Origin of the sequence: Albibacterium sp. (genome assembly GCF_035514885.1) — a bacterium.
In the GTDB taxonomy this organism is placed as follows: domain Bacteria; phylum Bacteroidota; class Bacteroidia; order Sphingobacteriales; family Sphingobacteriaceae; genus Albibacterium.
On sequence record NZ_DATJCH010000012.1, the window covers coordinates 288357 to 346027 of the forward strand.

At 36.0% G+C, this 57671-nt stretch carries 53 protein-coding genes, 1 other RNA gene and 1 pseudogene (2 of these 55 cut by a window edge); 19 read left to right on the forward strand and 36 right to left on the reverse strand.

The features are described 5' to 3' along the window. Positions 1 to 179 carry the start of an MFS transporter gene (locus VL047_RS05120; protein ID WP_325359022.1) on the reverse strand. 1045 nt of this gene lie to the left of the window's left edge, so only the first 179 of its 1224 coding nucleotides appear in the window; its start codon is at positions 177 to 179; its stop codon lies off the left edge, out of view. An 86-nt stretch (positions 180 to 265) separates the two neighbouring features. On the opposite strand from VL047_RS05120, the gene VL047_RS05125 reads away from it, so the two are divergent. The 5 genes from VL047_RS05125 to mutS all read left to right on the forward strand — a co-directional run bounded on the left by VL047_RS05125 (position 266) and on the right by mutS (position 10041). After that, a complete protein-coding gene (locus VL047_RS05125; RefSeq protein WP_325359023.1) occupies positions 266 to 1633 on the forward strand; it encodes a dipeptidase in 1368 nt (455 codons plus the stop codon). Positions 1634 to 1746: 113 nt separating this feature from the next. Then, a complete protein-coding gene (locus VL047_RS05130) occupies positions 1747 to 3717 on the forward strand; it encodes a nucleoside-diphosphate sugar epimerase/dehydratase (RefSeq protein ID WP_325359024.1) in 1971 nt (656 codons plus the stop codon). An 85-nt stretch (positions 3718 to 3802) separates the two neighbouring features. After that, positions 3803 to 5947: a cation:proton antiporter gene (locus tag VL047_RS05135; protein WP_325359025.1), complete on the forward strand. Its 2145-nt coding sequence runs from the start codon at positions 3803 to 3805 to the stop codon at positions 5945 to 5947. A 66-nt stretch (positions 5948 to 6013) separates the two neighbouring features. Further along, positions 6014 to 7378, forward strand: a complete 1365-nt coding sequence (locus VL047_RS05140; RefSeq protein ID WP_325359026.1) for a sigma-54 dependent transcriptional regulator — start codon at positions 6014 to 6016, stop codon at positions 7376 to 7378. 53 nt (positions 7379 to 7431) lie between these two features. Then, a complete protein-coding gene (gene mutS / locus VL047_RS05145; RefSeq protein WP_325359027.1) occupies positions 7432 to 10041 on the forward strand; it encodes a DNA mismatch repair protein MutS in 2610 nt (869 codons plus the stop codon). Here the strand turns inward: mutS and VL047_RS05150 are convergent. After that, positions 10031 to 10738: a class I SAM-dependent methyltransferase gene (locus VL047_RS05150; RefSeq protein ID WP_325359028.1), complete on the reverse strand. Its 708-nt coding sequence runs from the start codon at positions 10736 to 10738 to the stop codon at positions 10031 to 10033. The genes mutS and VL047_RS05150 overlap by 11 nt on opposite strands. Further along, on the reverse strand, positions 10738 to 11916 hold the full coding sequence (gene pncB, locus VL047_RS05155; RefSeq protein WP_325359029.1) for a nicotinate phosphoribosyltransferase: 1179 nt from the start codon (positions 11914 to 11916) through the stop codon (positions 10738 to 10740). Before pncB ends, VL047_RS05150 begins: the two co-directional genes overlap by 1 nt. 112 nt (positions 11917 to 12028) lie before the next feature. Here pncB and VL047_RS05160 point away from each other — a divergent pair, with 112 nt between their 5' ends. Next, positions 12029 to 13222, forward strand: a complete 1194-nt coding sequence (locus tag VL047_RS05160; RefSeq protein WP_325359030.1) for an aminoacetone oxidase family FAD-binding enzyme — start codon at positions 12029 to 12031, stop codon at positions 13220 to 13222. A gap of 32 nt (positions 13223 to 13254) precedes the next feature. Here the strand turns inward: VL047_RS05160 and VL047_RS05165 are convergent, their stop codons facing one another. From VL047_RS05165 to VL047_RS05185, 5 genes are read right to left on the reverse strand one after another with little or no spacing between them, the layout of a single operon-like run. After that, on the reverse strand, positions 13255 to 13428 hold the full coding sequence (locus VL047_RS05165; RefSeq protein ID WP_325359031.1) for a hypothetical protein: 174 nt from the start codon (positions 13426 to 13428) through the stop codon (positions 13255 to 13257). 52 nt (positions 13429 to 13480) lie between these two features. Then, on the reverse strand, positions 13481 to 13909 hold the full coding sequence (locus VL047_RS05170) for a cytochrome c (RefSeq protein ID WP_325359032.1): 429 nt from the start codon (positions 13907 to 13909) through the stop codon (positions 13481 to 13483). Further along, positions 13899 to 14543: an SCO family protein gene (locus VL047_RS05175; protein WP_325359033.1), complete on the reverse strand. Its 645-nt coding sequence runs from the start codon at positions 14541 to 14543 to the stop codon at positions 13899 to 13901. Before VL047_RS05175 ends, VL047_RS05170 begins: the two co-directional genes overlap by 11 nt. A 1-nt stretch (position 14544) precedes the next feature. Next, entirely contained in the window at positions 14545 to 14985 is a 441-nt protein-coding gene (locus VL047_RS05180) for a hypothetical protein (protein WP_325359034.1), read from the reverse strand. Between the two features lie 47 nt (positions 14986 to 15032). After that, a complete protein-coding gene (locus tag VL047_RS05185) occupies positions 15033 to 15530 on the reverse strand; it encodes a DUF4442 domain-containing protein (protein WP_325359035.1) in 498 nt (165 codons plus the stop codon). Positions 15531 to 15604: 74 nt separating this feature from the next. On the opposite strand from VL047_RS05185, the gene hemF reads away from it, so the two are divergent. The 4 genes from hemF (at position 15605) to VL047_RS05205 (ending at position 21471) form a co-directional block, all read left to right on the forward strand. Continuing rightward, the gene (gene hemF / locus VL047_RS05190; protein ID WP_325359036.1) at positions 15605 to 16504 is read left to right on the forward strand and encodes an oxygen-dependent coproporphyrinogen oxidase; all 900 of its coding nucleotides are present in this window, start codon (positions 15605 to 15607) and stop codon (positions 16502 to 16504) included. A gap of 108 nt (positions 16505 to 16612) precedes the next feature. Then, positions 16613 to 19165 (forward strand): DNA gyrase subunit A, encoded by a 2553-nt coding sequence (gyrA, locus tag VL047_RS05195; RefSeq protein WP_325359037.1) that lies wholly within the window; start codon positions 16613 to 16615, stop codon positions 19163 to 19165. Positions 19166 to 19170: 5 nt separating this feature from the next. Beyond that, positions 19171 to 20292, forward strand: coding sequence for a hypothetical protein (locus VL047_RS05200; protein WP_325359038.1), 1122 nt, complete (start codon positions 19171 to 19173; stop codon positions 20290 to 20292). A gap of 6 nt (positions 20293 to 20298) precedes the next feature. Next, on the forward strand, positions 20299 to 21471 hold the full coding sequence (locus VL047_RS05205) for a tetratricopeptide repeat protein (protein ID WP_325359039.1): 1173 nt from the start codon (positions 20299 to 20301) through the stop codon (positions 21469 to 21471). Between the two features lie 100 nt (positions 21472 to 21571). Here VL047_RS05205 and VL047_RS05210 read toward each other — a convergent pair whose 3' ends face one another. The 8 genes from VL047_RS05210 to ffs all read right to left on the reverse strand — a co-directional run bounded on the left by VL047_RS05210 (position 21572) and on the right by ffs (position 29392). Further along, positions 21572 to 21976: a hypothetical protein gene (locus tag VL047_RS05210; protein WP_325359040.1), complete on the reverse strand. Its 405-nt coding sequence runs from the start codon at positions 21974 to 21976 to the stop codon at positions 21572 to 21574. Positions 21977 to 21991: 15 nt separating this feature from the next. Further along, the gene (topA, locus tag VL047_RS05215) at positions 21992 to 24403 is read right to left on the reverse strand and encodes a type I DNA topoisomerase (protein ID WP_325359041.1); all 2412 of its coding nucleotides are present in this window, start codon (positions 24401 to 24403) and stop codon (positions 21992 to 21994) included. A 185-nt stretch (positions 24404 to 24588) separates the two neighbouring features. Beyond that, positions 24589 to 25677 (reverse strand): tRNA 2-thiouridine(34) synthase MnmA, encoded by a 1089-nt coding sequence (gene mnmA, locus VL047_RS05220; RefSeq protein WP_325359042.1) that lies wholly within the window; start codon positions 25675 to 25677, stop codon positions 24589 to 24591. Positions 25678 to 25760: 83 nt separating this feature from the next. Beyond that, positions 25761 to 26270 (reverse strand): 5-(carboxyamino)imidazole ribonucleotide mutase, encoded by a 510-nt coding sequence (purE, locus tag VL047_RS05225; RefSeq protein WP_325359043.1) that lies wholly within the window; start codon positions 26268 to 26270, stop codon positions 25761 to 25763. Between the two features lie 9 nt (positions 26271 to 26279). After that, positions 26280 to 27422, reverse strand: coding sequence for a 5-(carboxyamino)imidazole ribonucleotide synthase (locus VL047_RS05230; RefSeq protein WP_325359044.1), 1143 nt, complete (start codon positions 27420 to 27422; stop codon positions 26280 to 26282). Between the two features lie 95 nt (positions 27423 to 27517). Then, entirely contained in the window at positions 27518 to 28507 is a 990-nt protein-coding gene (locus tag VL047_RS05235; protein WP_325359045.1) for a YpdA family putative bacillithiol disulfide reductase, read from the reverse strand. A gap of 23 nt (positions 28508 to 28530) precedes the next feature. Then, positions 28531 to 29190, reverse strand: coding sequence for a fructose-6-phosphate aldolase (gene fsa, locus VL047_RS05240; RefSeq protein WP_325359046.1), 660 nt, complete (start codon positions 29188 to 29190; stop codon positions 28531 to 28533). Between the two features lie 102 nt (positions 29191 to 29292). Then, positions 29293 to 29392: signal recognition particle sRNA small type (gene ffs / locus VL047_RS05245), an RNA gene on the reverse strand. A gap of 301 nt (positions 29393 to 29693) precedes the next feature. Between ffs and gltB the strand changes: the two genes are divergently transcribed. The 3 genes from gltB to VL047_RS05260 all read left to right on the forward strand — a co-directional run bounded on the left by gltB (position 29694) and on the right by VL047_RS05260 (position 36578). Beyond that, a complete protein-coding gene (gene gltB, locus VL047_RS05250) occupies positions 29694 to 34217 on the forward strand; it encodes a glutamate synthase large subunit (protein ID WP_325359047.1) in 4524 nt (1507 codons plus the stop codon). An 11-nt stretch (positions 34218 to 34228) separates the two neighbouring features. Beyond that, positions 34229 to 35692 carry a glutamate synthase subunit beta gene (locus VL047_RS05255; RefSeq protein ID WP_325359048.1) on the forward strand — a complete coding sequence of 488 codons (1464 nt, stop codon included), beginning with the start codon at positions 34229 to 34231 and terminating at the stop codon, positions 35690 to 35692. 133 nt (positions 35693 to 35825) lie between these two features. Then, positions 35826 to 36578 carry a DUF2249 domain-containing protein gene (locus VL047_RS05260; RefSeq protein WP_325359049.1) on the forward strand — a complete coding sequence of 251 codons (753 nt, stop codon included), beginning with the start codon at positions 35826 to 35828 and terminating at the stop codon, positions 36576 to 36578. Positions 36579 to 36652: 74 nt separating this feature from the next. Here VL047_RS05260 and VL047_RS05265 read toward each other — a convergent pair whose 3' ends face one another. The 3 genes from VL047_RS05265 to VL047_RS05275 form a co-directional block, all read right to left on the reverse strand. Continuing rightward, positions 36653 to 37066 carry a hypothetical protein gene (locus VL047_RS05265; RefSeq protein WP_325359050.1) on the reverse strand — a complete coding sequence of 138 codons (414 nt, stop codon included), beginning with the start codon at positions 37064 to 37066 and terminating at the stop codon, positions 36653 to 36655. Between the two features lie 163 nt (positions 37067 to 37229). Continuing rightward, positions 37230 to 37835, reverse strand: a complete 606-nt coding sequence (locus tag VL047_RS05270) for a class I SAM-dependent methyltransferase (protein WP_325359051.1) — start codon at positions 37833 to 37835, stop codon at positions 37230 to 37232. 12 nt (positions 37836 to 37847) lie between these two features. Further along, positions 37848 to 38756: an NAD(P)/FAD-dependent oxidoreductase gene (locus VL047_RS05275; RefSeq protein ID WP_325359052.1), complete on the reverse strand. Its 909-nt coding sequence runs from the start codon at positions 38754 to 38756 to the stop codon at positions 37848 to 37850. Positions 38757 to 38894: 138 nt separating this feature from the next. On the opposite strand from VL047_RS05275, the gene VL047_RS05280 reads away from it, so the two are divergent. Then, positions 38895 to 39272, forward strand: a complete 378-nt coding sequence (locus tag VL047_RS05280; protein ID WP_325359053.1) for a Fur family transcriptional regulator — start codon at positions 38895 to 38897, stop codon at positions 39270 to 39272. Positions 39273 to 39337: 65 nt separating this feature from the next. On the opposite strand, the gene VL047_RS05285 is transcribed toward VL047_RS05280, so the two are convergent. Together VL047_RS05285 and VL047_RS05290 are read right to left on the reverse strand one after the other, a co-directional pair. Then, positions 39338 to 40162, reverse strand: coding sequence for an SDR family NAD(P)-dependent oxidoreductase (locus tag VL047_RS05285; RefSeq protein WP_325359054.1), 825 nt, complete (start codon positions 40160 to 40162; stop codon positions 39338 to 39340). A 99-nt stretch (positions 40163 to 40261) separates the two neighbouring features. Beyond that, a complete protein-coding gene (locus tag VL047_RS05290) occupies positions 40262 to 40846 on the reverse strand; it encodes a Crp/Fnr family transcriptional regulator (RefSeq protein ID WP_325359055.1) in 585 nt (194 codons plus the stop codon). A gap of 200 nt (positions 40847 to 41046) precedes the next feature. On the opposite strand from VL047_RS05290, the pseudogene VL047_RS05295 reads away from it, so the two are divergent. Next, positions 41047 to 41808 (forward strand): annotated as a pseudogene (locus VL047_RS05295) (SDR family oxidoreductase). A 274-nt stretch (positions 41809 to 42082) separates the two neighbouring features. On the opposite strand, the gene VL047_RS05300 reads toward VL047_RS05295, so the two are convergent. The 5 genes from VL047_RS05300 to VL047_RS05320 form a co-directional block, all read right to left on the reverse strand. Beyond that, the gene (locus VL047_RS05300) at positions 42083 to 42802 is read right to left on the reverse strand and encodes a GNAT family N-acetyltransferase (RefSeq protein ID WP_325359056.1); all 720 of its coding nucleotides are present in this window, start codon (positions 42800 to 42802) and stop codon (positions 42083 to 42085) included. Between the two features lie 387 nt (positions 42803 to 43189). Beyond that, positions 43190 to 43924, reverse strand: a complete 735-nt coding sequence (locus VL047_RS05305) for a DUF3784 domain-containing protein (RefSeq protein WP_325359057.1) — start codon at positions 43922 to 43924, stop codon at positions 43190 to 43192. Between the two features lie 72 nt (positions 43925 to 43996). Continuing rightward, complete coding sequence (locus VL047_RS05310; protein WP_325359058.1) at positions 43997 to 44515, reverse strand: hemerythrin domain-containing protein; 519 nt, start codon at positions 44513 to 44515, stop codon at positions 43997 to 43999. A 33-nt stretch (positions 44516 to 44548) separates the two neighbouring features. Next, positions 44549 to 45085, reverse strand: coding sequence for a YfiT family bacillithiol transferase (locus tag VL047_RS05315; protein ID WP_325359059.1), 537 nt, complete (start codon positions 45083 to 45085; stop codon positions 44549 to 44551). A gap of 101 nt (positions 45086 to 45186) precedes the next feature. Next, a complete protein-coding gene (locus VL047_RS05320; protein WP_325359060.1) occupies positions 45187 to 46047 on the reverse strand; it encodes an SDR family oxidoreductase in 861 nt (286 codons plus the stop codon). Positions 46048 to 46201: 154 nt separating this feature from the next. Between VL047_RS05320 and VL047_RS05325 the strand changes: the two genes are divergently transcribed. Beyond that, a complete protein-coding gene (locus VL047_RS05325; RefSeq protein ID WP_325359061.1) occupies positions 46202 to 46558 on the forward strand; it encodes a helix-turn-helix domain-containing protein in 357 nt (118 codons plus the stop codon). On the opposite strand, the gene VL047_RS05330 is transcribed toward VL047_RS05325, so the two are convergent. From VL047_RS05330 to VL047_RS05370, 9 genes are all read right to left on the reverse strand, one after another. Next, entirely contained in the window at positions 46555 to 46851 is a 297-nt protein-coding gene (locus tag VL047_RS05330) for a cupin domain-containing protein (RefSeq protein ID WP_325359062.1), read from the reverse strand. The two genes, VL047_RS05325 and VL047_RS05330, sit on opposite strands and share 4 nt — an antisense overlap. Positions 46852 to 46930: 79 nt before the next feature. Beyond that, the gene (locus VL047_RS05335; protein WP_325359063.1) at positions 46931 to 47521 is read right to left on the reverse strand and encodes a DUF6448 family protein; all 591 of its coding nucleotides are present in this window, start codon (positions 47519 to 47521) and stop codon (positions 46931 to 46933) included. A gap of 123 nt (positions 47522 to 47644) precedes the next feature. Then, on the reverse strand, positions 47645 to 48505 hold the full coding sequence (locus VL047_RS05340; RefSeq protein WP_325359064.1) for a helix-turn-helix domain-containing protein: 861 nt from the start codon (positions 48503 to 48505) through the stop codon (positions 47645 to 47647). 188 nt (positions 48506 to 48693) lie between these two features. Beyond that, positions 48694 to 49266, reverse strand: a complete 573-nt coding sequence (locus VL047_RS05345; protein WP_325359065.1) for a GrpB family protein — start codon at positions 49264 to 49266, stop codon at positions 48694 to 48696. Positions 49267 to 49480: 214 nt separating this feature from the next. Then, positions 49481 to 50647 (reverse strand): FAD-dependent oxidoreductase, encoded by a 1167-nt coding sequence (locus VL047_RS05350; RefSeq protein ID WP_325359066.1) that lies wholly within the window; start codon positions 50645 to 50647, stop codon positions 49481 to 49483. Positions 50648 to 50676: 29 nt separating this feature from the next. Next, complete coding sequence (locus tag VL047_RS05355; protein ID WP_325359067.1) at positions 50677 to 51432, reverse strand: AraC family transcriptional regulator; 756 nt, start codon at positions 51430 to 51432, stop codon at positions 50677 to 50679. 47 nt (positions 51433 to 51479) lie between these two features. Continuing rightward, on the reverse strand, positions 51480 to 51869 hold the full coding sequence (locus VL047_RS05360; protein WP_325359068.1) for a RidA family protein: 390 nt from the start codon (positions 51867 to 51869) through the stop codon (positions 51480 to 51482). Between the two features lie 124 nt (positions 51870 to 51993). Further along, the gene (locus tag VL047_RS05365) at positions 51994 to 52557 is read right to left on the reverse strand and encodes a Crp/Fnr family transcriptional regulator (protein ID WP_325359069.1); all 564 of its coding nucleotides are present in this window, start codon (positions 52555 to 52557) and stop codon (positions 51994 to 51996) included. Positions 52558 to 52578: 21 nt separating this feature from the next. Next, on the reverse strand, positions 52579 to 53115 hold the full coding sequence (locus VL047_RS05370) for an RNA methyltransferase (RefSeq protein WP_325359070.1): 537 nt from the start codon (positions 53113 to 53115) through the stop codon (positions 52579 to 52581). Positions 53116 to 53234: 119 nt separating this feature from the next. Here VL047_RS05370 and guaB point away from each other — a divergent pair, with 119 nt between their 5' ends. Next, positions 53235 to 54704, forward strand: coding sequence for an IMP dehydrogenase (guaB, locus tag VL047_RS05375; RefSeq protein ID WP_325359545.1), 1470 nt, complete (start codon positions 53235 to 53237; stop codon positions 54702 to 54704). A gap of 237 nt (positions 54705 to 54941) precedes the next feature. On the opposite strand, the gene VL047_RS05380 is transcribed toward guaB, so the two are convergent. Continuing rightward, entirely contained in the window at positions 54942 to 55826 is an 885-nt protein-coding gene (locus tag VL047_RS05380) for a polysaccharide deacetylase family protein (RefSeq protein WP_325359071.1), read from the reverse strand. A 169-nt stretch (positions 55827 to 55995) separates the two neighbouring features. Between VL047_RS05380 and trxB the strand changes: the two genes are divergently transcribed. Beyond that, positions 55996 to 56979, forward strand: coding sequence for a thioredoxin-disulfide reductase (gene trxB / locus VL047_RS05385; RefSeq protein WP_325359072.1), 984 nt, complete (start codon positions 55996 to 55998; stop codon positions 56977 to 56979). Beyond that, positions 56972 to 57671: the 5' portion of a histone deacetylase gene (locus VL047_RS05390; protein WP_325359073.1), read on the forward strand. It continues 200 nt past the right edge of the window; only the first 700 of its 900 coding nucleotides appear in the window; its start codon is at positions 56972 to 56974; the stop codon falls past the right edge of the window. Before trxB ends, VL047_RS05390 begins: the two co-directional genes overlap by 8 nt.

Genomic DNA, 57671 nt, shown 5'->3' on the forward strand with positions numbered 1-57671 from the left:
AAGCTTAAAACAATACCCGTTTCTTTTAACGAAAAATGTAGATGTTCAGTCATATACAGGCCAAGGAATGGAATTACCATGGCACCCATTCTGTTTATGAGCATAACAAGAGATAGCATCCAAGCTGGCTGGGATAAGCCTCGGTAAGCATTGACGTATTCTTGAAAATATTTCTTCATTTTATATAGTTACAAATCTAAGTGTTTTTAGGTTTTTAATCATTCTCAATTCAAATTATTAACTTTGGTGCAAAAGTTATTTCGTTATGCAAAACATCAAGAATTATATTGAGCAAAATAAACAACGTTTTTTAGATGAGTTGTTTGAGCTACTTCGATTCCCTTCAATAAGTGCCGATCCAAAGTATAAAGAGGATGTAGCAAAGACAGCAGCCTTTGTTGCCGAAAAATTAAAAGGTGCTGGTGCTGATAATGTTGAGATTTGTCCGACTGCAGGTCACCCCATTGTATATGGAGAGAAAATAGTTGATCCGAGCAGACCCACTGTATTGGTATATGGACATTATGATGTACAACCTCCAGATCCATTGGAGCTTTGGAAAACACCACCATTTGAACCTACTGTACGAGATGGCAAAATCTATGCGAGAGGTGCTTGTGATGACAAGGGTCAGTTTTATATGCATGTAAAAGCATTTGAGTTAATGCTTCAGACTGATGGATTGCCATGTAATATTAAATTTATGATTGAGGGTGAAGAGGAAGTAGGGTCTGATAACCTGGGAGTTTTTGTTAGTGAAAATAAAGAACGTTTGAAGGCAGACGTTGTATTGATATCAGACACTTCTATGATAAGTTTAGAGAGTCCATCTCTGGAAACAGGTTTGCGTGGCTTGTCTTATGTTGAAGTAGAAGTTGAAGGGCCAAACCGAGATCTGCATTCAGGTGTATACGGAGGAGCTGTAGCTAATCCTGCTATTATACTAGCAAAAATGATTGCGTCTTTGCATGACGAGAATAACCACATCACAATCCCCGGATTTTATGATGATGTAGTAATGTTGACCGACGAGGAGCGTCAAGCACTTAATAAAGCTCCTTTCGATATTGAAGAATATAAAGAGGATTTAGGTATAGAGGATGTTTGGGGAGAGAAAGGTTATACTACATTGGAACGAACAGGCATAAGGCCAACTTTAGAAGTGAATGGTATTTGGGGTGGATATACTGGTGAAGGTGCGAAAACTGTTTTACCTTCGAAGGCAAGTGCTAAAATATCGATGCGTCTGGTTCCAAACCAGAACTCAAATAAAATTACTGAAATCTTTAAGAATCATTTTGTTAAGATAGCTCCAAAAACTGTTAAGGTAAGTGTAAGGCCTCATCATGGTGGGGAGCCGGTTGTTACCCCTACTGATAGTACAGCATACCGTGCTGCTTCCAAAGCAATTGAAGAATCTTTCGGAAAGGCTCCAATTCCAACTAGGGGTGGAGGAAGTATTCCTATAGTGGCTTTATTTGAAGAAGAATTGGGTATTAAGACAGTATTAATGGGCTTTGGATTAGATAGTGATAATTTGCATTCTCCAAATGAGAAATATGATATCGCAAACTATATTAAGGGTATTGAAACTATCCCACTGTTTCATAAATATTTTAATGAACTGAGTTAGTTGATTTAAAACTAATTGTTGAGTTTATTGTTGCATTTTAACATGAACAATCGTTTCATGGTATACTTATTGCTTAAATATAACAAGAAATACAAAGGGCTTAATCTTAAAATGTGAAAAAATTTTTACTTCAAGGTCGGACTCTCCCAAGATGGGTGATATTTATTGTTGATTTAATAATTATTAGCTGGTCTTTTTCTTTTTCATACTTTATTGTTGAAAGATTTGAATTCAATGATATGGTAAGAGGACATTATCTCATTTATATTTCTCTATTCTGCTTAATTGCTTCTCCTGTAATTTATTTCTTAAGGCTCCATACTGGTCTCTTGAGATATTCTAATACGCAAGACATGTTGCGTATTTTTGGTGCTGTTTTAACGTTTAGTATTCTTTTTTCAATTGTTTCATTCTTATTTGTTCAGCCACTTCTTCACATTCAGCTGTTAAATTTGTTCAGTATATTAATCATTAATTTTTTCATTACTTCCTCACTATTAATTATGTTGAGGATTTTTGCAAAGGCGGCTTTTTATGTAATGATCAGACGCTATGGAAAGAAAGAGAGAATAAATGTATTGATTTATGGCTCAGATAAGAATGCGGTTTTAGTTAAGCAGGCATTGGAGAATAGTTCTGATGCCAATTATGTAGTTGAAGGTTTTATCGATGTTGATAGAACAAGGTTAAATAGCTACATGGAGCAAAAGAAGGTCTATCATTTTAAGGAACTTAATATTTTAAATGCTAAGAAAAATATTGACCAGATCATTATTATAAATGAATTATTAGGAGAGCGGGATAAAAAGGTTGTGATAGAGAGGGCTCTTCGCTTGGGTATTAAGGTAATAACAGTCCCTCCTGCTGGAACTTGGCTTTCTGGTAAATTGGATAAAAAGCAAATGCAGAAGTTAAGTATTGAAGATTTGTTGCAAAGAAAGCCTATCCGAATTGATCAGACCCGAGTAAGCAATGATTTGACAGGGAAAAGAGTTTTGGTTACCGGTGCGGCAGGCTCTATAGGTTCAGAAATTGTTCGTCAGGTGATAAAGTATGATCCGGCTGTCCTCATTTTATGTGATCAGGCTGAATCTCCTCTTCATGAAATGCAATTAGATATGGAGGATAAGTATCCAAATGCTTCTATAGAAATTAAGATTGCTGATGTTCGGAGTTATAGTCGGATGCATAAATTATTCGATAATTTACGTCCACAAGTAGTTTACCATGCTGCGGCATATAAGCACGTTCCATTAATGGAGCACAATCCGTTTGAGGCTATTAAATCTAATGTGCAAGGGACTAAGAATGTTGCAGATTTAGCTGTAAAGTTTGGAACTGATAAATTTGTCATGGTTTCTACAGATAAAGCAGTTAATCCTACTAACATTATGGGTGCTTCTAAGCGGTTGGCAGAAATCTATATACAAGCCTTAAATGATGGTCAGTATTCGCTGAAACAAGGCGGGTTGAATGGATCAGGAATGTATGTATCAAAGAATACAAAGACCCGTTTTATTACGACAAGGTTTGGTAATGTGTTGGGATCAAGCGGTTCTGTATTACCTCGTTTTAAAAGTCAAATTGAGAGGGGAGGCCCCTTAACAGTTACTCATCCAGAGATTACACGGTACTTTATGACTATTCGTGAAGCAGTACAATTAGTTTTGGAGGCAGGAACGATGGGAGAAGGAGGTGAAATATTTGTTTTTGATATGGGTAAACCTATTAAAATAGTTGATCTAGCTAAGAAAATGATTCAACTTGCAGGTTTACAGGAAGGTGTAGATATTGATATCGTATTCTCCGGTTTAAGACCTGGAGAAAAATTATATGAAGAGTTGTTGAATGCATCAGAACATACGCTACCAACTCATCATGAGAAAATAAGCATTGCGCGGGTTGTAAGTTATCCTTTTGATGAAACAAAGAGAAACATTGATGAATTATTGTCAATTAATGAAAAACAAATCGTTAAGGATATCGTCCTCAAAATGAAACAAATTGTTCCTGAATTTGTAAGTAAAAACTCTCCATATGAGCTATTAGACGCTGAGTTGGAAGAAAAGCCTGTAACCGCCTAACCAAGACTTAATGTATTTTTCTATATTTGAAGTCATGTATTGCAGTGATATTTAATTGTGACTAATAAATACAAAAAAGCTCTATATGGATAAAGGATTTATCGAACATATTAAACATGAATTTGAGACGCCTTTTACCAGTCCGGTTCTCATCTTTGCTCTTATATTATTTATAATACTTCTCTCACCGATTCTTTTGCGTAAAATCAGAATTCCGGGAATAATAGGTTTAATTCTATCAGGGGTCATTATTGGGCCTTACGCACTGAACATTCTTGAAAATAATTCTGCAGTTAATTTGTTTTCAACAATAGGTATATTGTATATCATGTTTGTAGCAGGCCTTGAACTTGATATGAACGATTTTGGTAAAACTAAACATAAAAGTTTGATCTTTGGTTTTTTTACCTTTTCGATTCCTGTACTAATTGGCTATCCATTATTCTATTATGTATTTAATTATGATATGGCTGCCAGCATTATGATTAGTGTCATGATGGCTACTCATACATTGGTAGCATTTCCTGTAGTTACTAGTTATGGAATAGCTAAGAATGAGGCTGTTGCTGTAGCGATAGGTGGGACAATATTAACAGATACGATAGTTTTGGTGGTTCTTGCCATTATAGTTGCCTTCTCTCAAGGAGCTTTGAACAGTCAATTTTGGATTCAAATGGGAATTTCATTTGCGATTTTCTTTTTTATAATGTTTTTTATAATTCCGAAAGTTGCTAAATGGTTTTTTAGAAAAATTGAAGGAGAAAAAACTGCACATTATATTTTTGTGTTGTTTATAGTATTCGTCGCAGCCTTTATTGCAGATTTAGCAGGTTTAGAACCTATTATAGGAGCATTTATGGCGGGTTTAGCACTTAATCGCTTAATTCCGTCTTCCTCTGCATTAATGAATAGGATAGATTTTATTGGTAGTGCTATTTTTATACCATTCTTTCTTATTAGTGTTGGTATGATGGTAGATGTAACAGTTCTTTTAAATGGACCAACTGCTATTCTTATTGCGCTTGGTTTAGTAGGAATCTCTGTTTCTGGAAAATGGACTGCAGCCTTTTTTACACAAAAGATTTTTAAATATTCTACAGCACAAAGACAGTTGATCTATGGTCTTAGCGGTTCGCATGCCGCAGCAACATTGGCTGTGATCTTAGTAGGTTATCAGAATAATATTGTTGGTGAAAATGTTTTAAACGGTGCAATATTATTAATATTGGTTTCATGTATTATTGCAACTTTTAATGCTGAAGCTGCATCGAAAAAAGTAGTTCTGGAAGGCGATTTAGATGTTGACATTCCTGAACAAGACGAGACAAATGAGGAACATATAATTCTTCCAATTGCCAACTTAAATAATATGGAAATGCTGTTAGATATGGCTACTTTGATCAGAAATAAAAAGTCACCACATCCCTTAACAGTTCTTTCAGTTGTACCAAACAATGAGATGGCTGAAATTAATCTTAAAAAAGCGCGTAAAAATTTAGACTCAATAGCAAAATATGCTTCAGGCAGTGAGACTGAGGTAAATGTAATGACGACGATTGATTATAATATTGCTGGTGGAATTAGCAGAGCATCACGTGAAATTCTGGCGACTTGTATATTAATTGGATGGCCGAGTAAATCGAGCATTATTGATAAGCTCGTGGGAGAAAAGACGGAAAGTATATTAAACTTGACTGATATTAGTCTTTTTATGTGCCGTTTGGAGAATCCTTTAGTCAGTCAAAAACGTATTGTATTATTTGTGCCGCCTATGGCGGAAGCTGAGAAGGGATTTCTTTATTGGCTTAATAAGATTTTTATATTAACCCAGGAACTCAGTTTGCCATTACTATGTGTCTGTAATAACCGTTCTCAATCTGCTATAAACCAATACTTATTAAAAAGTAAATCGAGTATTAAGTTTCAATTTGAATTGTATCAAGAATGGGATTCTTTTGAAGGTTTAAATAAATATGTAAAACCAGATGATTTCGTCGTATTTGTGTCTGCAAGAGTAGGTGACGTTTCTTATAATCACAATTTTGACAGTGTGCCGCGAAAAGTAGGTAAAGTATATAAGAATAATAATCTTATTCTGGTTTTTCCAAGTCGACGCAAAAAGAAGACAATAGTAGATCTCACCGATATTCATCAAATATCTTATTCCCCTGGACGGGAAACTGTCGAATATTTCGGTAGAAAATTTGGTGGTATATCGAAAAGGGAGTAAAGATATATCAGGTATAACATAACCTCGTTTTATATCGTTTAATAGAGAGTACAAAATAAACTATATATGATCAATGTGCTGTTAGTAGAGGATGATACTACCTTTTCTGCTATTATTGAAAGTTTTTTAAAAAAGAATGGATATCAGGTCGAACCTTACTTTTCTATTAGCAATAGTATTGCTGCTATTAAAAAGAATAAGTACGACTTAGTTTTACTGGACTATCGCTTAGGTGACGGTAATGGGTTGGAAGTATTAGATTTTATCCAGTCTCAAGGCCTTTTTGTTCCTGTTATAATAATGACCGGTTTTAGTGATGTTCGTACGGCTGTTAGAGCTATGCGTAAAGGGGTTTATGATTATATTACAAAGCCGGTAAATCCAGATGAATTATTGATGATCATAAAGGAGGCTTTGGCCAATCCTGCTGAAAAGCCTACTTCAACTGTCAGGTCGAAGCGTTTACAAGAAAATCGCTCAAATGAGAAAGAATACGTTAAAGGTAAAAGCAAGATAGCTAATAAACTTCATGAATATATTGAACTGGTTGCTCCTACGGATATGACTGTTTTGATTCGTGGAGAGAGTGGGACGGGAAAAGAATATGTTGCCAAATCTATTCATGAAAATAGTAAAAGAGCAGATAAGCCTTTTATTTCAATTGACTGTGGGACTTTATCGAAAGAGTTGGCTGGTAGCGAACTCTTTGGTCATATTAAGGGATCGTTTACAGGAGCAGTGGTTGATAAGAAAGGCCAGTTTGAAGAGGCTTCTGGTGGAACTTTATTTCTGGATGAAATTGGAAATTTAAGTTACGAGGTACAAGTTAAGTTACTTAGAGCATTGCAAGAACGAATCATTCAGCCTATTGGTGCTAATAAACAGATTAAAGTAGATGTGCGCGTAATTGCTGCAACCAACGATGATTTGTTAGGAAGTTCGGCAGGCGGCGATTTTAGGGAGGATTTATATCATCGAATTAATGAGTTTGAAATTCATGTTCCTCCTTTGCGTGATCGGGGGAATGATTTAAATTTATTTGTTGATTTCTTCATGAAAAAAGCAAATGAAGAGTTAGAAAGAGAAGTAAAATACTTGGATGAGGAAATAATTTCTGTTTTTGAGAGCTACGAATGGCCGGGTAATTTAAGAGAATTAAAAAATGTTGTTAAGCGTATGGTTCTTTTAACACAAGGAGACACGGTTAAGATTTCTGCATTACCGGAAGATATGGTACAATCTATAAAGAACAATGTAGATACATACGATATTTCAGGCAATGATCTTAAGTCGCAGAGTGAAGCACACGAAAGGCAATTAATTATTGAAGTTTTACAGAAAGTAAAATATAATAAAAGTAAAGCAGCCCAATTATTAAACATAGACCGTAAGACTTTATATAATAAGTTAGATAAATATCAAATCTCTTAGATTTTTCAATCTAGGTATCTTCTTTTATCTTTACTCCATTTAATACTATAATATTGGCAAAAATAGAGAAAAAGGAAACGCCTTTAATGCAACAATATAATCGCATTAAAGTTAAATATCCAGGAACATTACTGTTATTTAGAGTTGGTGATTTTTACGAAACATTTGGTGAAGATGCTGTTAAGGCATCGGATGTTTTAGGTATCGTTCTTACGAAACGAGGAGCCGGTTCGACTTCAGAAGTTGCCTTAGCAGGTTTTCCTCATCATTCTCTTGAAACGTATTTGCCAAAATTGGTACGCTCAGGACTTAGGGTTGCGATTTGCGATCAGTTGGAAGATCCTAAAACTACTAAGACTATAGTAAAACGTGGAGTAACTCAATTAGTTACCCCAGGTGTTTCTTATAATGATAATATTATTCAACAAAAGTCTAATAACTATTTAGCTTCTGTTTTTTTTGAAAAAAACACTATTGGGTGTTCGTTTCTTGATATTTCTACAGGAGAGTTTTTAGTAGCTCAGGGAAAGGTTGAGTATATCGATAAACTCTTACAGAGCTACAAACCCAATGAGGTTATCTTAAGCAAAAAAAATCATAAAGAATTTACTGAGAATTTTGGTGACCGCTTTTATGTTTATTCATTGGATGAATGGCCTTATACTGGTGATTATGCACGAGAATTATTACTAAAGCATTTTGAAGTGAGTACTTTGAAAGGTTTTGGTGTTGAAAGATTAAGTTTAGCTATAGTTGCGGCAGGTGTTTCACTGCATTATTTAAATGAAACGGAACATCATAATCTTCAACATATCTCCACTCTTTCAAGAGTAGAGGAGGATCATTTTATGTGGTTAGACCGCTTTACAATTCGAAATTTAGAGTTGATTGATTCGCACAATGATAATGCAATTACTTTATTAAATGTACTTGATCATACCTCTTCTCCAATGGGTGCCCGCTTATTGAGGAAGTGGATTCTAATGCCTTTAAAAGATCAAAAACCGATTAATGCCCGATTAGATGTTGTTGATTTTTTATTAAATAACCCCGAGTTACAACAGGAGTTATTGAACGAAATTAAGCAAATAGGAGATTTAGAGCGTTTAATTAGTAAGATTGGTTTGCAGCGTGCTAATCCACGGGAAGTTGTTCAATTAAAGAGGTCATTACATGCGATTGCAGAGATTAAGCAGATTATATCACACGTTGACTCGAGGGCATTGCAAGTAATTGCTGAACAATTAAATGGCTGTAAGCACTTGACTGATCAGATTGAAGCGGAATTACAAGAAGAACCTCCTGTTATAATAGCCAAAGGAAATGTTATAGCCAGTGGTGTGAATGAAGAATTAGATCATCTTAGGAGCATTGCTTTCGGAGGAAAGGATTTCTTAGTTGAGATTCAGAAAAGAGAAGCCGTTAATACAGGTATCCCTTCCCTGAAAATTTCTTTTAATAATGTATTTGGTTACTACCTAGAAGTAACGAATTCCCATAAAGATAAGGTCCCGGCGACCTGGCAGAGGAAACAAACCTTAGTAAATGCTGAGAGATATATTACTTCTGAACTGAAAGAGTATGAAGAACAGATATTAGGTGCTGAAGAAAAGATATTTGCTCTTGAAAGTCGTATTTATGCAGAACTGCTAAGTTCATTATTGGAGTATATTAAGCCTGTTCAGTTGAATGCTCAGTTAATTGCCCAGCTGGATGTTTTATTAAACTTTGCATTAATAGCTAAAAATAATCATTATATAAGGCCTCAAATTAATACAGATACTATTATTGATATAAAGGGCGGAAGGCATCCTGTTATTGAAAAGAATTTACCCCTAGGAACGGAATACATTACAAACGACGTTTTTTTAGATAGTGATACGCAGCAAATTATTATTATTACCGGGCCTAATATGGCAGGAAAGTCGGCGTTGTTAAGACAAACTGGTTTGATTGTACTAATGGCACAGATGGGGAGCTTCGTGCCGGCTAAGTCAGCAAATTTGGGCCTTGTTGATAAGATCTTTACTAGGGTAGGAGCCTCTGATAATGTATCAAGTGGTGAATCAACTTTTATGGTTGAGATGAGCGAAACTGCTAGTATTTTAAATAATATTTCGGAGCGGAGTTTAATTTTGCTTGATGAAATTGGAAGAGGTACCAGTACATATGATGGAATCTCCATCGCTTGGGCAATTGCTGAGTATCTACATCAATATCCAACAGCCAAAGCAAAGACTCTTTTCGCTACGCATTATCATGAGTTGAATGAGTTAACGAGTAGTTTTGACCGGATTAAGAATTATAATATTTCTGTTAAGGAAGTAAATAACAAGGTTATATTTCTACGAAAATTGGTCCCTGGAGGTAGTGAGCATAGTTTTGGTATTCACGTTGCTAAAATGGCAGGGATGCCTTCAGCAATTATTCAACGTTCTAATGAGATTCTTAAACGTTTGGAGCAAGAAAGAACCGGGGGAGAGAATATTAAGGATAGCTTAAAAAAGGTTCAGAAACAAGCCTACCAATTGCAGATGTTCTCAATTGATGATCCTGTGTTGGTAAAAATAAGGGATGTATTGAATAATTTAGATGTAAATACCTTAACACCAATTGAAGCCCTCATGAAATTAGATGAGATTCAGCGAGTACTTAAAAGCTAGACTTTAACTCCATACGTACAAGATATTGATAGTGATCATCCTCATCAAGAATTTGAACAACCCATCCGTTTTCATTACCCACTTTAATTAATTCTTGCTGGTCAATATATATCCATCCAAAGGGTTTGCCTTTTTGCCCTTTGTATTCATATTGAAAATTGATCTCACCATAATAGTGATTTGGCTTTTGAATGCCATCATCGTAGTAGTATGAGATGTCTGAGGAATCAAATAATAACTGACCGCCAGGATTTAATAATGTTTTGCAATGGTTGAAGAGGCGTTTCAATCCATCGATGGATTCTGCAAGACCAATTCCATTCATTAAAAATAGAAGTGTATCATATTTGCCATTATTATATGAAAATATATCTTCTTGAATAACAGATTTGACCCCTCTAAGCTTCATGATTTCGCAGGCTTTGGCTGAAACCTCTAATGCCGTTACATCCATACCGCGCGTTTGGAGATATAGAGCATGGCTGCCAGCACCAGCACCTATATCCAATACTTTACCATCGCAAAGGGCAAGTGCAATTAATTCCTGATCAGGGAAATCATTCTCACTCCTAAAGAAAAGGTCAACAGGCATGACTTCTGTTTCAGATTGATTGGTATGGAGAATCAATTCATTTTCAGTGTTATTGGTATAATAATAATCAGTAAGGGCTTCCCCATACACATCAGGATATTGCATTAGTCTTTGATTTCTAGAATTTGTTTTGATAGTTTGATCATTTCTTCATCACCTGTATATTTCTTTTTCTCATCAGAAAGTTTAATTACAGGTGTCCATTGAGCTTCTTCAGGTAGAGCATCTGTCATTTTAATAACAATATTCATTGGTTTTAATCCTACGTCGTTTGTGAAATTAGTACCGATACCAAATGAGATACCAATCTTTTCTTTGCAGTATTTTGAGATTCTTTCGACTTTTTCATAATCCAATCCATCCGAAAAGATAATCGTCTTTGTTGTTGGATCAATGCCATAATGTTGGTAGTGATCAATGGTCATATCGGCAAAATTTAGTGGATCACCGCTGTCATGTCGGACGCCATCAAAAAGTTTAGTGAACTTCTTATCGAATTGCGAAAAAAATACTTTGCTTGTATAGGTGTCGGACAAAGCGATTCCAAGGTCACCGCGATAGACATTGGACCAGTTTTCAAGTCCAAGAGAATTCGCCATTTTAAAACCATATTTTGCAGCATGAAACATAAACCATTCATGCGCATGAGTGCCAATGGGTTTAATGCAATTCTTCATTGCTAAATGTACGTTGCTCGTCCCAATGAAACATTCAGAACCAAAATCTTTTAAGGCTTTAATGGTCAGGTCATGAACTTCGTAAGAATGCCTGCGACGCGTGCCGAAATCAGCAATTGTGATATCCAGCTTTTTATATTTATTTATTTTTTCTTTAGCAACGGTACTAACCTCTTCATCACTTATACGTTTTTGTTTAGTTATTTTATAGTAAAGTTCGCAGATCAGGCTCATGATTGGAACTTCCCACATAATTGTACGATACCAATAACCTGATATTTTAACAGACAGATCACTTCCTGTTTGGATAATTTCTACTTCCGAAGAATCGTACCGATAGCCTTGAAGAAAGTCAAGGTAGGTGGGGTCTAAATATGGACAAGTGTCTCTTAAATATTCCTTTTCCTCCTTCTTGAGCTTTAATTGCTCCATTTTGACTATTTCTTTTTTTAGTATTTCTGCAAAGCCTTCAGGGAAAATATGCTGCCCTCGATTGATGAATTTATATTTTGCTTTAGCATTCGGAAATAATTTGATCACTGCGTGCTGCATAGTGAATTTATAGAAATCATTATCCAGAATTGAATATAAATGAATATCTGCCATAGGAAATATCTATTAAACGATAGGTATGCTAATATGCGGTTTTTTTAAGCAATTCTAAAAGATAATTACTTTGATAGATTATTTATCTTCGTCTTTTTAAGTTGATATGTGTATGATATATGATGCGGTTATAATAGGTGCTGGAGCTTGTGGTTTAATGTGTGGTGTACAAGCAGCTGCTCTTGGAAAAAAGATATTGATTCTTGAAAAGAATGACAGGGCAGGTGCTAAAATATTAATTTCTGGAGGAGGACGGTGTAACTATACCAATCTTAATAGTACATCAGAAAATTTTATTTCTGAAGATAAAGCTTTCTGTGAGGAGGTGTTTAAGCAATGGACTGTTAAGGATAGTATTGATTTTTTTGATCGTAACGGAATTGTTGGCAAGGAAAAGGTGTTGGGACAGCTGTTTCCGCAAAGCAATAATGCAAAAGATGTCGTTGCTATCTTTTTAAATTTATTAAAGAAATATAAAGCTGAACTAAGATTAAATGCTCTGGTTATCAAAGTTAGTAAAAACGAAAATCAGATCTTTGAAAGTACATATGAGATTAATGGGCGAAAAATAGAAGTATTATCTAAAACTGTAGTTATGTCGAGCGGAGGGCTTCCTATAAGTAAACTTGGTGCTAGTGATTTTGCCTTGCGCACTGCAAGATTCTTTGATCTAAGAATTGTAAATACTGCACCCGCATTGGTGCCTCTAACGATTACCGGAAAAGACAAGGATTGGTTTGCTGCATTAGCAGGAAATTCGATTTATTGTAAGGTTTCAAATCAACGAATTAGTTTTCATGAGAACATTCTTTTTACACATTGGGGTTTAAGTGGTCCCGCTATTTTACAGTTATCGTCCTATTGGCGTGCAGGAGAAGATATTGTAATTGATTTGTTGCCTGGAGCCTCTATGTCAACAATTATTGCACAGGAAAGAGATTCTGGAGGTAAGCGTCTATTACAACAAATCCTTCAAGAGCATTTTACCAAGAAATTTGTTGAGTCTTTAACCAAATTCTTGCCTATAGATAAAAAAATAGCCTCTTTAAGTAAAGCGGAGGCGAAGTTGATTAACTCTACGATTCATCATTTCAAAGTTAAACCTGCTGGAGATAAAGGTTATGATAAAGCTGAGGTGATGCGAGGTGGTGTAGCGACAGAGGAGTTGAATCCTAGAAGCTTAGAGTCTATTAAGATAGAGGGACTCTTTTTTGGAGGGGAATGTGTAGATGTAACAGGGTGGTTAGGAGGATATAATTTCCAATGGGCTTGGGCATCAGGGTATGTAATCGCTAAAAATCTTTAGGGATAGGAATCATTTAGGTCTATGTAATAGTATTAGTAGTAAAATAAAAAAACTATTATAGTAAGAACAACGACCGTAATTATGATAATCCAATTTAAAAGTTTACTTGCTGGCTTATCATCTCGTTCTTCCAGAGCTTCTTTTGATGGTTTGGGATCTTCTTGATTGTTCTCGTAGTTATTCTCTGCGTTTTTATTCTCTTCCATGTTCTTAATTTTTGTTTAGAATTAGAACATAGAATATTTAAAAATGTTTGTTTTAATTTGTAGCATTCGTTAGGTCTTGTTGAACCTGTTGGAGAGTATAGTGTCCAATTTCATTGCCAAAAGAGTTGCCAATATAGTTGATTATATAAGCAATTTCTATCGGAGAGAGGTGAGTCTCTGCTGGCATTTCTTCATTATAGGTCTGTCCATTTATAACCACCTCTCCACTCATGCCATATTTAATTATACGTGCAAGTTTATTTTGGTTTTTCGCAATGTAAGCTGTATCGGTGAGTGGAGGATATAGTAAACCTAATCCTTCACCTTTTGATCCGTGGCAGTTTTGACAATGCGTTTCGTAAGCCGTCTTTCCATTAATATAATAATGGGCATGCTCTATTTCTTCATTGCTCTGACATGATAAAACAAGAATACTGAAAGTAAGTATGGCTAGAATAATGTATATCCAATTATTTCTCATATTCACTTAATAGTATATCCATATCCTTCATAAGCTTTGCGACCTCTTTTTCATCAGTTCCGTTATATGCACCACGAATATGTCGGTCTTTATCGACTAATATAAACCATCCTTGGTGTTCAAAACCACCCGCTACTTGGTCATTTTCTTCTGTAAAAACCATGTATTCAGGAGATATACCATAAATCGTTTCACGAGTTCCTGATGCGAATTGCCATTCATTACCAGTTACTCCTAGTTTTTCTGCATACGATTTTAAGACGCTAGGAGTATCGTACTTTGTGTCTATACTATGTGATAAAAACATGACCTCGGAATTGCCTTTATATTTTTTATAAACCTCCAATAAATTACGGTGCATTATTGGGCAAATACTCGGACAGGAGGTGAAGAAGAAATCAGCAACATAAATGCTATTTTCAAAGGTCTTTTCAGTTATTGCTAAGCTATCTTGGTTTAAGAATTCAAAATCAGGAATGCTGTGATAAACAGTATCTGTAACGGTTTTACCATTAACCTCTTTTGTAACAGGTTCTCTGGAACCAAGAATAGGTAATTTATTTGTATTAGAAGATCGACAAGCTGATAGTATTAAAATTGATAGAAAAGCTGTTACTAATAATAAATTTCTCATTTTATTTGTTAATTGTACTAAGAACTGATTTGCTCTCTTCTGTTACTGCTTTGAATTGTGTATCAATATCTTGAACCTTTAAACGTTCATTTTTTAAATATTTCTCAATCTCTTCTTTTGACATATTTTCAAAGTCTAAATTTAGCTCGTGCATCCAATCATTCATCGCATCGTTTGCTGCTTCAATTTCAGCTTTTAGGTTTATCAGTTTTGCTTTTTGCTCTACAGTATCAATTTCGGGATTTTTAAGTTTGATGGTTTCCCAGTTGTTTAAAATAGAGTCTATTTTGAGACTTGTATGAGCAAAGGTAGACATCATTGGCATTACTTCATCATGAATGGCAATGACTTCCTCTTGCAGTTGCTTTGTCGAATCGTCTTTTGTATTGCATGCAGTTATAAATAACAACAAACTTAATGCAGAGAATAGAATAGGTTTCATAAAAATTTTTTTAGCAAATATACAAAGGTTTAATGATCTTTTGCCAGCTATAGGCTGGATGGGTTCTTGTTTAAATGGTTGCTATTGAAATTAAGGTTACGTATGTATATTTCGTTTTTTACTTTTACATAAAGTATCCCATCAGCATCATAGAGATCGATGTCAAAGCTTGAAACATATTTCCCTTCTTGCTGCAGATGCTGCTCTGCATAATTGATATCTTCTTCTGATATTTTTATTGTAAAAAATAGATTTTTCTTCGCTGGTTTGATGTATTTTATCTCAGCACTTTTTAACCAAACAAGATTGGTATATCCTTTTCTTTTGAATACCTGATCGAATAAAATCGCATAGAATGGATCCGTGGCTGAAAAAATTGTTCCTCCAAAAATTGAAGAGTTATAGTTTTTAGTAATAAGGCTGTGATTGATTTTTACATCTACGCCACGGAAATTTTTATGAAATCGTTGAACCCATATTCGTTGAAAAAAAAGTGGGGGATATAGTCGCATCGCCCATTTAAGTAAATTTTCTGATGCTTGCATTCTTATCAAAGATACACAGAAGTGATGAAAGTCGCTATTTCTTTCTTTTCAAAAATAAATAGATATTTGTGGGTATGGATTTTAAAGAAAAAGTTGCTGAAAGTTATAGGCAAATTCAGGATCAGATTTGTAACGGGTTAGAGAAGGTTGATGGATTAGGGAAATTTGAAGAGGAAATCTGGGAAAGAGAAGGCGGCGGTGGCGGTAGGACGAGAATTATGCAAGGGGGAGATGTTATTGATCGAGGGGGTGTTAATTTTTCTGCAGTTCATGGAAAACTTCCTGACCAAATTAAGAACTCATTTGGAGTAGATGAAGATGAGTTCTTTGCAACTGGTGTCTCTATCGTGATTCATCCTATTAATCCTTGGGTTCCTATAATTCATATGAATATCCGTTATTTTGAATTAAATGAGAAAGTTCGCTGGTTTGGAGGAGGAATTGATGTAACTCCTCATTATGTAATAAAAGATGATGCTCAATTTTTTCATTCCTATCTGAAAAATATTTGTGACCAGTTTTCACCAATATTTTACAACGATTTTAAATCGTGGGCTGATCGGTATTTTTATATCAATCATCGTAAAGAAACTCGAGGAATTGGTGGTATTTTTTACGACCGGTTAGATCCGAAAAAAAGTGGGTTGACATATGATGAAATTCTTACTTTTTCAGAACAAGTAGGTAATTCATTCTTACCTATTTACACAGAGTTAATAAAACGCAATCAAGATAAACCTTTTACCGAAGAACACAAGGCTTGGCAGACATTTCGACGAGGACGCTATGTTGAATTTAACTTAGTTTATGACGCAGGAACCAAGTTTGGCTTAGAAACCAATGGGCGAATAGAGTCCATTCTTATGAGCTTGCCGCCACAGGCTACCTGGCTTTATAATTTCAAGGCAGATCCTGGCAGTGAAGAAGAAAAAACACTTGATTTATTAAAGCAAGGTATAGACTGGATTTCTTAAGAAAACGCCTTTCAAATGTCTCCTAATATTCGCTAAATAAGCTTAAAATTGCTAACTTCGCATGCGTTCAAATTTTTGAATGTGTAGTTTAAAATGAACTAAATTCTTATGGCTGACGAAACAGAAAATGAAAACAATTTAGTACCAGCTAACGATCGTATAATCCAGATTAATATTGAAGATGAAATGAAGTCATCGTACATTGATTACTCAATGTCGGTTATTGTTTCACGAGCATTGCCTGATGTGCGCGATGGATTAAAGCCAGTGCATAGGCGTGTTTTATATGGCATGTTAGATTTGGGCGTCACAAGCAGCAAGCCACATAAAAAATCAGCACGTATAGTCGGGGATGTTTTAGGTAAATACCATCCACATGGAGATTCCTCTGTTTACGGTACAATGGTGAGAATGGCCCAGGAATGGAGCATGCGCTATATCTTGGTTGATGGACAGGGTAACTTTGGATCTGTCGATGGAGACTCGCCAGCTGCAATGCGTTATACAGAAGCTCGGTTGAAGAAAATCGCTGAGGATATGTTAAGCGATATTGCTAAGGATACTGTTGATTTTCAGTTAAATTTTGATGATACATTGCACGAGCCTACGGTTCTGCCAACTCGCATACCCAATCTCTTAGTTAATGGAGCTTCTGGAATTGCTGTAGGTATGGCTACAAATATGGCTCCTCATAACTTATCGGAAGTTATTGACGGCACGATAGCTTATATAGAAAATCGTGATGTTACAATTCCTGAATTAATGCAGTATATTAAAGGTCCTGACTTCCCTACAGGCGGTATTATTTATGGATATTCTGGACTTCAGAGTGCTTTTGAAACAGGCCGGGGTAGTGTAATTATGCGTGCAAAAGCCGAAATAGAAGTTGCTAAAAATGATAAAGAACAAATTATAGTAACCGAGATTCCCTATCAGGTGAATAAAGCAACCATGATTGAGCGTACAGCTGAATTGGTTAATGAGAAGAAAATAGAGGGTATATCTTCAATTCGTGATGAGTCAGATCGAGACGGTATGCGGATTGTTTATGATATTAAACGTGATGCAAATGCGTCTGTAGTATTGAACAATCTGTTTAAATATACAGCCTTACAAACCTCATTTAGTGTAAACAACATTGCATTGGTCAATGGTAGACCGGTCTTGTTGAATTTAAAAGACTTAATCCATTATTTTGTAGAACATAGACATGAAGTAATTGTTCGTCGAACTAAGTTTGAACTGTCGGAAGCTGAAAAGCGTGCACATATTTTAGAAGGATTATTAATCGCATTAGACCATATTGAAGAGGTTATTAAATTAATCCGAGCTTCCAGTACTCCTGAAGAGGCACGTACTGGTTTGATGGAAAAATTTGGTCTCTCTGATATTCAATCCCGAGCCATATTGGATATGACTCTTCGTCGCTTAACGGGTTTAGAGCGTGATAAAATCAAAGAAGAATATGCTGAGTTAATGAAGACGATTGATTACCTGAAGTCTATTTTAGCAGACGAAGCACTTCGTATGCAAATTATAAAGGACGAGCTTCTTGAGGTTAAAGAGAAGTATGGAGATGAACGACGTTCTAAAATTGTTCATTCTGCGGGTGATATGAGTATGGAAGACTTTGTCGATGATGAGGAAATTGTTATTACAATATCTCATGATGGATATGTTAAAAGAACACCTTTAACAGAATACCGTATTCAAGGAAGAGGTGGAAAAGGTGCTTTGGGTTCGAATACAAAGGATAATGATTTCACAGAACATATTATCTCTGCTACAGCGCATAACTATCTACTGTTCTTTACAGAGGCCGGACGTTGTTTCTGGTTGAGAGCTTTTGAGATTCCCGAAGGGTCGAGAGTATCAAGAGGTAGAGCTTTACAGAATATTATTAATATACCGAAAGAAGAGAAGGTTAAGGCTTATATCAAAGTGAAGAATTTGAAGGATCAGGAGTATCTGGAAAACAATTTCATTATAATGTGTACTAAGAAAGGAACAATAAAGAAAACTTCTTTAGAGGCCTATTCTCGTCCTCGGGCAAATGGAATTAATGCAATTAATATTAATGAAGGTGATCAATTATTAGAAGCTAATCTGACCAGTGGTGAGAGTGAAATAGTAATTGCATTACGTTCAGGCAGAGCAATACGTTTTAATGAATCGAATGTTCGTCCAATGGGAAGAACTGCTACTGGTGTACGTGGAATTACACTTGCTCATGAGAATGACGAAGTAGTTGGTATGGTTAGTGTTAATGATTCTTCAAGTACGATCTTGGTTGTATCAGAGAATGGTTATGGAAAACGTACTGAATTGGAAGATTATCGTATAACAAATAGGGGTGGTAAGGGTGTAAAAACCATTAGCATAACCGAGAAAACAGGCGATCTGATAGCGATAAAGGATGTTACTGATCAGGATGATTTAATGATAATTAACAAATCAAGCATTGTTATCCGTATTTCTGTAAATGAGCTTCGTGTTATGGGACGTGCAACACAAGGAGTTAAACTAATCAACTTAAAGAAGGATGATCAGATTGCTTCGGTTGCAAAAGTAGTACGTGACGAAGAGGAAGATGTAGAGGATAATCCACAGGTTGACGAAAATGAAGCGAATGATGAATCGAATATATCAGATAATGATTAATTAATATGTTGTTTAAAGTAAAAACTAATTTCTTTCTTGTTTTCTTATTGCTTTTTGTTTGTCAGGGAGCGGTTTATGCGCAATCAGATGAAAAAGAAGGAAGCAATAACTTTGCAATGTATACAAAGTCAGGAGACTTTGCGCTTCTGGAAAAGGCAAGAAAATTTTCGGATAACGCTTATAAAGATCATAGAGATTCTATAGCTTACAAAAATAATCTTTTACGTGCCTTAGTTTATAGTAGTTTGGCTGTTGCTGATTCAAACAGGAAATTAAAGTATACTAAAGATCCGATTGATGAAGCTAAGTATGCGCTATCAAAACTGAATGATGATCAGTTAAATTATGAGAACGAGGCACAGATAATTTATATTTACCGAAAGTTGTCAAATGCTTATTTAATTTTAGGCAAAAGAGCCTTGAATAATAACAAGTTAGAAGATGCATTCAAAAACTTTAAGGAGGTTGATACTTTTGATAAAAGTGGTATTAATGTAAAGCATAATTTATCTGTTCTAAGTTCTCGTCTTGATAAGCCTCAGGAAGCAGTTAATTATTATGAGGAATATTTAAAAACTCTGAATAAAATACAGCCTGATAATTTTTTGATTTTGGCTGATTTATACTCAAAAGCTGGTAATCCAAACAAACAACTAAGTACGCTTTTAGATGGTCTTGATGCTTTTCCAAAAAATAAAGATATTCTATTTCAAGCAATTAATATTTATGCAGATAATGGTTCCTATGATGCTGTTATTCCTTTAATCAATTTAGCACATGAATTGGACCCGGAAAATATTAAGTTAAATTATTTAGCTGGCTATGCTTATGAAATTACCGGAAATCGTAAATTAGCAGCACAATATTATGAAACTGTTATAAAATTAGATGATAATAATTATAACGGAAATTACGAACTAGGGTTGCTTTTTTTAAGGGAGTATATGAATGACACTACAAAGGAAGAAAGCTATCAATTAGCAGAGAAATACTTGTTGAAAGCAAATGAAATTGATCCTAATTCTGTAAATGCCTTAAAATCGTTGGCAGTGTTATATGAGAAGTCGGCTGATACAATACAATATGAACGAGTAAAAAATCAATTAAATCAAAATACATTCAATTAAACCGAAATGAAAATCAAATCACTTTTATTATTGGCCGCTATATTTTATTCTATCGGTGTATTTGCACAGACAGGAGAATTAAAAAGAGGTGTGGCTAGCTACGAAAAGTTTAACCAGGTTAAACAAATTGGTACACCAGCTTTGGGTATAAAGGATCTTGAAAGTGCAAAAACTTCTTTAGAGAAGGCTTCTGCAAATGACAAAACATCTAATCTATCACAGACTTGGACTTACTTAGCTCTTGTATATTCAGACTATGCTCTTTTAGATACAACCTCAACAGCTGCAGATTACAAACAAAAGGCTATTGATGCATTGACAAAAGCTAAAGCAGCAGAAGGAAGTGCAGAACAAGAACAAAATTTTGCAGCAGCTTCTAGAAATTTAGCTCAAGTTGAGTTGGAAAGTGGAGTTAAAGCTTTTGAAGTTCAAGATTACGCTTCTGCCTACCAGGCGTTTGATAAAGGACTTCAGCATATGCCTGGAGATACCTTGTTTAGCTATTATGCAGGTTTAGCAGCAATTAATGCAAAGGACTATCCAAACGCTATAGATAAATATAAATTATTATTAGGTCATGATGATTTTTCTAATTTGTCTCAGATCTATCTTGATCTGTCTCGTTTGTATATGATGTCGAAAGACACTGTATCTGCCATTAAATATGCTGAAGAAGGAGTAGTTAAATTTCCAGATAATCAACAATTGGCTACTCAAAATATTGAACTGAATCTTCAAGCTGGTAATGGTGAAAAGTTAATTTCAAGTATTGCAGATCAAATTGAAAAGAACCCGACTGATGCAAGATTGCAATACTATTATGGAATAGCATTGAGTTCTAATAAGGACGAAGAGGCGGCTAAAGCTGCTTACTTGAAAGCTGTTGAATTAGATCCTGCCTTTGCTGATGCATACATTAATTTAGGTGTAATGTTATTAGATCAAGGGATTAACGTGTTTAGAGAAGCAAGCAAATTACCTGCAAATCAACAAAAAGAATATAACGAAAGTGCTAAAAGAGGAAATGAACTAATTGAAGAAGCATTCCCTTATTTAGAAAAAGCGACAGAGGTTGCTCCAACTCACTCAATAGCATGGCAAAATTTGAAGACTTATTATCAGATAAAAGAGAATGCTGAGAAAGTAGCAGAAATAGAAGAAAAAATAAAAACACTTTAGTTTTTATACATTTCATAATAAACAAGAATGGCTGGAAATTTCCAGCCATTCTTGTTTATTATGAAATGTGAGTTTCTCTATAATACCGCATTACTAAATATTAACCAATCAAGACACCGGGTTTGTTGAGAATAGGTATTCTAACGAAATTAGAATCGACAACACTTTCGGGCAGGAATATAAATTTCTTGTCGTAAATTGTCCCATTGATATAATAGCTAAGCCAATATTCATTTGTCAAGCCAAATAAGGCTTCATCAATAGGTTCTATTTTAGCATAAGAACTTCCACTAATGTCACCAATGAAATGTCTTAATGTGGTAGTTTGAATATCCTTACCATCTGTATAGTCATATCCTCGGGCACTTATAAGAACATTATTAATAGTTTCTTTTTTCCTGTTAATGATATAAACATACCATAACTTGCTTTCAGGTGTTTCACCTTCCAGTACAATGGCTATTCCTATATCTTCAACTATATTTTTTGGTAAATCTCTTTTCATTAAAATAGCGGAACTTTACTTTTTTGCTTTTGGAGCTGCTTTTTTAGCAGCTGGTTTCTTTTTAGCAGCAGTTTTCTTCTTGGTTGCTGTTGTTGCAGTAGCTTTAGCGCCTTTAAAAGATTTTTTAGGGACAGGCTGATCATCTGCAAGCTTCTTGATTTCCTCGAAACTCAGATCTTCAGGTGTCTTATCCTTAGGTATCTTAATATTTAATTTACCATATCTAATAAAAGGACCCCATCGACCGTTTTCTATACGAACATCAGGATCTTCCTCAAATGTTTTGATTATTTTATCAATATCTTTTTGACGTTTTATTTTAATAATCTCGATAGCCTCTGTTTCCTCAACTTTATGTGGGTCAACATCTTTAGGTAAAGAATAAAATGATCCGTCATGACGAATATAAGGACCAAATCTCCCTATTGCCACTGTCATGTCTTTATCTTCAAATACACCAACGGTTTTAGGAAGCCTAAACAGTTCCAATGCTTCTTCCAATGTAATGGTTTCAATCATCTGTCCTTGTCTTAAGCTAGCGAATCGTGGTTTTTCTTCATCTTCGCTAGAGCCTATTTGAACCAATGGGCCGAAACGACCAACCCGTACAATAATCTTTTTTCCACTTGCTTCGTCTGTGCCTAATTCTCGTTCATGGCTAGCTCTCTCTGCTGTTTCAAGAGTATTCTCAACATCGGTGTGGAAAGGTCCGTAAAAGTCCTTTAACATGGCTGTCCAGTCTTTTAAACCATGTGCAATTTCATCAAATTCTTTTTCAACAGTTGCTGTGAAGTTAAAATCAACGATATCTACAAAATGTTCTACTAAGAAATCATTTACCATAATTCCAATATCAGTTGGAAACAGTTTGTTTCGTTCTGCACCTGTATTTTCTGACTTGATGAGTGATGTGATTTTGCCTTCCGCTAAAGATAGGACTTGATAATTTCTTGCTTTTCCTTCCCGGTCCTCCTTTACTACGTAGCCTCTGTTTTGTATAGTTGATATGGTTGGAGCATAAGTTGAAGGACGACCAATTCCAAGTTCTTCCATTTTCTTCACTAAGCTTGCTTCAGTATAACGGGATGGCGGACGGCTGTAGCGTTCAGTCGCATTCATTTCCTTTAAGGAAACGATTTGTCCTGTTTTTAACGGTGGAAGAAGTGCATTATCACTACTATCATCTAATTGAACTTCTGCTTCTTCATCTGTTGATTCAAAATATACCTTTAGAAAACCATCAAATTTCATTACTTCTCCGCTTGCCGTTAATTCTTCCGAACGGGAGGAGATGGATATCTTGGCAGTTGTTTTCTCAAATTCTGCTTCACTCATCTGAGATGCAATCGCGCGTTTCCATATTAATTCATACAGTTTTCGTTCTGCAGAATCTCCGCTTATACTATGGTTTGTGAAATTAGTAGGTCGTATGGCTTCGTGAGCTTCTTGAGCTCCAGATGATTTTGTTTTATATTGACGAGGTTTATGGTATTTATCTCCATAAGCATTTCTGATTTCTTTTTCTGCAGCATCTAAAGCCGTTTGGCTTAAATTTACTGAGTCAGTACGCATGTAAGATATATAACCAGCCTCGTATAAACGTTGTGCCAGGCTCATTGTCCGCCCAACAGAATATCCTAATTTCCTACTTGCTTCCTGTTGTAGCGTAGAAGTAGTAAATGGTGCAGAAGGAGTACGTTTTCCAGGTTTAGTTTCTAAAGATTTTATTTTAAATTCTGCTGCTATACAGTCTCTTAAGAAATCCTCTGCTTCTTTAACTTTTTGGAAACGTTTAGGTAGTTCTGCTTTAAAAAGTTCTTTTTTATTGTCGGTATAAAATATTGCAACTACTTTGAAAGAAGCAACCGGTTTAAAACTATTATACTCTCTTTCACGATCCACTAATAGGCGTACAGCAACTGACTGAACTCTTCCGGCAGATAGTGATGGTTTTACTTTCTTCCAAAGAACAGGTGAAAGTTCAAAGCCAACTAGTCTATCCAACACACGTCTTGCTTGCTGTGCATTTACTAAATTATAGTCGATTTTACGAGGGTTCTCGATGGCTTTTAAGATGGCGGGCTTTGTTATTTCATGAAAAACTATTCTCTTCGTCTTGTTTTCATCTAAGCCCAGTGTTTCGAATAGATGCCAGGAAATAGCTTCTCCTTCACGGTCCTCATCTGATGCTAGCCAAACAGTTTCTGAAGCTTTTGCTAGCTTTTTAAGTTCACTAACTACTGCTTTTTTATCTGCGGGAACTTCATATTTTTGTGCGAAATTATTTGCTGTATCGATTGCCTCGTCTGTTTTTACTAGATCGCGAATATGTCCGTAACTGGATTTAACTAAAAAATCTTTTCCTAAATATCCTTCTATTGTTTTCGCTTTTGCTGGAGACTCAACGATAAGTAAATTCTTTGCCATTAATAACTTGATTTTTGCAAATAAAGTCAATTAAAAAGGGATATTCAAGCCTATGTCAATATTTAATTTATTGAATATTGTAAAATCACCCTTTTTATTGAATATATGAAATGAAAAAACCAAGGCGTTAAATTTACCTTGGTTTGTTAATTTATAAGATTCTAAATGATTGAAAAATCATTTAGTTAAGCTAAGAAACCACCTCCAAGTAAGTCGTCTCCTTCATAAAAAACAGCAGATTGACCTGGTGCAATTCCCTTAACCGCATGGTGGAATTCAACTTTCATCGAAGTACCGTCTTGCTCGATTGTGCTAAGCATTCCTGCATCCTTATACCGTACTTTAGTTACAGCCTCAAATGGAGCATCAAAAGATTCATATTTGATCAGGTTGATGTTTTTCACAACGGCGAAAGATTTCTGTAATTCAATTTCATCACCTAAAACAACCGTATTGGTTTCAGGAATAATTTTAATAACGAATACAGGTCTTCCCAAAGCAATACCCAGTCCTTTTCTTTGTCCAATAGTATAATAAGGGTAACCTTCATGTTTTCCAACAATCGACCCATCACTTAATACAAAATTCCCTGCTCCAACCCGCTCGTCTAAATCTTCGACCCTGTGGCGTAAAAATGAACGATAATCATTATTTGGCACAAAGCATATTTCATAGCTTTCTGATTTATTGGCTAGTTCACGTTGTCCCATGTCATTCGCCATTTGACGGATTTCCGGTTTGCTATAAGTTCCAAGTGGGAAACGTGTACGAGCAAGATTCTCTTGCGACACTCCCCAAAGTACATATGATTGATCTTTGTTTTCGTCTTTACCCTTTGAAACTACATAGCGACCGCTATCCTGCAATCTAATGTTAGCATAATGCCCTGTTGCAATAAATTCACAATCAAGGTGATTTGCACGTTTCAAAAGAGCTTCCCATTTAATGTGGGTATTGCATAAAACGCAAGGATTAGGCGTTCTTCCGGCAATATACTCTTCAACAAAATTATCGATTACAAATCCTGAGAACTCATCTCTGATATCTAAGATATAATGTGGAAAGCCATAAGCTACAGCTAAGGCCCGCGCATCATTTATACTATCTAAACTACAGCATCCTGTCTCTTTGGAGGATCCGCCTGCTGAAGCATAATCCCAGGTTTTCATTGTTAGGCCAATAACCTCATAGCCTTGTTCATGAAGCATAACGGCAGCTACAGAACTATCAACTCCGCCACTCATTGCCACTAATACTCTTCCGCGTTTACTCATATCAATATATTGAAGCTGCAAAGGTAAGGCAAAATATATAGAATGGATTTATGTTAATTCAAATGAAAGTAAAAATGCAGATATTAGAAGTTCATTTTCTCTACATCATCAGCACTCTCTTCCACCTTTTTCTTTAATTCTTCTTTGTAGTTTATAAGATTTTGTGTTAATTCCTCATTGTTGGTTGCTAATATTTGAGCAGCCAAAATACCCGCATTTTTTGCAGCATTTAAAGCAACTGTTGCAACAGGAATTCCATTTGGCATTTGTAAAATAGAGAGAACAGAGTCCCAACCATCAATTGAGTTCGATGATTTTACAGGAACACCAATAACTGGTAAATGAGTTAATGAAGCAACCATGCCAGGCAAGTGAGCTGCGCCACCTGCACCTGCAATAATTACCTTTAATCCTTTAGAAGAAGCACTCCTGGAAAATTCAAAGAGTCTATCCGGGGTTCTATGTGCTGAGACTATTGTTAATTCAAATCTCACTCCTAAGGTCTTTAAAATTTCTGCGGCATCTTTCATAATCGGTAAATCTGATTGACTTCCCATGATAATAGCCACTTCTGCAAGTTGATGATTTGACATATATTTAGTTTAAGCAATAACTTTTAAAATATCCTGAACAGATCTAGCTGTTTCTATAGCCTTTGCACGATCATCATTAACAATCGTCACATGTCCCATTTTTCTAAATGGTTTTGTGTATTTTTTACCATAAAGGTGAATATATACACCTTCCTTTTCTAATACTTTCTCCAAACCAACATACTGAGCTAAGCCTTGGAAGTCAGGTTCTCCGAGCAAGTTAATCATTACAGCATTCGTTCTACATTGTGTATCTCCTAATGGAAGATTGAATATGGCTCTTAAATGTTGAGCAAATTGCGAAGTAATGTTGCCTTCAATACTTTGATGTCCGCTATTATGTGGGCGGGGAGCAAGTTCATTGACAAGGATCTCGCCGTCCTTAGTCAAAAACATTTCTACAGCCAGCAAGCCAACGATCTGAAGATCTTCAGCAATCTTAATGGCCAACGATTCTGCCTTTTGTTGAATGTCGTGAGGTAGGAGAGAAGGAGAGATTAAGTATTCCACCAAATTAACATCTGGATTGAACTCCATCTCGACGCAAGGAAAGGCTTTTACTTCTTCATTTTGATTTCTTGCAACAATTACACCGATTTCCATCTCAAAATCAACCCACTTCTCGATTAAACTTGGAGCTTCAAAAGCATTTAATACATCATTTTCGTTTGTAATCTTCATTACACCACGACCATCATAACCATCCTTTCTTAATTTTTGAATATAAGGAAGTTTAAGCTTCGCACTTTTTAAATTATCTCTTGAAGAAATTAATTGAAACGGAGCAGTTGGAATATCATTCTGTTTAAAGAATTCTTTTTGTAAACCTTTATCCTGAATTAACCTGATAATACGCGCTTGAGGATATACAATTACACCTTCTTCCTCAAGTTTTTCTAAGGCATCAACATTTACTTTCTCAATTTCAATAGTCAGCAGGTCAACTCGTTTTCCAAATTTATAAACCGTATCGAAATCATTTAATGCTCCTACTTCAAAGTGATCACAAAGATTCTTACAAGGAGCATTTTCATCCGGATCAAGCACCGATATACTTGCATTAAAATTGATTGCTTCTTGAATAAGCATCCGTCCCAATTGTCCACCACCTAAAATACCTAATCTTAAATCGCTGTAAAATTCTTTTGCCATAACTTTAGCCTAGGGCCAATCTATATTTATATTTCTGTAAAGTTAAATGATTTATTTAAAAACTAAACTCTATTTATAAACATAAGGTTTCGTTTTTACACCTTTTGCTTTGTGCCTTTTGCAGTAATTGCTTCAATTATTTGATCGGCATGAACTCTTGAATTCTCAATAAACCACGAGTGAGTATTTAATCCACCACAAACTACCCCTGCTAAATAAATCCCCTCAATATTGGTTTCCATGGTAGTTTCATTATAATGAGGCATTCTCATGTTCTTTTGGTCAAGTTCTATTCCTATATTATTAAGGAATTCAAAATTGGGTTGATAACCTGTTAAAGCTAAAACAAAGTCATTAGGAATTGTTTTTATACCATCCGGAGTTTCTATATCTACTTCAGATTCTCTGACCTCTAATAAATTGCTTGAGAAATAAGCTTTTATTTCGCCTGCTGCAATCCGATTTTCAATATCAGGCTTAACCCAATATTTTACACGCTCACCGATTCCCGGACCTCTTGCAATTAAGGTAACATTTGCTCCTTTTCTAAAGGTTTCAAGAGCGGCATCTACTGAAGAATTGCTCGCTCCAACTACAACTACATTCTGATTAGAAAAATAATGAGGTTCTTGGTAATAATGAAAAACTTTTGGTAGGTTTTCACCAGGGATATCCATTAACATCGGAATATCGTAGAATCCTGTCGCGACAATGATGTTTCGTGCACTATAATTGCTTTTCGAAGTTTCTACATTAAAGAAGCCATCTTCTTTTACAACATTCTTTACGGCTTCAAAAAGGTGGATATTCAATTCATAGGAAAGCGAAACTCTCCTGTAATATTCTAAAGCCTCTGCTCGCTTAGGTTTAGGATTAATACTCACAAAGGGTAAATTTCCAATCTCTAAACGCTCTGCAGTAGAAAAGAAAGTCATTCCTTGTGGATAATTATAAAGCGAATTGGTTAAGCAACCTTTCTCTATAATTAAATAGGATAGTCCCGCATTTTTGGCGGCAATCCCACAGGCAAGTCCTATGGGGCCACCTCCAATGATAATTAAATCAATAATTTTTTCAATTTGCATAATAGCAATCAAAAAGATTCAGATTATTTTCCAGCTGCTTTCGCATGGTCAGCTAAGAATTGAGCTAAACCGCTATCTGTTAAAGGGTGTTTTAATAAAGAAAGAATGGCTGATAGAGGACCAGTCATTACATCTGCTCCAATTTTTGCACATCCTAAAATATGTGTACTGTTTCTAATTGATGCAGCAAGTATTTGAGTTTCGTATCCGTAGTTGTCAAAAATTAACCGAATGTCTTCAATCAATGATAAACCATCAGTTGAAATATCGTCCAATCTTCCAATGAATGGAGAAACGTAAGTTGCTCCGGCTTTAGCTGCTAATAAAGCTTGGCCAGCAGTGAATACTAATGTACAATTTGTTTTAATTCCTTTTGAAGAAAAGTATTTCAAAGCTTTTATTCCATCTTTAATCATTGGAACTTTAACAACGATTTTATCATCTAATTTTGCTAAGGCTTCACCTTCTTTGATGATATTCTCGAAATCTGTAGAAATAACTTCCGCGCTTACATCTCCGTCTACGATTTCACAAATAGCTTTATAGTGATTAATAACGTTTTGTTCACCACTAATGCCTTCTTTGGCCATTAAACTTGGATTGGTGGTTACACCGTCTAGAACGCCTAAATCTTGAGCTTCTTTAATTTGAGCAAGATTGGCAGTATCAATAAAAAATTTCATGTGATTGATATGTGAGTTGTTAAATAATACAGACAAATTTAGCCAATATTATTCAGGTTTCTGTAAACCTAGGTCTCTTATTCTGAAAGAAAAGAAACAAAAAATGGGCAAGCCCCTTTTATCGCACCGCTACAACCTTTTACCCTTGCTGCGTTCCCGCCCTGGGGGAGTTCAAAGGGAGCTGGTCGTAAAAGACTTACCCACCACAAAAGTAAGAAAAAATGTGACATAAGTATAAAAATATGCGTCCTAATCGTTATATGATTGATTTACTTGACCTTAATTTTATTATCTCATACTTTCCAAATCTGCTACCATACCTAAGAGATCTCAAGCTAATATTTTGTTAAATCCTTAATGTTCGTTTTGCCAAAAAGATATTATATTCAACTTTATATGAGTTTTCTTTAAAGAAAGTAAATAAATATTATGGAAAAGATAATATTTATCAGAAATAATATTAATTTAGCAAAACAATTCAATAGGTTCTATTAAATAAGAAAATGAATAAAGAAGCGCAGTCAAACGGGTTATATCGTCCTGAATTTGAACATGATGCATGTGGAGTTGGTTTCGTTGCACATGTAAAAGGAGAAAAATCGCATCAGCAAGTTATGGATGCATTGATAATGTTAGAAAATATGGAGCATCGCGGAGCTTGCGGATGTGATCCAGATAGTGGAGACGGAGCAGGTATTATGTTCCAAATCCCTCATCAATTTTTCTGGGAAGAATGTATCGCGTTAGACATCTTATTAAAAGAACCGGGGCATTATGGTGTAGGTATGGCATTTTTGCCAAAAGCGGAAAAGGGCAATGATATTTGCAGGTCAATTATCGAAAAGGCAGCTCAAGACCGAGGTTTTAAATTCTTAGGATACCGTGATGTTCCTGTTAATTCCAGCGGTTTAGGTAAAACTGCATTAAGTGTAGAACCTGCAGTTGTTCAGTTTTTTGTAGAAAGACCATCAGAAATAAAAAACAACGAAGATTTTGAACGTAAGCTTTTCGTATTACGAAGATTAATTGTTCAGGAAATCAAAAAGACAGAGCAAGCAATTCAGGAGCAATTTTATGTTAGCTCCTTATCTTGTGAAACCATTGTATATAAAGGCCAATTAACAACTGCTCAAGTGCGTGATTATTATCCGGATATCAGCGATCCAAGAGTAGTTTCAGCATTCGGTTTAGTCCATTCACGCTTTTCAACTAATACTTTTCCTTCATGGAAGCTTGCACAACCTTTTCGTTTTGTAGCTCATAATGGAGAGATAAATACGTTAACAGGTAATTTAAACTGGTTTTATGCTCGCATGAGATCATTAGCATCTCCCTTTTTTACGAAAGAAGAGATGGAGATACTTTTGCCAATCATTGATAAAGGTCAGTCAGATTCAGCCTGTTTAGATAACGTTGCAGAACTTTTAATGCATTGCGGGCGGACATTGCCACACGTAATGTTAATGATGGTTCCGGAAGCTTGGGATGGAAACGATCAAATGGAGGCTAAGAAGAAAGCTTTTTATGAATTCCATGCAACTTTAATTGAACCTTGGGACGGACCGGCTGCTTTGTGTTTCACAAATGGTAAAATGATCGGTGCCATGTTAGATAGAAATGGTTTACGTCCTTTACGATATTCAATCACAAAAGATGATCGCGTAATTGTTGCATCAGAAACAGGTGCACTACCTTTAGATGAGAAATTAGTTATCAAAAAGGGACGTTTACAGCCAGGAAAAATATTCTTGGTTGATATGGAAAAGGGAGAAGTTATTAGTGATGAAGAGGTTAAAAACGAACTTGCTAACCAACAACCTTATGGAGATTGGTTAAATCAATATAAAATCCGATTAGACGACCTTGCAGAACCCCGTGTTACTTTTACCTATTTAGCAAAAGAGTCAGTTTTTCGGTACCAGCAAGCCTTTGGTTATTCAAGGGAAGATGTTGAGGATATTTTAACACCCATGGCTCTCGACGGAAAAGAACCAATCGGCTCCATGGGAACCGATGTGCCTTTGGCAGTCCTTTCTAGTCAGGCACAACATATATCAAGCTATTTTAAACAATACTTTGCACAGGTAACTAATCCACCAATCGATCCTATCCGAGAAAAATTGGTAATGAGCCTCGCTACTTTTATCGGTAATGGGGGTAATATTATTGATGAGAATAAAATGCACTGCCACTGTGTGGCTTTAGAGCATCCTGTTCTAACAAGCAAAGAATTAGAGAAATTACGAAGTATTGATACAGGTGTATTTCAAGCTAAAAGTTTACAAACTTACTTTAAAGCAGAAGATAAACCAGGAGCTTTACAAGCTGGACTAGATCGTTTGTGTAAATATGCAGAAGATGCTGTAAATGATGGATTTGAGGTTATTATCTTAAGTGATAGGGCAATTGATTCACAACATGCAGCCATTCCTTCATTATTAGCAGTATCTGCGGTTCACCACCATCTAATAAAAACCGGACATCGTGGTTCTGTAGGACTGGTAGTAGAGGCGGGAGATGTGTGGGAAGTTCATCATTTTGCTTGTTTATTAGCTTTTGGTGCTACAGCCATCAACCCTTATTTAGCGCTTGCGTCTATCCGTACTTTAAAAGAACAAGGAACTATAACTACTGAATTAACATGGCCTGAGCTTAGAAAGAACTATGTGAAATCAATCTGTGCTGGTTTGTTAAAGATATTCTCTAAAATGGGAATATCAACTTTACAATCTTATCACGGAGCGCAGTCTTTCGAGATATTAGGAATCAATAACGACGTAGTCGATAACTATTTCTGCGGCGCGGTATCAAGAATCGGAGGCTTGGGTCTAGATGAAATTGCAAAAGAAGTTATCATTAAACATAGAAGAGGTTTTGCAAGTAGTAGTAGATCTACTAGCAATTTGCTGCCAGAAGGAGGACTCTATGCATGGAGAAAGAGGGGAGAATCTCATTTATTTAACCCAGAAACGGTTCACTTGCTTCAAAGAGCCTGTCGTACAAACGATTTCGATGTTTACAGACAATATTCAGATTTAATAAGTAAACAAACAGATAAATACTTTACACTGCGTAATGTTTTAGATTTTGCATACCATCGTCCTGCTGTACCTTTAGCAGAGGTTGAGCCTGCGGAAAATATTCTAAAACGTTTTGCAACCGGCGCTATGTCTTTTGGTTCCATATCACATGAAGCCCATAGTACTTTAGCCATAGCCATGAACAGAATTGGTGGAAAAAGTAATACCGGCGAAGGTGGAGAAGATGAAATTAGATATCAGCCTTTAGAGAATGGAGATTCCATGCGCTCTGCAATCAAACAGATTGCTTCAGCACGTTTTGGCGTTACTTCTTATTATCTAAGTGAGGCAGATGAATTACAAATAAAAATGGCACAAGGTGCTAAACCTGGTGAAGGAGGACAATTACCCGGCCATAAAGTTGATGATTGGATTGCCCGCGTTCGACATGCTACACCAGGAGTAGGATTGATTTCCCCTCCACCACACCATGATATTTATTCAATTGAAGATCTAAAACAATTGATATTTGATTTGAAAAATGCGAATAGAGCATCTAGAATCAATGTTAAACTAGTATCTAAAGCAGGTGTTGGAACCATTGCTGCCGGAGTTGCAAAAGCGCATGCGGATGTTATTCTAATTGCAGGATATGATGGTGGTACAGGTGCCTCTCCAGTAAGTTCTATTAAACATGCAGGTTTGCCATGGGAGCTAGGACTGGCAGAAGCTCATCAAACATTGGTTAAAAACCAATTAAGGAGCCGAGTTGTATTGCAAGCCGACGGACAAATGAAAACTGCCAGAGATATTGCAGTAGCCACACTTTTAGGTGCAGAAGAATGGGGAGTAGCAACTGCTGCTTTAGTAGCCGGAGGCTGTGTCATGATGCGTAAATGCCATTTAAATACTTGCCCGGTAGGTGTAGCAACGCAAGACCCTGAACTTCGTAAACTCTTTACCGGTAAGCCAGAAGATATTGTTAACCTGTTCTATTTCATTGCCGAAGAACTTCGTGAAATCATGGCTTCTTTAGGTTTCAGAACCATTAATGATATGGTGGGTAAAGCTCAATTCTTAAAGAGGAAAGAAAATATCCATCACTGGAAAATAGATCGTATAGATCTTTCAGATATTTTGCACGTAGCACATCTTCCAAATCCGAAATCTCTATATCATACTGAAGGTCAGGATCATGAAATGGATACTATTCTGGATTGGGAATTGTTAAAATTAGCGGAAAACGCCTTAGAAACCAGAGAGCCTGTTTTTGGAAGCTTCAATCTAAAAAATACAGACCGTACTACAGGTACTTTATTGTCGAATGAAATATCTAAAAGATATAAGTCAGAAGGTTTACCTGATAATACCATTAATTATAAATTCAATGGTTATGCCGGACAAAGTTTTGGTGCTTTTGCAGCCAAGGGTTTATCCTTTGAATTAGAAGGCGAGGCAAATGATTATGTTGGAAAAGGGCTTTCAGGTGCACAATTAACTATCTACCCTCGAAAAGAAAGTGATTACCAGGCAAGTGAGAATATAATTATCGGAAATGTAGCCTTATATGGTGCTACATCCGGAAGACTTTTCGCTCGCGGACAAGCTGGTGAGCGTTTCGCAGTAAGAAATTCAGGTGCAACGGCAGTAGTTGAAGGACTAGGTGATCATGGTTGCGAATACATGACAGGTGGCAGAGTTTTAGTGTTAGGAGAAACAGGAAGAAACTTTGCAGCTGGTATGAGTGGAGGTGTTGCGTGGGTCTTTGATACTGTTGGCACTTTTAGGTCCAAATGTAACCTCGAAATGGTTGATCTTGAAAAACTGGAAATCGAAGACGAAACACAAATAATATCCTTGCTTAAACAACATATACATCTTACCAACAGCGATATAGCAAATCATATCTTAAACAATTGGCAAGATAGCAAACCATTCTTCGTAAAGGTGTTCCCGAAAGAATACAAACAAGCGTTAATGGCCAAATCACTTATTAACAATATTTAGTACATAGAATAATGGGAAAGATAACAGGGTTTAAGGAGTATGAAAGAAAATCTCCTCAAAAGGAATTAGTACCTGAAAGGTTAAAACATTCTAAAGAATTTGTTAAACCTTTTACAGACGAGGAATTAAATAAGGAAGCAGCCAGGTGTATGGATTGCGGTATCCCGTTTTGTCAGTCGGGTTGCCCGTTAGGAAATGTTATTCCTGATTTTAATGATGCTGTTTATAAAGGTAAATTTGAAGAAGCTTACGATATCCTTTCTTCAACAAATAACTTTCCGGAATTTACCGGTAGAATTTGTCCGGCTCCATGTGAGTCAGCCTGCGTATTAGGCATTAACCGTTCACCGGTAAGCATAGAGTCTATTGAAAAACATATCGCTGAAATTGCTTACGCCAGAGGTTTTGCAAAAGCCCGTCCCGTTTTATTCCCTACAGGCAAAACTATTGCCATTGTTGGCTCTGGTCCTGCAGGCTTAGCTGCTGCAGCTCAATTGAGTAAAGCTGGCCATCAGGTTACTGTATTTGAAAGAGATGATAAACCAGGAGGACTTCTTCGTTATGGAATTCCTGATTTTAAACTTGATAAATGGGTTATTGATCGTAAGCTGAAAATAATGGAAGAGGAAGGCGTTGTTTTCAAGTGCAATACTGAAGTCGGTATCGATGTTTCCTTAAAGGAATTAAAGCAATATGATGCTGTCGTTCTTGCTGGTGGCTCAACCATTCCACGCGATTTGCCAAACAAAGGAAGAGAAGCCAAGGGTATTCATTTTGCGATGGATTTCTTAAAACAACAGAATAAGCGAGTAGGAGAGTCTCCGATTCTTAATGAAGAAATTTTAGCTACAGGAAAGAATGTAATCGTTATTGGTGGTGGTGATACCGGCTCAGATTGTGTCGGTACCTCTAATCGTCAGAAAGCTAAATCAGTTACGCAGTTTGAATTAATGTTTCAACCACCTGCTAACCGTACAGAAGCTATGCCTTGGCCAACCTACCCAATGTTGCTTAAAACTACTTCTTCTCATGAAGAGGGTTGCGAACGTTATTGGTCTATTAATACCAAGGAATTTATTGCCGATGAAAATGGCAACCTAAAAGGACTAAAGGTAGTTGATTTGGAATGGGAAAAAGATCGTCATGGAAAACCAGTTAAATTTACAGAAGTAGAAGGTTCTGAAAGAGAACTACCTTGTGAACTGGTTCTTTTAGCAATGGGATTCCTTTCTCCACAACATTCCGGATTATTAGATCAACTCGGATTAGAATATGACCAACGTGGAAATGTTAAAGCTCAGGAAGGTGTTTATAGCACCAGCGTTGATAAAGTATTTGTAGCTGGAGATATGCGCAGAGGACAATCTTTAGTAGTTTGGGCTATTTCTGAAGGCCGAGAATGTGCCAGAAAAGTAGACGAATTCTTGATGGGTGTGTCTGAACTTGAATCGAAAAACGCTATCCCGGTACTCTAAATAATAATTACTCCAAAGTATAAATCTATCCTGACTTAAAGCGGGATAGATTTTTTATTGCAGTATAGTGACGTATGATTGAATAAAAGACAAAAATATCTTTTATATCTTTATGCCGAAAATCAAAACGATTATGGATAATAAAATACAAACAGAAGAATTGGATGTCCGTGTACTTATTCCAATTGAAAGACATAAGAAATTAATACAGCTATTTAAAGAACTACCTGTTGGTGAGAGCTTCATTTTCATCAACGATCATGATCCCATTCCACTTTATTACGAATTTCGATCTATTTATGGAGACGTCGTTGAGTGGGAATATCTCAATCGGGGAGGAAGAGAGTGGAAAGTGAAAGTCACCAGAACCGAAGCTTCTCAAGGGAGAGAGTTTACAGATATTTCAACCTTGCTTGACCTTCGGAAAGCCAATGAAAACGAATGGAAACAAATCGTATTCCACCGTTATGGCATGATGGAGCAAGGTGATGTAATGGAAATCATTGCTTCAGAAGATCCCAAAGAAATCCACGGAATTTTTATAAATAAATTTGATGGACAACATTCTTGGATATATAAAAAGCAGGAACCTGATGAATACATCATTCATATCAAAAAAGAAGTTAAAAGCGGCTTAGGAGACGATGGTTTCTCAGTAGTCAACGAGTTTGACATACGTCCTTTCCCTCCAACAGAACGTCATGAAATGTTTTATAAAGCCTTTGCCGATATAAATCCCGGCGAAGCTTTCGAATTTATTAATGACCATGACCCATTGCCTCTTTATTATCAAATGGAAGCTGAAAGTAAAGACCCATTTAAATGGGAATACCTTATAAAAGGTCCTGATGAATGGAAAGTAAGAGTTATTAAGACGAAAGAATAATCTTTATTAAATTATCATGAATTAAAGCTGTTGATTTCATCCTAGAGTAAACTCTATTCGATAAGTATACAGCTTTAATTCCTATTCACGTTTATAATCCTCTTCAACCGTGGTCTATTATACCGCTGTAAAATTATTGGATAGAAGTTCAGGATTAGATTTAAAATCAAAAGCCATAATGAATTTACAAACCCAAATTTTATTGCAACGAAGATATTCACTACCAATACGATCAGAAATACAACTAAATGACCAAATTCAGATTGCCTGGTTCCATGTTCTAATTGCAATAATGAATTGAGGCCTTTTTTAACAGGATTTGCCTTCTTATGCAGCTTTTCCCAACCAATCCAAACCAAGATTTTTCTAAAAAGAGTAACTCCCAAAGATGCATAAACTCTTCCTCCTTTTTCCCAATCTTTGATATCGTAATAGCTGGATGTTAATTTAGGTTTCATGGTCTGTGAGAATGAAAATACAGCTATCATCAGCATGAAATTTAAGATCCAGGCAAATAAAAAACTATCCATTCCTTTCCAAACCGATATAATATAAATCACAATTAAGGTGATTATTATAGAGAGAAATAAGGTTACATATTTAATCATGCTTCGAGTTTTGCAATAAATATAGAAATTGTCGATTAACTTTCTATCCCTTTTTTTTACATTTTATTATGTAGAAAGGATAGTTCTCAACTACTTCTGTTATTTCAAATAGTCCTGCTTTAGCAAATTCTTCTTCTATTGATTTTCTGTCATAGAAGAAGATTCTTACGCCACCAAACATTTCATATCTATCCTTGCTAATGTAAGTTCCTTGCCTATAAGTTTTAGCTTCTTTTGTTATTGCCGTAAAAACCATCAAGCCGTTTTCGGTAAGTTGATTATAACAATCTTGGATTAGTTTTTCTCTTTCTTCTTTATTCAATAAATAAATCAATCCGTAACAGAATATTCCATCATACAAATTATTGTCAAAAGGCATTTCGGTAACTGAACCATGATAAACTTTCAAGTCGTTTCCAAAGTGCTTTTGACCTAAATCGATCGCAGTTTGTGAGATTTCAATTCCTGTTACGATCATTCCGCTATCTTTGAAAATTTGAGCATTTCGTCCATAACCAATACCTGGAATAAGCATGGTTTTTACTTTGTTCTCTACGAAAAGGTCTTTTGTCAGAACAGCCGATTTTGCGGGCTTAAAACCCCACATTTCCTGTTTATCTTTAAATGCTTCTTCCCAAAAATCCGTCATATTAGCTTTGATTTAAAACTCGTCAGCTGTAAGTAAGCCATTTACCATTCCTCCGGCCAAACTTCCACTATAAATTGCACTGGCAAGTGATCGCATCATAGCAGAGTTGTCGCCACAGGCAAAAACACCTTCAATGTTTGTTTTCTGAAAATTATCTACTTTAATATATCCATGTTCAGTCTGTTCACAACCTAGCGAGCTGGGAATGTCTGAATGTTGTTCAAATGAAATTGAAGCATAAGCAGCATCAAAAGGCATTTTTGTACCATCACTGAAAACTACATTTTGTATGTATCCGTTATTATGTTCTATCTCAGAAATTTTTGTTTCTATAACTTTTATTTTGTGTTCTCTTAATTTATCTATTTGTTCAGAATCGAAATCAGCTTTTCCATTTGTCAATATCGTTACTTTATCTGTTAAATTTTTTATTAGTGGTGCAAGGTGAAAAGCTGCAGCCCCATTTGCTATAATTCCTGTATTCTGATTCCGATATTCATAACCGTGGCAATAAGGACAAGGAATAACCGAAATTCCCCAACATTCAGAAAATCCTTTTATATCAGGCATTACATCCTTTATACCTGTAGCAAAAATCAGTTTCTTCGTTGAAAATTTATCGTTGGCATCAGTTGTTATTTCGAAACCGTTTTCTGTTTTTGTACCACTGGTGGCAAGTCCTTTATAAAATTTTATGGTATCATATTTTTCAACTTGTTGTTTAGCAAGTGTTGAAACTTCTTTTGGTGTTTTTCCATCCTGCGTTAAGAAATTATGCGAATGTGGCGTTTGTCTATTGCAAGGAAGACCACCATCAATTATCAAAACTTTACGCAATGAACGGCCTAACGACATTGCTGCTGATAATCCTGCGTAGCTCCCACCTATGATAATAGCTTCAAAATATTTACTGTCTTTCATATTGATTATATTTTATGTTTCTCTTTTAATTATCTATAAAACTTCCTGCAAATATAAAAGTTTTTTCTTTATGGCGACTGTGTCGCATTAGTTTAATGCAATTTTGTCGCAGTAATATTATTTGACTATTTTTGCAGTATGATGAGGCGAAGAAATACCGCAACAAAAGAGGCTGTTATGGCTGTATTGACAAACAGTGGAAGGGCAATGAGCCAGGATGCTATAATGAAGCAAATGGATGTCGACGCTAACAGAGCTACTATTTACCGGATATTAAACCGTTTTTGTGAAGATGAAGTAGTTCATAAGATAGTTGCTGATGATGGAAAACAGTATTTTGCTGTCTGCGTTAAATGTGATGATGTGACTGTTCCTAGAGATCATTTTCATTTTCGCTGTACAAAATGTGAGACTATTGAGTGTCTGCCTGCAAATGTTGAGTATTCAGTTCCTGAAAAATATACAGTTCAGCAAATGAACTGTATCCTTATTGGTATTTGTAAAGATTGTTCTTAAACAACTTAGCCGAACCATTGCTCATACTGACGCAATAATTCGGCTAGTTTGTGGAGTAAACCTATTTAATGTCCGTGCGATTTAGTAGAAACATCTTTCCATTCATCCCATAGTTTTAATTTTTCCCCATAGGTGTATTGCGTCCAGGGATAAGCCAATTTACCAAGGAATAAACGTAGGGGAGGGTTCTCTGAATCTACAACTTTTATAATAGCTTCAATAGTTGCAAGCGGATCTCCAATGTTTTCTGCTTTCACCCCTTCACCATTTTTAAAGTCTGAAGTCACTTTTTCATAAGCCTTTATTGGTGTGCTTTCAATTGCTGATGAGCCAAAGAAATCTGTTTTAAATGAATTCGGCTCTATCATCGTAACCTTAATGCCGAAATCTTTTACTTCTGCATGCAATGCTTCGCTCAATCCCTCCACTGCAAATTTTGTAGCAGAATATAAACCCATTGTAGGTAAAGCATTAATACCCAAAACGCTTGATAATTGGATGATATGTCCTTTGCCCTGTTTCCTGAAGATTGGTAGAATAGCTTGCGTCATCCATAATGTTCCAAACACATTGGCTTCAAATAAATCTCTGGCTTCTTTCTCACTATTTTCTTCAATAGTACCAAATACGCAGTAACCCGCATTGTTAATTAGCACATCGATTCCTCCAAAATGTTTTGTTGCTATTTCTACAGCGTTTAAGCAATCAGCTTTGCTCGTAACATCTAATTGTAATGTTAAAACCGCATCCCCATATTTATCTTCTAATTCTTGTAAATGATCAATGTTTCTTGATGTCGCTATCACATTATCACCACGTTTCAAAAATACTTCTGCCCATATTTTTCCAAATCCGCGAGAAGCTCCTGTAATTAAAATTGTCTTAGTCATTTTTGTTTTTTAATTTATTCGTCCTTATTGACCTTACAAAGGTGGGGGAGAATGAAAAAAATAAAAATGAACTGGTTTAGGAAATTCGGTTGAACTAGATTAACTTTTTAAAGTTTTTCGATTGCGAATCTTACTTAAATATTCAGTACTAAAACCAAGATAAGAAGCCAAAGCATATTGTGGAACGCGATTGGCAATAGCTGAATACTTGTTTATAAACTCATCATAGCGTTCTTCGGCTGTTTTAGTAAAATTAGAAAGTAGCCTTTTCTGTTGGAATGCTAAAGAACGCTGCGTAATGATGCGTTCAAATTTCTCCATTTTTGGTATCTCCCTGAGAAAAGTCTGCTCATCTTTAAAATCAATTTGTATCAGAACAGAATCTTCCAGAGCCTCCACAAATAATGTAGCTGGTTCTTGATAAATCAAACTGCTGTAATCAGAAATCCACCAGTCTTCAATTGCAAAAGCCAATGTATGTTCCTTACCCTGACTGTCGACTAAATAAGCTCTAAATGCTCCCTTAACCACATAGCTTTTATGCTTACAGACAAATCCCGGTTGCACGATAAACTGCCTTTTCTTTACTTTTTTAGTTTTAAAGAAGGGAATTAGTTGACTGATTTCGTCATCGGTTAAATCAACATATCTTGAGATGTACTCTAAAATCGGATCGTATTCCATCAATAGTAAAGGTAATAATTCTTTCTATTTGATGAGGGTTCGATAAATTCTGTGTTGGTCTGATATGCAAGTTGTTCAGATTTCCCGTATTAAAATCAGCGTCCATTTATAGTTACCAAATGGTTACTATAAAATACAAAGTCAGTATAATTTAGATACTAACAATAGTATCTTTGTGTAACATTTAAAATAATTTCAAAATGAGTAATTTAAAAAGTAAAAATGTAGTCATAACGGGCGGTAGTACAGGTATAGGATTTGCAACCGCAAAAGCTTTTATTAACGCAGGAGCAAGCGTTTTGATAACGGGAAGAAATGCTGACAATCTGCAAAAAGCAGCAGCAGAAATCAACAGTCCAAATTTGAAAACAGTAGTTTCGGACACTTCAAATTTAGCAGGAATTGCAGTTTTAGAAAAGGCAGTTGCCGATAACGGAAAAAAAGTTGACATTTTATTCTTAAATGCAGGAATTGCCGTATTTGCACCAATTGAACACATAACAGAAGCTGACTTTGATGCACAGTTCAATACCAATGTAAAAGGGTATTTCTTTACGTTGCAAAAAATGATTCCGCATTTGGTTGACGGCGCTTCTGTTATCGTTACTTCATCAAACGCAGCACACTTGTCAAATATAAATGTCAGTATCTATTCAGCAACAAAATCTGCGGTAAATACCTTTGCACGTGTTGCAGCAAATGAATTGGCTGAACGGAAAATCCGTGTAAACATTGTTACTCCAGGACCAACAGACACAGGTGTTTTGGCTAAAGTAGGGATGCCGAAAGATGTAGAAAAACAGGTTACAGAATAGATTATAGCATCCACTGCCGTAAAAAGAATGGGTCAACCAGAAGAAATTGCAAACGCAGTACTGTTCTTAGCTTCTGACGATGCAAGTTTTATTACAGGAAGCGAGTTTTTAGTTGATGGTGGAATGACAAACTATGCACTGAAATAAACTCTACGACCAGTTACTTAAACAAAGCTGAAGCAAATGCTTCGGCTTTGTAATTTCACCTATTTCTTTTAATTATTATTTCGGTTTTTACATTTCGTAATTCTGTCGGTTTGCAGAGTTCTCGTAGTATAACGGCTAACGGTTCGGGTATTGCCGAAGGCGGGGATATTTAGCACTAAAGCTCAATCGAAGAACGAATGTTGAACCTTGTACAAATGTCCAATCGAAGCCGTTCAGCCCCGCTTTTGGCAATACCTTGTTAGCGGTTCGTTGCTTATTTTAGTATCGTATAATTTTCTAATGTCCCAAAGGCTGTAAAACCAAGTTTTTTATAGATTTGTTCTCCCATTTTTGAAGCATTTAGAACACAATATTTACAATCATTAATCAACGCTTCATTAATTAATTTTTCAGTTATACTTTTTCCTATTCCTTTTCCTCGTCCTTTTGGAATAGTTCCAATCATATGAAAACCTGCTACATTATTTTTGTCAAAAAAAACAATACCACAGCCATAACTTTCTTCTTTTTCTTTGTAAATAAAAAGTCTAGAATGAAAATTGTCTTTACACAAATTATAAACAATTGTCCCATCAACTTTGTAACCGAATGATTCCGAGGCGATATTTGCAAACTCAAACGCATCTGATTTGGATTTTATTTGATGAATGTTGTCGTTGTTTGTAATTTCATTCTTATAGATATTCAAATCCAAACACATATTCGTTTGTGTAAAACGTAGTTGGGTCTTATTATAATTTATTAGGTCTGTATGTTTGTCAAGTGTAATAATATTTGGTAATAAAGAGTCATTGCTCAATTTTATAATCTCTTCATAACTTTCAATTTTATCTTCTATGGCATAAATTCTTTTAGGCCAATCCGAACCAACAACAGAAACGGCTTTATAATTTGAAGATTCTATGTAAATGTTATTTTTCTGTCCTATAAAATCCCAAAATTCAAATAGGTTCTTCGTGATTATGTCATTCATCTTTTACTTTATTTCTGTCAATATATAGTCTTTCGATTGTGTTTTGGCAAAATGACCGCTAACAACACAATTAGCGAAACTCAGTTTCGCTAAACCTTCTCTATATCCGCATTGCGTAATGTGTTCTAAAAGTAATAATTTTTTGTAATCAGCAAGATAGCTGTTTTGTTTCCTGAATAACGAAACAAATAATAGTTCTCTCATTATGTAAGTATGAATAGCGAAGTACTGGTGTTGATGCGGCAACTATTGTCCAAATCCATAACCATTTCGACCTATTGCAAATAACAATGCGATTATTAATATTGTTAATAAAATTTTAAAGTAGTTTTGATTTAAAAAGCTCTTCTTGTGTCATTGTTTTAGTTTTTTTCTAGCACAGAACCGCTATTTCTTATACACGACGTTAGATAAAGATATTTTTATCTCATTCAATACTAGTTCGTTCGGTTCATCTTTTGCGGAGTAATAAATTTTCTTGCCGTCAATCTTTGTAAATAAAATTACTGGTTTATTGTCTGAATTTAAAATCAGCTTCACTATTTCTCCATCTTTTGTTTTGAAATATCCCTTGTTTACCGCTCCAAGTGCAAAGCCATTTGTTCTTAAAGTGATTTCGGGTAATTGATTGACCAGTTCAATGCTTTGGATTTCTGCTTCAGTTAGCGTCTCTCCATAGCTTCCATTAAAAGTTATGCTTTCGGAGTCAATGATCATTTTGTTTTCTTTAAAACCATAACCTAGAAGTCCGACGACACAAAGTAATACACCTATGAGTATAATAATTCCAGTTTTATTCCTTTTTTTACTAAGTCCTCTTGAGTATTTTGAACTTGTTGATATAAAATAGATATAGGCTACAATTGGATAAACTGTTAAAAATATTCCGCCAGCACTTTCACTGACAAAATATACTAAGAAAGTCCCAAGCACCGTAAGGGATATTCCTAAAAATATATGGAAGTTTCGAAAATATAGAATGTAGGCCTTAATATCCACATCTTTTCGATCTTCTTCACTCATCATGTTGTAGCCCGAAAGAAGATATTTTGCATTGCTTTCAGTGAGAATAAATCCGATTAAAACAAAGAGCAAACCAATTGCAATAAGTACGTAAATCATATTTTTAAATTTGGTCTAACGGTGCCTGACTATACGGCGATCCCATTTTACATTCCTGAATAGTGAAAGAATCTACTCATTAGCTATCCGCATAACCTCATCAAAATCATAACCTGCCCTCGCCAATGCTCTTCTGGCTGATTCTATTGCAATAGGTGCTGGATTAGGTGGATGAACAGGAACTTCTTCTGTCTCTGCAAGTTGATTTAAAATATCCTGCGTTTGTCCTTGTGTCAAAGCCTCACAAACATCGTATAATCCACCGGGTTCTTCTTCAGCCAAATCGTGTTCCTCTAAAATATATTTAATCACATTTATTAAAGGTAAAGTAGGAGGTGGAACCATCAAGGAAGTCAGGGCTCCATGGTCCAACCGATATCTTGGAATAAGGTCCTTCGTTACCTCCGGATTTGCTTTTTTTGCTGCTGGAAATAATATCTTCTCTTCCATTTTAATGTGCCGCAATAATTGACTTCTAAATTGATGATAATAACTCATTTCAATTTTATCCGGCTGCTCAAGTGCTTTATTTAACAACTTTTCAATACGATGATGATCTTCCGTGAAAAATAGATGTAAGGGTTTGTTCATAGTTTTTAATGCTTGATTCTTCTTTGAGAACACCTAGTTCCAATTATTTCGTTTTTTTGTTTCTGTTATGTGCGCAAGATGATGATTGCAATGCCAAGCATACGCACCTATATTCTCGTCAACTCTAAAAGTTTTTCCCTGTTCAGGATGAATAAAACTTCTTCCCAATTGTTCTTCTGTCAAATTGTTTAATAAGAATGTCCATCTTTCGTGTATCCCATCTATCATTTTTAATGAAGAATCGATAGGCAAATTTTTAGAGTCAGAAAGTTCAGCCCAACGATCTTCAAAATAGGGTTTTATTGTTGGTAGATCTTCTGTCAATGCAAGTTTTAAACGTATTATACTGTTCATATGACTGTCGGCACAATGATGAACCACTTGTCTAATTGTCCAACCATCAGGTCTATATGTTGTGTCAAGTTGTTCGTCTGTCAAAGGCTTAACTTCGCTCGAAAGTCTTTTAGGAAATGTGCTGATGTCAGAAATCCATTTATTTAAAATGTCCCTTGTTATTGCTGTTGGTTTTTCGAACTTTCCAATCGGATATTTTAATTGCTCCAATGTCATATAATTTGAATTTGTCAATGTTTCTTAGTGCTTAAATTTACAAAAAAAAGCCAACGTTGTTACCTAACGTTAGCTTTATACTGCATTAAAACTTGTCAGGATTACAAATTGTAAATTTCCTTTAAACTCTCTTTCAAAGATGCCGGTTTACGTGCAAGTAAATTTTCCAAGTCTTTGCTTACAATTTCGTATTGACCATTTTTAATGTCTGCAGAAAAGCCTGAAGCAATTAAGATCTGTAATTCCGGAACGCCATATTCTTTTAGTTTATCCGGAAATGTGGCAGCATCTGCATCTGTATAGTTTATTCTTTTGCCTGATAATGAACTAAGTTCGTTAGCAACGTCTTGATATGAATACAATTCACTTCCTGTAATCTGATAGATTTTGTTTTCGTGCCCATTTTGAAGCAATACGTTGGCTGTCGCTTCGCCCATTTCTCTGCGAAGCGCATAGCCCACTTTTCCATTACCGGTAGGTAAATAAATTCCGGTCTCAAAAACTTTTTCTCCAACATATATCGGGATTACTTCTGCATACAAAGAATTACGTAGAAATGTATAGTTCAAACCACTTTTTTTAATGTAATCTTCTGTTTGAAAATGGCTATCCATTAAGAATTTAACGGCTGATGTATTTACATCTTTCAGCGTAACGCCTGTGTATGCAATGTGTTTTACTCCAGCTTTTTTAGCAGCGTCTACTACGTTTTTATGTTGCTGATATCTTTGATGATCAATGGTAGAAATCAGCAATACCTTTTCAATACCTTGCATTGCCTTGTCTAATGAAGCTGTGTCTTCAAAGTTTCCTAAACGAACTTCAATGCCCTTCTCTTTCAGATGTTTTGCTTTGTTTTCATCTCTCGCAAATGCCACGATTTTGTTGACTGGGGTGTTCTTTAGCAAATGTTCTAAGGTGGCAGTTCCTAAATGTCCTGTTGCGCCTGTTACTAAAATCATATTTTTATTTTTTATAGATTAATGATAGCACAAAATTACAATACACGGTTACTAAAATGCTATCTGTTACCTATTGGTAAGTAGTTACCAATTAGTAATTAGTTGTATAAAAGGTTACGTTTATCTCTATCTTTACCTAAATAATAAAGAAGTGATGGCAGAGAAAAGTAAGTTGTCTGATAGTTGTCTTAGAAGTATTCAGGGCATAAGAGATACACAGGATTTATTGAGTGGTAAATGGAAGATACCTATTATCGGTGCACTTTACTTCAATGGTAAATTCAGGTTTATGGATTTAGGACGGCATATTGAAGGCATTGCTCCTAAAGTATTGTCTAAAGAATTAAAAGATCTGGAGATGAACCATCTTGTAAAACGGACCGTAAAAGACACCATGCCCATAACCGTTGAATATGAACTAACTCCACAAGGTAGAAGTTTGAAAAAGGTCATCGAAGCTATGGGCGAATGGGGTACAGACTATAGAAAGGCAGTGTTAGCGAATTCCTAATTGAAAAATTGAAACTTTATATTCTTTGGCATAAAATGCACACCTTTAAAATCGGTGATTCCCTCAATTTGATGTGTTATTTCAGCTGGAATAATAAAAGCATCTCCAGACTTTAATAATTTACCTTCACCGTGTATATGAAGGGTTGCTTCACCTTCATGGATGAAAAGGATTGATTCAATATTTGCTAGGTGCTTCGGTAATAAATCGCCGGCTTTAGCCTGCATTTGTTTAGCCTCTAACTCAATTCCGGAGGCTAATAGTCTAACTTTAGGTGGGGTTATCTTTTTCATTTTTATATTTTTTTTATTATCCCCATTCGATAAACTTGTCGAATGAGGATAGCGTTTAAGAATTTACTTTGTTTTGAGTTTAATGATGTCCGCCATGTTCCATCACAGCTTCAATAGCTTCCAACGTGTGGGTATAGTCTACATAAGCCATTACATAAGCCCTACCTTCAGCAACTGAGTTGTCCTTTACTTTACTCAAGGCAGCCACTTTCTCATACTTTTCAGTAATTACTCCTTGAATATGATTGCCTAAATTGTTAAGCAAGGTATTTACATCCTGTTCTGCAATTGAATTATCCGCCATCTGAACGATGGGAGCAGTAGAACCTGCTGGTTTTAATCCGGTATATGGAGCGCCTTCGGTTTCACGGTGATGGCGAACCAGAGTTTCTAAGAAATGCTTTTCAACAATGCTATAAATCTCGGCATCCTTATTCTTTAAGTTTACCGTTTTGTTAAACAGTGTTGTTATTTCCGCTTCATGCTTTGGTTCAATCCATTTCATTACAAACGTTACGTCTTCATTTTTAAGTGCCTTATAAGCATCTTGAATAACCGGCCCATCATAAGAATCACAATGCGCATAAGTAGGAAAGGTGAACATCAACATAAATGCTCCGAGTAAAAAGGCTATACCAAATTTTCTTCTAAAATCTTTTATTGCTTTCATGGTTTTATACTTTAATTGTTTCTAATTATTTATACAACAAAGATACCCTGTAAGTAATTTTTTAGAAAGGTTGGAAGTAGGAGGTAATGGTATGAAAGTCGGATTGTGAAGGAAGGTCGTAAATTAGCTTCTATATTCCAAGGGACTTATGCCAACATGTTTTTTGAAGAATTTCCCGAAGTGAGATGGATCGGAGAAGTCAAGATCGTAAGCGATTTGGGCAATACTCCGCTCTTTATTCTGTAAACGTACTTTTGATTCCAATATGAGCATTTCATTGATCCAAGCACCTGCTGTTTTATCGCTTGCTTCTTTAATAACCGTTGAAAAATATTTGGGTGTCAGGTGTAATTTGTCTGCATAAAATGAGATCTGTCTTTCCTCAAGAAAGTTTTCAGATAACAGTGTTTTAAATTGAGAAAGAATATGGATCTTTTTATCAACACTGGTTGGAACTTCTTTTTTTAGACTATGGTGAACGTCATCTATTTCATTGAGTACAATGTAAATCAAACTTTGAATAATCGCAGAAGTGTTTGGCGAAGCTTCACGGGATTTTTGATGAATTACATCAAAGTAGGATTTGAACTGCAGGAATTTATTAGAATCTAATGGCATGACTTGTTGCCCTGTTTTCTCAAAGAAATCAAATTTATCAAGATAATTGATGTCGGCCTGGCCTTCAAGAAAAATCTCCTTTCGAAAGAAGAATATTTTAGCATCGTAGGTGGTTCCTAAATCAGTGAATTTACGGATTGTTGAGGGGCCAATAGTAAAGATAGCCGGAGCATGTGCTATCTGTACAAACAGATCAGTTTCTAATTGAAGGGATCCTTCGCTAAGAAGGCAAATAGCGTAGGCAGATGTTCTGTGAGCACCTTCGGAAGCACAAGCATTACTGAGATGCGACATATAATACCACTGATCTGAATTGATAGTCTCTCCTTCAAGTTTCGTATATTCGATATAGGGTATAGAATTCATATCAACATTTTACAGACATGCAGTTTATTTTAAATTGTCACTAACGGTTAGGCTTGCGAAGATGGCGGATAACGCACTTTATCGTCGCTCCGTACAAAACTAAATTAAATACAGAAAAAGTTCAAAAAATAACGTCGCCAGCCATTTTTGCAAAGGTGTTGTTGTGCGTTCGTACTTTTCTATGAGTTTTATTGATAGTATTGTTTAGCTTCCTCTGTTACTTTTTGCACAAATTTAGTTTTCGCAATTCTATATCCAACTCGGTCATATTTGTGTGTTTCAGAAAGTTTAATTTTCAATATTTCATACTGTTGGGCTATCTCGATACGCTCCCTTAAATAATCTCTAAAAAGAATCCTATCCCATATTTGATGATTTTTCGGCCCCATATGAACATGAAATGTTTGGCCCTTTTCTCCCGTTGGACTATAACCTTTTACAAAAACCATATGTTGAGAACTTCCTTCATTTTGCAAAATGTAATCGTAATTGATAGTTTTAAATTTCTCAACTATTTCACTATTAAAATTATTTTCATCAGAGATTTCAATCAAAATATCAATAGTGTCTTTTGCTATTATGTTTGGCACGGAAGTACTACCAAAATGCTCAATACGAAGGATCACATCATTTAAAACGCTCAATATTAAGTCTCGTTCCTTCTCGTAAATTCCTTTCCATTGGCTAGTATGAGAAGATAATTTCACCGGAAAGAGTTTGGCAATTTCATCTTTGGTCAAATCGGTAATTCTTTTCTCCATATCTCTGATATTATTTGAATTATTTAGTATACAATTAGCGAAACTCAGTTTCGCTAATCCATTCCTATATTATACTGCGTAATGTTCACCTATAAAGTTAATAACTTTTGTTAATCGGTAAGATAACTATTGATATTACTTGAATAGCTATTCATTATCTGCTTTGGTAAAATAAAACGCTCTTAACATTTGACTATATCAAGCCTACATTCTTTTAATGATTGTTAAAGAATTCTAACATCGTGCTTAATGCTTTTTCGCAGTGCATTTTCTCACCATTTTCAAGCGATTCCTTAGCTGCTATTGCTGCTCTTTTACGCATATTTATTTCATAGAAGGAAATAGCTTCATGCACCGTTGCATATTTGTTGGATGTTAAGCATTTACTTAATTCAAGCGCATCAAGCATAGCCATATTCACACCTTCGCCAGCAAACGGTGGCATCACATGAGCCGCATCGCCAAGCATTGTTAAATTGGGTAAACTTTTCCAGGTTTGATCTAAATCTAAAGGAACACAATAGATCGGTCTTGGAATAAATGGTATTGCTGTATTTTCAAATAGTTCATACCAAATGCTACTCCATTCGTAGTATTCATTCTTAAACCATTCAAGTAATTGAGTCTGATCCGAAAAGTCTAAGCCACTGTTTGCCGCCCAACTTTCATCAGCCTTGAAACTTGCATAATACCCAATTTCTCCATTACTTTTTTGTCCCATCAAGATGTTCTTTTTATTTCCAAAAGCCAATATCTTTCCGCCGTTCAGTAAGCCTGAAATATTGGGTGCCACATTTTTGGCATCATAAATATTGCCTTCAAGCATTGTAATGCCTGAATAAAAAGCTTTGATATTGGTAATGTAAGGGCGAATTCTTGAGTTCGCTCCGTCAGCACCAATTACGATATCTGCATAAACAGAGTTCCCATTTTTGAAATACAGCAACCAACCTTCATTTTGCTCTTCCATTGAAACATATTGGTTGTCCCACACAACTGTTTCTGGCTGCAAAGAATCTAATAATATTTTTCTTAACACCCCTCTGTCTATTTCCGGACGAAAGTATTCGTTGCCGAAATCTTCCTCAATTTTGCTTTCATGGTCACTGAAAAATACCTCTGCACGTTCATTAACTATCTTCTTTTTATCAGCTCCTGGAAGAAAATTGTTTTTGAATTCTTCTAGAAGATTAGCTTCCGTAATAGCTGCTAGACCTGATTCATCGTGCAAATCAAGAGGCGAGCCTTGCACTCGGGCATGTTTATTAAGGTCCCTTTCATAAACTCTTATGTTTGCACCTTGGAGTTGCAAAAGTCTTGCTAGTATTAACCCACCTGGACCACCGCCAATAATCGCAATCTTCTTATCCTTTAATTTCATCCTGTCATATTTTAATTAACAGCACAAAGTTATTTTGAATTAAGGGTTGATAATTGTATAAATCGGTCGTTTTGATTTCGTTTGAGTACTTTCGGCGAAACACCAGCTAGCTTTTTAACTTCTTTGATGAAATGTGATTGGTCGGTGAAGTTTTGTTGAGGAAATAATTTGCCTTCTTTTATATGTTGAAACGAAGCACGGAAGCGAAGGATACTGCAATAGGTTTTTAATGGAATGCCAAATTGATCTTTGAAATAACGGTTGATTTGTCGGCTACTCCAAAATACTCTTTCCGAAAGTTCACTGACTGTTAATGCTCCGTTCGACGAATAAATAAAGTTAAAGAGCTTTTGCTTTCTTGTGTCAATTTCTTTGCCTAGAAGTGAATGAATTTTTAGGGAAGCTTTTTCGCAAAAATGTTCAAAGTCTTGTAAATCATCTGCATTAAAACCCCAGAAGTCATCAGGTAAATATTTCGCATTGTCTAATAAATTAGATACCGTGTTCTGTAAGATATATTCTGTTGCAAGTAGTTTGAAACTAATAACAAACATGGTCGTCTTTGCAGATAATGTTGCCTGATCAGGATGGGTTTCAAGTCCTGAGAGCGTAATGTGAAAGGGAACTGTGGCTGATTGAGAGAAAAATAGGTCTATTCGTCCGTCAGGTAAAATAACAATGTCTTTGCTCTCATCGGAATGGTTTTGTAAGGACCAAAAACTCTCTACAAAGTCTGCAAGCGACTTGTCGGGTTTAATGAATTTATATTCAAAGTCATTGTCCATTGCTATCTGCGCATGTGTATCTATAAAACTAACATTTTTTGTTGAATTTATTTTACGACAGTAGCTTCCAATTCAACTTTTAATGTTTCAAACAGACCTGTAACTTCCAGCATCGTCAAAGCTTGTTTAATATTGTGTTTAGCTACCCATTCCTGAAGAATAGGAAAATGCGGCCAGAGCTCTTCTTTAGATGTGGTATAAATATTTAACCTTGCAATACCTTCACAATCATACCCCGCTGAAGTAATGACTTCTTCTAGATTAGAAAGAGCTTGTTCGAGTTGTGATTTCATGTCTTGTTGACTTGATACCCCATTTGGATCAATAGCTGCCTGACCGGAACAGTATAAAGTACTGGTATTGTTTTTTATTTCTACTGCCTGAACATAACTGCGTTCGTCTTGCCATTTCCAAGGATTAATTGTTCGTTTTTCCATTGTAATACTCTTTTTTAAATGTTTATAAAAGTTTTATTGATTACAAAGGTAGAGCTAGCTTCCGAGTACGGCTCTTGACATTGATCACGATTATGAGGTGATGAAAATCACATCTAACTAACTATTATAGCGTAAATCTGCTTAAAGTTTCTCTGGAAACTCCTAGATAAGCGGCTAGCTGAGACTTCGGAACCCGTTGAGCTAGTGTGGGATATCTTAAAATTAACTGTGTGTAACGTTCTTTTGTATTAGAGGTAAGGGTTGAAAGAATTCTCTTTTGGGCTGCGATACATCCAAAGAAAGCCTTTTCTAAAAAAAAATGTTCTATTTTAGGTAAGGTTCTACACAGATGTTTAAAATTATCATAGGTGATATATAACACATCAGTATTTTCAATACATATTAGTGACATCGATGTTTTTTGTTGCAAATAAAATGCCTCAAAATCACTCTCCCACCAATCTTCCATTGCAAAAGAAACGATGTGTTCACGGGCTTCGGAATCGGTATATATTAATTTTAGCAGGCCTTTGCATACAAAGTAATGTCTGGACAAGTTTTCCCCTTCTTGAAAGAGGAACTGTCCTTTTTTATAAGATTTTGAGTCGAACAAAGAGCTTATAAAAGTAAATTCTTGATCTGTTAGAGGAAGAATTTTTTCAATATGATTTCTTAAAGTTTCAAACATTTCACGTGAAGTTAAATGAAATTACACTTTGAATTCTAATTTCGAAGCAAAATCCCATAAAACTATCCCAGCAGAAACTACAACATTCAGCGAATGTTTCGTGCCAAACTGAGGAATTTCCAGGCATTCATCAATCATTTCCATTGCTTCATTCGACACGCCATGCACTTCATTTCCTAAAATCAATGCATACTTTTCGTCGGGACTAGGGGAGTAGTTATTTAAAAACTGACTGTTTTCTGCCTGCTCAATTGCTATTACTTTGTAATTTTTTTCCTTTAGGGAAGAAATCGCTTCCGCAATATCTTTTTCATATTCCCATAGAATCGAATTTGTAGCGCCCAAAGCAGTCTTCTCAATTTCTCGATGGGGTGGCTGACCAGTAATTCCACACAAGATTATTTTCTCAACAGCAAAGCCGTCGGCAGTCCTAAATATAGACCCTACATTGTGTAAACTGCGAATGCTATCCAGAATGATGGTGATTGGTAGTTTCTTTTGTTCTTGAAATTCTTCGATGGTTGGACGGTTGAGGTCGTCCATTGATAATTTTCGCATGGGCAAAGATATAAAAAACGGATTCCTTTTGTAAAAATACTATCTTTGCAAACACTTTCAATTGCCGGTTTTTTTAATTAAATTTGCCCGGCAAAAAAGAACTCCAAAACAATTTTGCCATGCAGTTAGATCCTCAAAAATTCGTAGCAGAAGGCCTCACCTACGATGATGTATTATTAATACCGGCTTATTCAGAAGTTTTACCACGCGAAGTAGATACTAGTACCTATCTTACTAAAAAGATCCGACTAAATATTCCTTTGATTTCAGCAGCTATGGATACCATAACCGAGTCTGAACTTGCCATCGCATTGGCGCAGGCAGGCGGCATCGGAATGCTTCATAAAAACATGAGCATTGAGGCGCAGGCACTTGAAGTGCGTAAAGTTAAACGTTCTGAAAGTGGAATGATCCAGGATCCTGTTGTTTTGCATGAGAATGCAATTGTACAAGATGCTTTTAAGATCATGAAAGAGAACAAGATTGGTGGAATTCCGGTTGTTGATGGCAATGGAAAGCTGGTAGGTATTGTTACCAACAGAGATTTGCGCTTCCAGAAAGATATGAGCATTCCAATTGCTCAATTAATGACAAAAGACAATTTAGTAGTAGCGCCCGTTGGTACCGACTTGGTACAGGCAGAGGCTATTCTTGAAAACTATAAGATTGAAAAATTACCGGTAGTTGATAACGATGGTTATTTAGTTGGCTTAATTACTTTTAAAGATATTCAAAAGTTTAAGCACTATCCAAATGCTACAAAAGATGAGCATGGCCGTTTACGGGTTGGTGCGGCTGTAGGTGTAACTTACGATACAATAGAACGTATAACAGCTTTGGTAGATGCAGGTGTTGATGTGGTAACCATTGATACAGCACATGGCCATTCAAAAGGGGTAATTGATAAATTAAAAGAAGTAAAATCGAAATTCCCGAACCTACAGGTAATTGTTGGTAATGTGGCTACTGCAGAAGCAGCGATAGATCTTGCAGATGCTGGTGCGGATGCCGTAAAAGTTGGTATCGGACCTGGTTCTATTTGTACAACTCGAATCATTGCCGGTGTTGGAGTGCCGCAATTATATGCTGTTTACGAATGCGCAAAAGCCCTTAAAGGCCGTGGAGTTCCTATCATTGCAGATGGCGGAATTAAACAAACCGGTGATATTGCAAAAGCTATTGCATCAGGTGCAAGCACGATTATGGCAGGCTCACTGTTTGCAGGTATTGAGGAAGCTCCGGGTGAAACCATCATCTACGAAGGAAGAAGATTCAAATCATACCGAGGTATGGGTTCCATTGAAGCGATGGAGCAAGGATCAAAAGATCGTTATTTTCAGGATGCAGAAGACGACTTGAAGAAATTAGTTCCGGAAGGAATTGTTGGTAGAGTTCCTTACAAAGGTACCCTTGCTGAAGTGGTATATCAATATATTGGTGGTTTGAGAGCAAGCATGGGATACTGCGGTGCTGCCAGCATTGAAAAACTTCAGGAAGCTCGTTTCGTAAAGATCACCGGAGCTGGTTTACGTGAAAGCCATCCTCATAATATCGTGATCACAAAAGAAGCTCCAAATTATAGCCGATAACAGAAAGATTTATTGTATAATTTTAAAGCGAGGTATAAAGGTGTCGGCTCTTGTATGAGACTTCTTTATACCTCGCTTTACTTTTTAGTGCTATTGTAGAGTTATTCATGCGCTATATCAGTGCTTTTTTGGTCAAAATAGCGCAGATTCAACACTGTCAACCCTCATTAAGTATTCTGGAATGTAAAGCAAGGTATTAAGGAATCTCGAGCAAGGTATTCAAGATAGGTATATTTTCTAATTCCGAGATTCGGCAAAAGTTTTCCCCATTACGTTGACTAATGTTTTGCCTCCCCAGAAACCACTGGCAATCATCCGCCGGATGGTTAATAAAGGTTGGTTTTCGTCGCGTTTGGTAGAAAGGATAAAGGCAGTTCGTATTCCCCTTTTTTCAAGTTCGGGCAAAATTTCAGGGCTCCATAATCCAAATGGGTAGGCAAAATCAACTACTTTCTCGCCAACAATATCTTCTAATACCTTTTTGGGTTTCTCTAATTGGGTTATCCAGTCGTCTCCTTCGTATTTTTTAACATTATGATGATCCCAGGTGTGGTTGCCAATAGCGTTCCCATCATCAAATAATTCTCTTATCTGCTCTTTGCTCATATACCTTGGTCGGCCGATAGTAACGGTCATGATAAAATAAACACCTTTAAATCCGTACTGCTTTAAAACCGGGGCAGCATTCTCATATTGGGATAAATCGTTATCATCAAAAGTGAGCATCACCGGTTTTTCGGGTAGCTCGTCGCCATATACCAGGTAGTTGTAAAGCTGATCTGGTAGGATGGAAGTATAGCCGCTATCGGCCAACGCTTTTATCTGATCCTTAAATACATTGATTGGGGTGATATAATCTTTCGCACTTTTCGAGTCTTTTGCTGTCCAGTCTCTGATTTGATGATAGCAAAGGATGGGCACCTGCTTTTTTGCTAATATTTCTGCAGCACTTGCCATCTTTCTTTCTTTGATGGTATCTTCTGCTGGTTTTATTACATCGCTTAATTCATTATCTACCTTGTCGAGATCTCCTTTTATAATGCGGTCGGTTGCATTTTGAGATTGGCAGCTGCTTAAAATCAGAATCAAAATTAACCCTGATACATATTTGTTTAGTTTCATTTTCTGCAAAAATATTTTATGTAATATTAGTGATAAATAGCATTACTAGGATGTTAAAGGGTATTAATATTTAATCTATTTGTGAATATCTGGTGTCATTCATTTGAATTTAGACAGACAATTGGTATCTTAAATTTTCTTATTTTTGTTCGCAAATAACACGGTAAAAATGATAGAAGAAATAGAAGAAGTAGAAAAAGACGCACAGGAAGTGGAGCATGTTAAATGTTTGATTATTGGTTCAGGACCTGCGGGCTATACTGCGGCCATCTATGCTGCTCGGGCAGATTTGAAGCCTGTTTTATATACTGGAATTATTATTGGCGGACAATTGACCACCACCAATGATGTTGAAAATTACCCAGGTTATCCTGAAGGAATAACCGGTCCTTTAATGATGGAGGATTTCAGGAAGCAAGCAGAGCGCTTTGGAGCTCAAATACGTTTTGGCCATGTGTCTAAAGTAGACTTTACTGGTCCGGTGCATAAAGTTGAAGTGGATGGAGTAACAGTTATTACTGCTGATACAGTTATTATTGCAACGGGTGCGAGTGCTAAATGGTTAGGATTAGAAAGTGAGCAAAAATACAATGGTTTTGGTGTTTCCGCTTGTGCAGTTTGTGATGGCTTTTTCTTTAGGGGACAAGAGGTTGCAATTGTAGGAGCTGGTGATACTGCTGCCGAAGAGGCTACTTATTTGGCAAAGCTTTGTAAGAAAGTACATATGTTTGTTCGCCGTGATGAGTTTCGTGCTTCCAAAGTAATGCAACATCGCGTTTTAAATACACCTAATATTGAGATTTACTACAATACAGAAACGAAAGAGATTTTAGGTGATGGTTTGAATGTTACCGGAGTTAAGGTAATTAACAATCAAACTCTTCAGGAATCAACAATTGATGTAACCGGTTTCTTTGTTGCCATCGGTCATACACCTAATACAGAGCTCTTTGTTGACTGGGTTGATATGGAAAGTACTGGTTATCTGATTACGAAGGATAATAGTACACAGACGAATATTGAAGGGGTTTTTGCTTGTGGTGATGTACAGGATCATGTATTCAGACAAGCTGTAACGGCAGCAGGAACAGGCTGTATGGCAGCTTTAGAAGCAGAACGTTATTTGGCAGCAAAAGAACATGTGATTGCTTAAGGTAGCTTATCATCCCATATATGTACATCCTTTGCCAGAGGGGCATCGTTTCCCGATGGTTAAATACGAGCTGCTTTATAAGCAGCTTCTGTATCAGGGGGTATTTACAACGGATAATTTCTTTGAACCTGAAAAGGTAGATGAAGATCATGTTTTATTAGCCCATTCAGCTGATTATTGGAAGCGTTTGAAAGCAATGGAACTTAGTTACCAGGAAATTAGACGCATTGGTTTCCCTTTAACCGAACAGCTTATTGAACGTGAGCTTCGAATCGTTGAAGGCACGATATTAAGTAGTTTATCTGCCTTGAATGAAGGTGTTTCGTTTAATATTGCCGGTGGTACACATCATTCTGGAAGTAATTGGGGCGAAGGTTTTTGCTTGTTGAATGATCAGGCTATTGCTGCCGCTTATTTGCTGGACAAAAAACATAGCGAGAAAATATTAATTATTGATCTCGATGTTCACCAGGGAAACGGTACTGCCGAGATATTTCAGAATAATTGTCAGGTGTTTACGTTTTCAATGCATTGCCAGAATAATTTCCCATTCAAAAAAGAGGTTTCGGATTTGGATGTGGGTTTGCCCGATAAAACTGGTGATGATAAATACCTGGAGCTGCTGGATTTTCATTTAAAGAGTTTGTTTTCAAGAGAACAACCTGATTTTGTATTTTATTTATCGGGAGTTG

Bases quoted from the DNA above. Each gene is read 5' to 3' on its own strand.
- VL047_RS05125 (WP_325359023.1), top strand. From the start codon at position 266: ATGCAAAACATCAAGAATTATATTGAGCAAAATAAACAACGTTTTTTA.
- VL047_RS05135 (WP_325359025.1), top strand. From the start codon at position 3,803: ATGGATAAAGGATTTATCGAACATATTAAACATGAATTTGAGACGCCT.
- VL047_RS05140 (WP_325359026.1), top strand. From the start codon at position 6,014: ATGATCAATGTGCTGTTAGTAGAGGATGATACTACCTTTTCTGCTATT.
- VL047_RS05150 (WP_325359028.1), bottom strand. From the start codon at position 10,738: ATGCAATATCCTGATGTGTATGGGGAAGCCCTTACTGATTATTATTAT.
- pncB (WP_325359029.1), bottom strand. From the start codon at position 11,916: ATGGCAGATATTCATTTATATTCAATTCTGGATAATGATTTCTATAAA.
- VL047_RS05160 (WP_325359030.1), top strand. From the start codon at position 12,029: ATGATATATGATGCGGTTATAATAGGTGCTGGAGCTTGTGGTTTAATG.
- VL047_RS05165 (WP_325359031.1), bottom strand. From the start codon at position 13,428: ATGGAAGAGAATAAAAACGCAGAGAATAACTACGAGAACAATCAAGAA.
- VL047_RS05170 (WP_325359032.1), bottom strand. From the start codon at position 13,909: ATGAGAAATAATTGGATATACATTATTCTAGCCATACTTACTTTCAGT.
- VL047_RS05175 (WP_325359033.1), bottom strand. From the start codon at position 14,543: ATGAGAAATTTATTATTAGTAACAGCTTTTCTATCAATTTTAATACTA.
- VL047_RS05180 (WP_325359034.1), bottom strand. From the start codon at position 14,985: ATGAAACCTATTCTATTCTCTGCATTAAGTTTGTTGTTATTTATAACT.
- VL047_RS05185 (WP_325359035.1), bottom strand. From the start codon at position 15,530: ATGCAAGCATCAGAAAATTTACTTAAATGGGCGATGCGACTATATCCC.
- hemF (WP_325359036.1), top strand. From the start codon at position 15,605: ATGGATTTTAAAGAAAAAGTTGCTGAAAGTTATAGGCAAATTCAGGAT.
- gyrA (WP_325359037.1), top strand. From the start codon at position 16,613: ATGGCTGACGAAACAGAAAATGAAAACAATTTAGTACCAGCTAACGAT.
- VL047_RS05200 (WP_325359038.1), top strand. From the start codon at position 19,171: ATGTTGTTTAAAGTAAAAACTAATTTCTTTCTTGTTTTCTTATTGCTT.
- VL047_RS05205 (WP_325359039.1), top strand. From the start codon at position 20,299: ATGAAAATCAAATCACTTTTATTATTGGCCGCTATATTTTATTCTATC.
- VL047_RS05210 (WP_325359040.1), bottom strand. From the start codon at position 21,976: ATGAAAAGAGATTTACCAAAAAATATAGTTGAAGATATAGGAATAGCC.
- topA (WP_325359041.1), bottom strand. From the start codon at position 24,403: ATGGCAAAGAATTTACTTATCGTTGAGTCTCCAGCAAAAGCGAAAACA.
- mnmA (WP_325359042.1), bottom strand. From the start codon at position 25,677: ATGAGTAAACGCGGAAGAGTATTAGTGGCAATGAGTGGCGGAGTTGAT.
- purE (WP_325359043.1), bottom strand. From the start codon at position 26,270: ATGTCAAATCATCAACTTGCAGAAGTGGCTATTATCATGGGAAGTCAA.
- VL047_RS05230 (WP_325359044.1), bottom strand. From the start codon at position 27,422: ATGGCAAAAGAATTTTACAGCGATTTAAGATTAGGTATTTTAGGTGGT.
- VL047_RS05235 (WP_325359045.1), bottom strand. From the start codon at position 28,507: ATGCAAATTGAAAAAATTATTGATTTAATTATCATTGGAGGTGGCCCC.
- fsa (WP_325359046.1), bottom strand. From the start codon at position 29,190: ATGAAATTTTTTATTGATACTGCCAATCTTGCTCAAATTAAAGAAGCT.
- gltB (WP_325359047.1), top strand. From the start codon at position 29,694: ATGAATAAAGAAGCGCAGTCAAACGGGTTATATCGTCCTGAATTTGAA.
- VL047_RS05255 (WP_325359048.1), top strand. From the start codon at position 34,229: ATGGGAAAGATAACAGGGTTTAAGGAGTATGAAAGAAAATCTCCTCAA.
- VL047_RS05260 (WP_325359049.1), top strand. From the start codon at position 35,826: ATGGATAATAAAATACAAACAGAAGAATTGGATGTCCGTGTACTTATT.
- VL047_RS05265 (WP_325359050.1), bottom strand. From the start codon at position 37,066: ATGATAGCTGTATTTTCATTCTCACAGACCATGAAACCTAAATTAACA.
- VL047_RS05270 (WP_325359051.1), bottom strand. From the start codon at position 37,835: ATGACGGATTTTTGGGAAGAAGCATTTAAAGATAAACAGGAAATGTGG.
- VL047_RS05275 (WP_325359052.1), bottom strand. From the start codon at position 38,756: ATGAAAGACAGTAAATATTTTGAAGCTATTATCATAGGTGGGAGCTAC.
- VL047_RS05280 (WP_325359053.1), top strand. From the start codon at position 38,895: ATGATGAGGCGAAGAAATACCGCAACAAAAGAGGCTGTTATGGCTGTA.
- VL047_RS05285 (WP_325359054.1), bottom strand. From the start codon at position 40,162: ATGACTAAGACAATTTTAATTACAGGAGCTTCTCGCGGATTTGGAAAA.
- VL047_RS05290 (WP_325359055.1), bottom strand. From the start codon at position 40,846: ATGGAATACGATCCGATTTTAGAGTACATCTCAAGATATGTTGATTTA.
- VL047_RS05300 (WP_325359056.1), bottom strand. From the start codon at position 42,802: ATGAATGACATAATCACGAAGAACCTATTTGAATTTTGGGATTTTATA.
- VL047_RS05305 (WP_325359057.1), bottom strand. From the start codon at position 43,924: ATGATTTACGTACTTATTGCAATTGGTTTGCTCTTTGTTTTAATCGGA.
- VL047_RS05310 (WP_325359058.1), bottom strand. From the start codon at position 44,515: ATGAACAAACCCTTACATCTATTTTTCACGGAAGATCATCATCGTATT.
- VL047_RS05315 (WP_325359059.1), bottom strand. From the start codon at position 45,085: ATGACATTGGAGCAATTAAAATATCCGATTGGAAAGTTCGAAAAACCA.
- VL047_RS05320 (WP_325359060.1), bottom strand. From the start codon at position 46,047: ATGATTTTAGTAACAGGCGCAACAGGACATTTAGGAACTGCCACCTTA.
- VL047_RS05325 (WP_325359061.1), top strand. From the start codon at position 46,202: ATGGCAGAGAAAAGTAAGTTGTCTGATAGTTGTCTTAGAAGTATTCAG.
- VL047_RS05330 (WP_325359062.1), bottom strand. From the start codon at position 46,851: ATGAAAAAGATAACCCCACCTAAAGTTAGACTATTAGCCTCCGGAATT.
- VL047_RS05335 (WP_325359063.1), bottom strand. From the start codon at position 47,521: ATGAAAGCAATAAAAGATTTTAGAAGAAAATTTGGTATAGCCTTTTTA.
- VL047_RS05340 (WP_325359064.1), bottom strand. From the start codon at position 48,505: ATGAATTCTATACCCTATATCGAATATACGAAACTTGAAGGAGAGACT.
- VL047_RS05345 (WP_325359065.1), bottom strand. From the start codon at position 49,266: ATGGAGAAAAGAATTACCGATTTGACCAAAGATGAAATTGCCAAACTC.
- VL047_RS05350 (WP_325359066.1), bottom strand. From the start codon at position 50,647: ATGAAATTAAAGGATAAGAAGATTGCGATTATTGGCGGTGGTCCAGGT.
- VL047_RS05355 (WP_325359067.1), bottom strand. From the start codon at position 51,432: ATGGACAATGACTTTGAATATAAATTCATTAAACCCGACAAGTCGCTT.
- VL047_RS05360 (WP_325359068.1), bottom strand. From the start codon at position 51,869: ATGGAAAAACGAACAATTAATCCTTGGAAATGGCAAGACGAACGCAGT.
- VL047_RS05365 (WP_325359069.1), bottom strand. From the start codon at position 52,557: ATGTTTGAAACTTTAAGAAATCATATTGAAAAAATTCTTCCTCTAACA.
- VL047_RS05370 (WP_325359070.1), bottom strand. From the start codon at position 53,115: ATGCGAAAATTATCAATGGACGACCTCAACCGTCCAACCATCGAAGAA.
- guaB (WP_325359545.1), top strand. From the start codon at position 53,235: ATGCAGTTAGATCCTCAAAAATTCGTAGCAGAAGGCCTCACCTACGAT.
- VL047_RS05380 (WP_325359071.1), bottom strand. From the start codon at position 55,826: ATGAAACTAAACAAATATGTATCAGGGTTAATTTTGATTCTGATTTTA.
- trxB (WP_325359072.1), top strand. From the start codon at position 55,996: ATGATAGAAGAAATAGAAGAAGTAGAAAAAGACGCACAGGAAGTGGAG.